Source organism: Anaerobacillus alkalidiazotrophicus, assembly GCF_001866055.1.
Genome location: NZ_MLQS01000001.1, coordinates 57,672 through 115,342 on the forward strand (window position 1 = coordinate 57,672; position 57,671 = coordinate 115,342).

General features: G+C 35.2%; 52 protein-coding genes and 2 pseudogenes (2 of these 54 cut by a window edge). 7 read left to right on the forward strand and 47 right to left on the reverse strand.

Going from position 1 to position 57,671, the window contains the following annotated elements:
* From nifH to BKP45_RS00320, 9 genes are all read right to left on the reverse strand, one after another.
* Nucleotides 1-485 carry the 5' portion of a nitrogenase iron protein gene (gene nifH, locus BKP45_RS00280; protein WP_071387877.1) on the reverse strand. It extends 391 nt beyond the left edge of the window, so the window shows 485 of its 876 coding nt (coding positions 1-485); its start codon is at nucleotides 483-485; its stop codon lies beyond the left edge, outside the window.
* Between the two features lie 57 nt (nucleotides 486-542).
* On the reverse strand, nucleotides 543-1,997 hold the full coding sequence (gene nifB, locus BKP45_RS00285) for a nitrogenase cofactor biosynthesis protein NifB (protein ID WP_071387878.1): 1,455 nt from the start codon (nucleotides 1,995-1,997) through the stop codon (nucleotides 543-545).
* Nucleotides 1,998-2,324: 327 nt separating this feature from the next.
* On the reverse strand, nucleotides 2,325-3,221 hold the full coding sequence (locus BKP45_RS00290; protein WP_071387879.1) for an AEC family transporter: 897 nt from the start codon (nucleotides 3,219-3,221) through the stop codon (nucleotides 2,325-2,327).
* A gap of 274 nt (nucleotides 3,222-3,495) precedes the next feature.
* Nucleotides 3,496-4,128, reverse strand: coding sequence for a response regulator (locus tag BKP45_RS00295; protein WP_071387880.1), 633 nt, complete (start codon nucleotides 4,126-4,128; stop codon nucleotides 3,496-3,498).
* Between the two features lie 3 nt (nucleotides 4,129-4,131).
* Nucleotides 4,132-5,163, reverse strand: coding sequence for a sensor histidine kinase (locus BKP45_RS00300; protein WP_071387881.1), 1,032 nt, complete (start codon nucleotides 5,161-5,163; stop codon nucleotides 4,132-4,134).
* Nucleotides 5,160-5,891: a cell wall-active antibiotics response protein LiaF gene (liaF, locus tag BKP45_RS00305; RefSeq protein WP_071387882.1), complete on the reverse strand. Its 732-nt coding sequence runs from the start codon at nucleotides 5,889-5,891 to the stop codon at nucleotides 5,160-5,162. Before liaF ends, BKP45_RS00300 begins: the two co-directional genes overlap by 4 nt.
* Before the next feature lie 102 nt (nucleotides 5,892-5,993).
* Nucleotides 5,994-6,644: a PspA/IM30 family protein gene (locus BKP45_RS00310; protein ID WP_071387883.1), complete on the reverse strand. Its 651-nt coding sequence runs from the start codon at nucleotides 6,642-6,644 to the stop codon at nucleotides 5,994-5,996.
* A gap of 19 nt (nucleotides 6,645-6,663) precedes the next feature.
* Nucleotides 6,664-7,032, reverse strand: a complete 369-nt coding sequence (locus tag BKP45_RS00315) for a lmo0954 family membrane protein (protein WP_071387884.1) — start codon at nucleotides 7,030-7,032, stop codon at nucleotides 6,664-6,666.
* 393 nt (nucleotides 7,033-7,425) lie between these two features.
* Nucleotides 7,426-8,892 carry an alanine/glycine:cation symporter family protein gene (locus BKP45_RS00320; protein WP_071387885.1) on the reverse strand — a complete coding sequence of 489 codons (1,467 nt, stop codon included), beginning with the start codon at nucleotides 8,890-8,892 and terminating at the stop codon, nucleotides 7,426-7,428.
* Between the two features lie 297 nt (nucleotides 8,893-9,189).
* Between BKP45_RS00320 and BKP45_RS22820 the strand changes: the two are divergent.
* Nucleotides 9,190-9,415, forward strand: a pseudogene (locus BKP45_RS22820) (IS3 family transposase); the annotation flags it as partial.
* 61 nt (nucleotides 9,416-9,476) lie between these two features.
* Here the strand turns inward: BKP45_RS22820 and rlmN are convergent.
* The 4 genes from rlmN to BKP45_RS00340 form a co-directional block, all read right to left on the reverse strand.
* Nucleotides 9,477-10,544: a 23S rRNA (adenine(2503)-C(2))-methyltransferase RlmN gene (gene rlmN / locus BKP45_RS00325; RefSeq protein ID WP_071387886.1), complete on the reverse strand. Its 1,068-nt coding sequence runs from the start codon at nucleotides 10,542-10,544 to the stop codon at nucleotides 9,477-9,479.
* A gap of 106 nt (nucleotides 10,545-10,650) precedes the next feature.
* Nucleotides 10,651-11,508: a Cof-type HAD-IIB family hydrolase gene (locus BKP45_RS00330; protein WP_071387887.1), complete on the reverse strand. Its 858-nt coding sequence runs from the start codon at nucleotides 11,506-11,508 to the stop codon at nucleotides 10,651-10,653.
* 149 nt (nucleotides 11,509-11,657) lie between these two features.
* Nucleotides 11,658-13,070, reverse strand: a complete 1,413-nt coding sequence (locus BKP45_RS00335) for a glycoside hydrolase family 1 protein (protein ID WP_071387888.1) — start codon at nucleotides 13,068-13,070, stop codon at nucleotides 11,658-11,660.
* 170 nt (nucleotides 13,071-13,240) lie between these two features.
* Nucleotides 13,241-14,671, reverse strand: coding sequence for a 6-phospho-beta-glucosidase (locus BKP45_RS00340; RefSeq protein ID WP_071387889.1), 1,431 nt, complete (start codon nucleotides 14,669-14,671; stop codon nucleotides 13,241-13,243).
* Between the two features lie 398 nt (nucleotides 14,672-15,069).
* Here BKP45_RS00340 and BKP45_RS00345 point away from each other — a divergent pair, with 398 nt between their 5' ends.
* Nucleotides 15,070-15,948, forward strand: a complete 879-nt coding sequence (locus tag BKP45_RS00345; RefSeq protein ID WP_071387890.1) for a MurR/RpiR family transcriptional regulator — start codon at nucleotides 15,070-15,072, stop codon at nucleotides 15,946-15,948.
* Nucleotides 15,949-16,172: 224 nt separating this feature from the next.
* On the opposite strand, the gene BKP45_RS00350 is transcribed toward BKP45_RS00345, so the two are convergent.
* The 19 genes from BKP45_RS00350 to BKP45_RS22775 all read right to left on the reverse strand — a co-directional run bounded on the left by BKP45_RS00350 (nucleotide 16,173) and on the right by BKP45_RS22775 (nucleotide 40,271).
* The gene (locus BKP45_RS00350) at nucleotides 16,173-17,588 is read right to left on the reverse strand and encodes a glycoside hydrolase family 32 protein (protein ID WP_084787474.1); all 1,416 of its coding nucleotides are present in this window, start codon (nucleotides 17,586-17,588) and stop codon (nucleotides 16,173-16,175) included.
* A 16-nt stretch (nucleotides 17,589-17,604) separates the two neighbouring features.
* Nucleotides 17,605-18,420: a carbohydrate ABC transporter permease gene (locus tag BKP45_RS00355; RefSeq protein ID WP_071387891.1), complete on the reverse strand. Its 816-nt coding sequence runs from the start codon at nucleotides 18,418-18,420 to the stop codon at nucleotides 17,605-17,607.
* Nucleotides 18,420-19,301, reverse strand: a complete 882-nt coding sequence (locus BKP45_RS00360; RefSeq protein WP_071387892.1) for a carbohydrate ABC transporter permease — start codon at nucleotides 19,299-19,301, stop codon at nucleotides 18,420-18,422. The genes BKP45_RS00355 and BKP45_RS00360 overlap by 1 nt, the downstream gene beginning before the upstream one ends.
* A gap of 62 nt (nucleotides 19,302-19,363) precedes the next feature.
* Nucleotides 19,364-20,608, reverse strand: coding sequence for an ABC transporter substrate-binding protein (locus BKP45_RS00365; RefSeq protein WP_071387893.1), 1,245 nt, complete (start codon nucleotides 20,606-20,608; stop codon nucleotides 19,364-19,366).
* A 232-nt stretch (nucleotides 20,609-20,840) separates the two neighbouring features.
* Nucleotides 20,841-21,989 carry a response regulator transcription factor gene (locus BKP45_RS00370; RefSeq protein WP_071387894.1) on the reverse strand — a complete coding sequence of 383 codons (1,149 nt, stop codon included), beginning with the start codon at nucleotides 21,987-21,989 and terminating at the stop codon, nucleotides 20,841-20,843.
* 7 nt (nucleotides 21,990-21,996) lie between these two features.
* Complete coding sequence (locus BKP45_RS00375; RefSeq protein ID WP_071387895.1) at nucleotides 21,997-23,712, reverse strand: cache domain-containing sensor histidine kinase; 1,716 nt, start codon at nucleotides 23,710-23,712, stop codon at nucleotides 21,997-21,999.
* Nucleotides 23,713-23,952: 240 nt separating this feature from the next.
* The gene (locus tag BKP45_RS00380; protein WP_071387896.1) at nucleotides 23,953-24,906 is read right to left on the reverse strand and encodes an aminoimidazole riboside kinase; all 954 of its coding nucleotides are present in this window, start codon (nucleotides 24,904-24,906) and stop codon (nucleotides 23,953-23,955) included.
* An 82-nt stretch (nucleotides 24,907-24,988) separates the two neighbouring features.
* Nucleotides 24,989-26,443 (reverse strand): glycoside hydrolase family 32 protein, encoded by a 1,455-nt coding sequence (locus BKP45_RS00385; RefSeq protein WP_071387897.1) that lies wholly within the window; start codon nucleotides 26,441-26,443, stop codon nucleotides 24,989-24,991.
* Nucleotides 26,444-26,454: 11 nt separating this feature from the next.
* Nucleotides 26,455-27,288 (reverse strand): carbohydrate ABC transporter permease, encoded by an 834-nt coding sequence (locus BKP45_RS00390; RefSeq protein WP_071387898.1) that lies wholly within the window; start codon nucleotides 27,286-27,288, stop codon nucleotides 26,455-26,457.
* Complete coding sequence (locus BKP45_RS00395) at nucleotides 27,285-28,214, reverse strand: carbohydrate ABC transporter permease (RefSeq protein ID WP_071308045.1); 930 nt, start codon at nucleotides 28,212-28,214, stop codon at nucleotides 27,285-27,287. Before BKP45_RS00395 ends, BKP45_RS00390 begins: the two co-directional genes overlap by 4 nt.
* 68 nt (nucleotides 28,215-28,282) lie before the next feature.
* Nucleotides 28,283-29,668 carry an ABC transporter substrate-binding protein gene (locus BKP45_RS00400; RefSeq protein WP_071387899.1) on the reverse strand — a complete coding sequence of 462 codons (1,386 nt, stop codon included), beginning with the start codon at nucleotides 29,666-29,668 and terminating at the stop codon, nucleotides 28,283-28,285.
* Between the two features lie 974 nt (nucleotides 29,669-30,642).
* Nucleotides 30,643-31,878, reverse strand: a complete 1,236-nt coding sequence (locus BKP45_RS00405) for an ABC transporter substrate-binding protein (RefSeq protein WP_071387900.1) — start codon at nucleotides 31,876-31,878, stop codon at nucleotides 30,643-30,645.
* Between the two features lie 196 nt (nucleotides 31,879-32,074).
* Nucleotides 32,075-33,244 (reverse strand): response regulator transcription factor, encoded by a 1,170-nt coding sequence (locus BKP45_RS00410; protein WP_071387901.1) that lies wholly within the window; start codon nucleotides 33,242-33,244, stop codon nucleotides 32,075-32,077.
* Complete coding sequence (locus tag BKP45_RS00415) at nucleotides 33,234-34,991, reverse strand: sensor histidine kinase (RefSeq protein WP_071387902.1); 1,758 nt, start codon at nucleotides 34,989-34,991, stop codon at nucleotides 33,234-33,236. Before BKP45_RS00415 ends, BKP45_RS00410 begins: the two co-directional genes overlap by 11 nt.
* Before the next feature lie 445 nt (nucleotides 34,992-35,436).
* Nucleotides 35,437-36,237, reverse strand: coding sequence for a phosphonate ABC transporter, permease protein PhnE (gene phnE, locus BKP45_RS00420; protein ID WP_071387903.1), 801 nt, complete (start codon nucleotides 36,235-36,237; stop codon nucleotides 35,437-35,439).
* Nucleotides 36,234-37,079: a phosphonate ABC transporter, permease protein PhnE gene (phnE, locus tag BKP45_RS00425; protein ID WP_084787479.1), complete on the reverse strand. Its 846-nt coding sequence runs from the start codon at nucleotides 37,077-37,079 to the stop codon at nucleotides 36,234-36,236. Before phnE (BKP45_RS00425) ends, phnE (BKP45_RS00420) begins: the two co-directional genes overlap by 4 nt.
* Nucleotides 37,080-37,095: 16 nt before the next feature.
* Complete coding sequence (gene phnC / locus BKP45_RS00430) at nucleotides 37,096-37,845, reverse strand: phosphonate ABC transporter ATP-binding protein (protein WP_071387904.1); 750 nt, start codon at nucleotides 37,843-37,845, stop codon at nucleotides 37,096-37,098.
* Between the two features lie 72 nt (nucleotides 37,846-37,917).
* Nucleotides 37,918-38,907, reverse strand: coding sequence for a phosphate/phosphite/phosphonate ABC transporter substrate-binding protein (locus BKP45_RS00435; protein ID WP_071387905.1), 990 nt, complete (start codon nucleotides 38,905-38,907; stop codon nucleotides 37,918-37,920).
* A 1,061-nt stretch (nucleotides 38,908-39,968) separates the two neighbouring features.
* Nucleotides 39,969-40,271, reverse strand: coding sequence for a hypothetical protein (locus BKP45_RS22775; protein ID WP_211272936.1), 303 nt, complete (start codon nucleotides 40,269-40,271; stop codon nucleotides 39,969-39,971).
* Between the two features lie 452 nt (nucleotides 40,272-40,723).
* On the opposite strand from BKP45_RS22775, the pseudogene BKP45_RS22825 reads away from it, so the two are divergent.
* Together BKP45_RS22825 and BKP45_RS00445 are read left to right on the forward strand one after the other, a co-directional pair.
* Nucleotides 40,724-41,100: pseudogene (locus tag BKP45_RS22825) on the forward strand (hypothetical protein).
* 45 nt (nucleotides 41,101-41,145) lie between these two features.
* Complete coding sequence (locus tag BKP45_RS00445) at nucleotides 41,146-42,147, forward strand: DUF3231 family protein (protein WP_071387906.1); 1,002 nt, start codon at nucleotides 41,146-41,148, stop codon at nucleotides 42,145-42,147.
* Between the two features lie 604 nt (nucleotides 42,148-42,751).
* Here the strand turns inward: BKP45_RS00445 and BKP45_RS00455 are convergent.
* The 9 genes from BKP45_RS00455 to BKP45_RS00490 all read right to left on the reverse strand — a co-directional run bounded on the left by BKP45_RS00455 (nucleotide 42,752) and on the right by BKP45_RS00490 (nucleotide 49,761).
* Nucleotides 42,752-43,762, reverse strand: coding sequence for a DUF3231 family protein (locus tag BKP45_RS00455; protein WP_071387908.1), 1,011 nt, complete (start codon nucleotides 43,760-43,762; stop codon nucleotides 42,752-42,754).
* Nucleotides 43,763-44,222: 460 nt separating this feature from the next.
* A complete protein-coding gene (locus BKP45_RS00460) occupies nucleotides 44,223-44,798 on the reverse strand; it encodes a hypothetical protein (RefSeq protein WP_071387909.1) in 576 nt (191 codons plus the stop codon).
* Between the two features lie 22 nt (nucleotides 44,799-44,820).
* The gene (locus BKP45_RS23195; RefSeq protein WP_281243108.1) at nucleotides 44,821-44,952 is read right to left on the reverse strand and encodes a hypothetical protein; all 132 of its coding nucleotides are present in this window, start codon (nucleotides 44,950-44,952) and stop codon (nucleotides 44,821-44,823) included.
* 240 nt (nucleotides 44,953-45,192) lie between these two features.
* The gene (locus BKP45_RS00465) at nucleotides 45,193-45,675 is read right to left on the reverse strand and encodes a hypothetical protein (protein ID WP_169824036.1); all 483 of its coding nucleotides are present in this window, start codon (nucleotides 45,673-45,675) and stop codon (nucleotides 45,193-45,195) included.
* Nucleotides 45,676-45,740: 65 nt separating this feature from the next.
* Nucleotides 45,741-46,346, reverse strand: a complete 606-nt coding sequence (locus BKP45_RS00470) for a hypothetical protein (RefSeq protein ID WP_071387911.1) — start codon at nucleotides 46,344-46,346, stop codon at nucleotides 45,741-45,743.
* 22 nt (nucleotides 46,347-46,368) lie between these two features.
* Nucleotides 46,369-47,523: an ABC transporter permease gene (locus tag BKP45_RS00475; protein WP_071387912.1), complete on the reverse strand. Its 1,155-nt coding sequence runs from the start codon at nucleotides 47,521-47,523 to the stop codon at nucleotides 46,369-46,371.
* Nucleotides 47,516-48,394 carry an ABC transporter ATP-binding protein gene (locus tag BKP45_RS00480; protein WP_071387913.1) on the reverse strand — a complete coding sequence of 293 codons (879 nt, stop codon included), beginning with the start codon at nucleotides 48,392-48,394 and terminating at the stop codon, nucleotides 47,516-47,518. The genes BKP45_RS00475 and BKP45_RS00480 overlap by 8 nt, the downstream gene beginning before the upstream one ends.
* Entirely contained in the window at nucleotides 48,378-49,217 is an 840-nt protein-coding gene (locus BKP45_RS00485; RefSeq protein WP_071387914.1) for a hypothetical protein, read from the reverse strand. Before BKP45_RS00485 ends, BKP45_RS00480 begins: the two co-directional genes overlap by 17 nt.
* A complete protein-coding gene (locus tag BKP45_RS00490) occupies nucleotides 49,177-49,761 on the reverse strand; it encodes an RNA polymerase sigma factor (RefSeq protein ID WP_071387915.1) in 585 nt (194 codons plus the stop codon). Before BKP45_RS00490 ends, BKP45_RS00485 begins: the two co-directional genes overlap by 41 nt.
* Nucleotides 49,762-50,288: 527 nt before the next feature.
* Here BKP45_RS00490 and BKP45_RS21330 point away from each other — a divergent pair.
* Together BKP45_RS21330 and BKP45_RS00495 are read left to right on the forward strand one after the other, a co-directional pair.
* A complete protein-coding gene (locus BKP45_RS21330) occupies nucleotides 50,289-50,375 on the forward strand; it encodes a hypothetical protein (protein WP_407639576.1) in 87 nt (28 codons plus the stop codon).
* Nucleotides 50,376-50,579: 204 nt separating this feature from the next.
* The gene (locus BKP45_RS00495; protein ID WP_071387916.1) at nucleotides 50,580-51,086 is read left to right on the forward strand and encodes a hypothetical protein; all 507 of its coding nucleotides are present in this window, start codon (nucleotides 50,580-50,582) and stop codon (nucleotides 51,084-51,086) included.
* A gap of 30 nt (nucleotides 51,087-51,116) precedes the next feature.
* Here the strand turns inward: BKP45_RS00495 and BKP45_RS00500 are convergent, their stop codons facing one another.
* The 4 genes from BKP45_RS00500 to BKP45_RS00510 form a co-directional block, all read right to left on the reverse strand.
* The gene (locus tag BKP45_RS00500; protein WP_071387917.1) at nucleotides 51,117-51,437 is read right to left on the reverse strand and encodes a recombinase family protein; all 321 of its coding nucleotides are present in this window, start codon (nucleotides 51,435-51,437) and stop codon (nucleotides 51,117-51,119) included.
* On the reverse strand, nucleotides 51,400-51,567 hold the full coding sequence (locus tag BKP45_RS23465; protein ID WP_211272937.1) for a recombinase family protein: 168 nt from the start codon (nucleotides 51,565-51,567) through the stop codon (nucleotides 51,400-51,402). Before BKP45_RS23465 ends, BKP45_RS00500 begins: the two co-directional genes overlap by 38 nt.
* 148 nt (nucleotides 51,568-51,715) lie before the next feature.
* Entirely contained in the window at nucleotides 51,716-53,098 is a 1,383-nt protein-coding gene (gene rlmD / locus BKP45_RS00505; RefSeq protein ID WP_139193706.1) for a 23S rRNA (uracil(1939)-C(5))-methyltransferase RlmD, read from the reverse strand.
* 1 nt (nucleotide 53,099) lies between these two features.
* Nucleotides 53,100-53,972, reverse strand: coding sequence for a DNA-3-methyladenine glycosylase family protein (locus BKP45_RS00510; RefSeq protein WP_071387919.1), 873 nt, complete (start codon nucleotides 53,970-53,972; stop codon nucleotides 53,100-53,102).
* Nucleotides 53,973-54,082: 110 nt separating this feature from the next.
* On the opposite strand from BKP45_RS00510, the gene BKP45_RS00515 reads away from it, so the two are divergent.
* Nucleotides 54,083-54,469, forward strand: a complete 387-nt coding sequence (locus BKP45_RS00515) for a GAF domain-containing protein (protein ID WP_322788156.1) — start codon at nucleotides 54,083-54,085, stop codon at nucleotides 54,467-54,469.
* Nucleotides 54,470-54,545: 76 nt separating this feature from the next.
* Here BKP45_RS00515 and pdaA read toward each other — a convergent pair whose 3' ends face one another.
* Both pdaA and BKP45_RS00525 read right to left on the reverse strand, forming a co-directional pair.
* Entirely contained in the window at nucleotides 54,546-55,334 is a 789-nt protein-coding gene (gene pdaA, locus BKP45_RS00520) for a delta-lactam-biosynthetic de-N-acetylase (protein WP_071387920.1), read from the reverse strand.
* A gap of 597 nt (nucleotides 55,335-55,931) precedes the next feature.
* Nucleotides 55,932-57,671, reverse strand: the 3' portion of a protein-coding gene (locus BKP45_RS00525) for a methyl-accepting chemotaxis protein (protein WP_071387921.1). 234 nt of this gene lie beyond the right edge of the window; the window shows 1,740 of its 1,974 coding nt (coding positions 235-1,974); its start codon lies beyond the right edge, outside the window; it ends in the stop codon at nucleotides 55,932-55,934.

The following is a 57,671-nucleotide window of genomic DNA, read 5'->3' on the forward strand; positions in this document are numbered from 1 at the left end:
TTATTAGCAGCATACATTGCCATCATTTCACCAGAACATACGATATATATTTCCTGAGCTTTATTTTCACGAATTGGCATCGCAAATCCACCACAAACAACGTCTCCTAATACGTCGTACGAAATAAAATCTTTCCCTTCATAAGCCCCTTCTTCTTCAAGGAAGTTAATTGAAGTGATAATCCCACGGCCTGCACACCCTACACCTGGCTCCGGTCCACCAGACTCTACACATTCAATATCTGAAAAACCTTTTAGTACAACCTCTTCTAGCTCTAAATCTTCAACTGTTCCTTTTTCAGCAGCTAAAGATAAAACTGTTTGCTGTGCTTTCGTATTTAAAACTAGTCTCGTAGAGTCAGCCTTCGGGTCACATCCGACGATCATAATTTCTTGACCATAATTTTTTGATAATTGAACTAACGTATTTTGAGAAGTTGTAGACTTACCAATACCACCCTTACCGTAGAAAGCTATTTGACGCATAAAAATCATCTCCTTAATTTTTTAATAATAATTTTTTAATGTGTTAAGTGAATGAAGTTAATTAACGGAAGCTGTAGCATAGGTAGATCCATGGTAAAAATATCGATAAAACATACTTGTTTGAAGCAGTACTTCTTCAATCTCGCCCTCTTGGACGATTGGAATAATTCCATGTTCATTTAGAAATTTATTTGCCCCTTCACCAATACCTGCACAGACTAACATTTGACAATCTTTAATTGTGTTAACAACTTCAGGCATTGTATCTGCTCCTTCTTGACTACAACTAGATTTCCCTTTGCAGTGTGAAAGCAATTTACGAATGCCAATAAATTTTACTTGCTGGTTTTCAACTTCATAAATCATAAATTCTTTTGCTTGCCCTAAAAATAAATTTACATCTCCATCACCCCTAGAAGTTACCGCAAAACGAATGACTTGACTTTTGTTTTGCGCTCCGAAAGATGCTCCTTTCACCTCCCTTCGCTTCCTTTTTACTCTATTATTGAAAATCTTTTGTAAAAGTTCTTCTTGATGTTCGCTTCTTTTAATTGGATCGTAGCGAGAAGTCATAGTTTCTAAATGTTTCTTTGTGAATTCCTCACTTCGATCTTCTCCCAATAAACCTACAGCATCAGCCCGACACTGACGACAATGCTTCATCATCTTCATGTCACCAGAACAGGAGCTCCTTAATTCATTTAACTCCTCTGCTAATGGCTCTCGGATACCTCTTCTTGCAAATTCTGTATCTTCAGCAACAATGATTGGCATTATATTATGAAGAAAAGCACCTTTCTCTTTTACAACTTTCGAGACTTCTTTTAGATGTAAGTCATTTACACCAGGAATTAAAACAGAATTAACTTTACACAAAATTCCTCTTTCTGTTAAAGCCTCAAGTCCTGCCAGTTGTTGTTTGATTAAGATTTCTGCCGCCTCTAGTCCTTTATAACGTTTACCGTTATAATAGATCCAAGAGTAGATATCCTTTCCAATTTCTGGGTCTACTGCATTGATTGTTACCGTTACATGCTCAATATCTAACGCTTGGATCTCATCAATGTAATCCATTAACTTTAATCCATTTGTGCTTAAGCATAGACGAAGATCAGACGCTTGCTCTCGAATTCCTTTGAAAGTGGCCAATGTTTTTTCAGGATTAGCTAAGGGGTCTCCCGGGCCAGCAATACCAATTACAGATAACTGTGGAATTTCTCCAGCAACAACAAGTGATTTTTTTATCGCTTCTTCCGGCTTCAACACTTCACTAACAACGCCTGGTCGACTTTCGTTTGCACAGTCATACATTCTGTTACAGTAATTACATTGAATGTTACATGCTGGAGCTACTGCAACATGCATCCTGGCAAAGTAGTGATGCGCCTCTTCACTGTAGCAAGGATGGTTCATAATCTTTTCATCTAAGTCAACTCGAGTATTGGTTGACACTGATACGCATCCTGATTGAGTTTTTTTGCTCGAACACCCCTCTTTTTGTGTGAGTTTCATATAATCCTCCTTTCCACCTTCAAAGTTTTGTAGATTTTCTCACATCACTTCCATTCCGTTTAAAGAACGTTGTGTAAGATTAGCTAAATAGTATTACCGAAACCTAATAGAGTCAATGAGTCCGGGCTTTTGTTAACAGTTTATACTTAAGTCATGTGATATTTTCTGACGTACACCGTTATCTTTTTTGACAATTAAACGCTTTCACTTCACAAAATGCGAAAGGTACGTTTCTGTGTCGAAACGTACCTTTTTTTGTTGATTTAGCTATTTAATTAAAAAAATTTTAATAGTAAGTTATTTATTCCTACACTAACATATAACTAATTAACCTAAAATGGCAATAAGAATAGTAATTGTTATGATACTGATTAGTGTAGTTATTAGAGTAATAGTAGAAACTAACCTAGGTTCAGAATCAAACTGAACAGCATACATTACTATCGTAGCCGCTGATGGCATCGCAGCCGATACGATTAATACTTTAGCAAGAAGTGGATCAAATGGGAACATAAGTGTAATGAGAAATGCAATAAATGGTGAAACCAATAATCTCATGATCACCCCGTAGGTTATACTACCCCATTGAAAATTTCCCCATTTAATATTCGCTAGCTGCATTCCCAAAATAATCATCACTGTAGGAATTGCCGCTTCTGCAATAATATTAACTGTATTTAATAGATTACTAGGTAATTGAACGTTTATTGCTTTTAACAAAAGAGCAATGATAACTGCATATGTCGTTGGCATTTCAAATACAGAACGAATTGCCATCCTGACACCTGCTCCTCCACGAGCCGCATAATACACTCCAAATGAATTCATGATAATTGATTGGAGTACCATGAACGAGACTGCAAATGCAAAACCAGCATCACCATAGGCAAATAAAATAATTGGCGCTCCGTAGTTTCCAGCATTCATAAAAGAAGTTGAAAGAATTAAACCACTTTCTAGGGAAGCGGATTGTTTTGTTAGTTTCGTATATATTTTATTTATTACTATAAGAATACATAAAAGTCCCAAGGCAAATGCAACCATATATAAATGTTGGACATCTAACTTCGTACCGTAAAATGTTCGAAAAACAAGCGCTGGTGTCATAATATAAATAGCTACTGTTGAAATTGATTTCAACTCTACCTTTTTCCACTTTTGTACAGCAAAACCCACAGAAAACACAAGAATAACTGGTAAAACAACTTGATAAAAGATCGTCATCTAAAGAACCCCACCTAACAATTGTGAATTACTTCATTTTACAATACCGCATTTTTTAACCTACTCATATGTAGTAAGATATTAATCTAATTACAGTTTACGATAAAGGAGCTTCTGATTATTTCAATAAACTTTATTATACTACTAAATTTTAAAACTAATAAAACTTTAAATTCATTTCCAATTTTCAAGACAGAACTCTTCTTCGCAAATAACAGATCGTTATTCTAACACGCCAAAAACGCAGGGCGAGAATAGCTCCTGCGCTTCAAATTTATTTTACCAAGCCATGTTTAAATGAGTAAATAACAGCTTGTGTACGATCATTTACTTCTAACTTACCTAGTATATTACTAACATGAACTTTGACTGTTTTTAAGGAGATAAATACTGTATCAGCTATTTCCTGATTGGTTTTCCCCTCAGCTATCAAGAGCAATATTTCAATTTCTCGTTCAGTTAGCTGTTCATGAGGATGTTTCACTTTTTTTTGACGCATTTTTGTCATCATTTTACCTGTCACTTCAGGCTCTAATACAGTTTGGCCTGCAAATGTTGCTCTAACGGCATTTACAATTTCACTTGCCTTCGATGTTTTTAGCATATAACTAGTAGCACCTGCTTCTAATGCAGGGTACACTTTTTCATCATCAAGGAAGCTTGTAACAATAATGACCTTTGCTTCAGGCCATGCCTCAATTATTCTCCTAGTTGCTTCTATACCATCCATTTCCTTCATGACTAAGTCCATTAAAATGATGTCTGGACGAAGTTGTAAGGCAAGTTCAACACCTCGGGCACCATTATCAGCTTCTGCTACCACTTCAATATCAGGCTGTGCAGATAAATAAGAGGTTACACCAATCCTTACCATTTCATGATCATCTACAAACAACACTTTTATCATTTGTTAGTCACCTCTCATTAGCGGAACCTTAACCTCTAAACGTGTTCCTTTATTTTTTATACTTACTACTTTAAAAGTGCCACCAATTTCCTTGGCCCTTTCCTTCATATTAGATAATCCGTAAGAACCCGCTTTTTCCTCGTTAATATCAAAGCCAATACCGTCATCAACAATGCGCAAAATAATTAAATCATCACGATTGATTAACAGAACTTCTAAGCTAGTAGCTTTCGAGTGACGAAGTGTGTTAGATACAGATTCTTGGAGTATTCGAAATAAATGATCCTCTACTCCTTTTTCTAATGGAATATCTTCAATTTTCCAAGATATTTCCATTGGAACTTTTTGCTTTAATTCTCCTAGTAACTCCTTCATACCCTCTTGCAACGACTTACCTTTCAACGGTACCGGTCGTAAATGTAGTAATAAAGCTCTCATTTCTAGCTGAGATTGATGAATCATTTCTTCTACGAGCTTAAGTTGGCGCGCTTCACCACTACCGGTGTCATTCTTCGTTTCCGTAATAGCGGACATCAACATTGATGCAGCAAAAAGCTGTTGACTAACGGAATCATGGAGTTCTCTAGCTAAACGATTCCTCTCCTCTGAAACAATTTTTTGAATTTGTTTTTCTTGATCGATTACTTTTTCACTGGCTAGCTTTTGAGCAATCTTTACTTGCTCAGCCATCTGCTTATGAATATTTTTGACTCTACTAATTACGGTTTCTAGTCCCTCTGCCTCAACAAGTTTCTCATCATCAATCAATCGGCCATGTTCAAGCTCATAAAGTGACTCTTCCATGATTTCAACTTTCTTTTTAAATGCCATACTATTTACCAACCCAAAGATAATCCCCATTGTAATAGCAACCCCAGGACTAAAGATCCATATAGGTATATCAAAAACCTTTCCTTCGATAAGTACCTCCCAGTTTTGAACTGGAAAAGCAAAAAAATAAATAATGATAAACAAAGAAAAAAGAAGTAAAGAAAACAATATGCTCCAGAGCATCTGTTTCTGAATCATCCTCATATTCTCTTCACCTCTAATCTTCCAACCCCCATAGAAGTGATGATTTTTATTTTACGTTGAGCGATTGCATAATTTTCCGTACGGTAATGTAATGTTTGATTAAATAACCTTTCATCAGCCTGGTCAAAAATAATTGTTGTTCCCGTAATTACTGAATGAGAAACACTAATCTCTATATCATACGGAACGAGAATTTGAATATTCCCAATAAAATTACGAATTGAAATGACAGCTTCATCTTTAGGTAGAACCGTATTACTTAAATCTATCCATGTATCACCAATTCCAGTTTGAATATTTACATCTTCCCATTCAAATATATCCTCCGGAGTCTTTTGTTTTCCTAAAAAGATATTCTTCAATAACGATTGTCGACGAATGATTCTTGCTTCATTAAATGAAGAGTTTCCCTTCAAAACTGGCTCTATCACGATCGGTCGACTTTTCGATTTAAAGAAATGAAATAAAATATAAGCTATAATAGCAAAAATTAAAAATTTAAAAACGATCATATTAATAGTGGTAAAAAAAAGAACAAGGCATCCTAAAGCAAAAAATAATTTTCCAATTGAACTACCAAGCCTTTTCCCACCAAAGTAAAGTAACATCCCTGAAAAAATTACCGAAAAAATTAAACCTTTATTAAAAAAAGTAATTTCCACTACGAGAAGAAGTAGTCCTATTAAAACCGTCCAGCTAATGTAGTCTGTTTTTTGATGATTATCCATTTCGGTCTCTCCTCCTCGTAAAATATGTAATGGGCTGACATTTTATATCCTTGTTGTCAACCCTAGTCTCTCTTTATTTACCTATTAAAATATATCATGTTTTTACTCTGAAATAGAATGACTTTCTTCATTTTTTAACTGTTTTTCCAACTGAGCTATACGACTATCAATTGTGTGACGATGATACTGTGAGTTCGCTTGATGTTCGAGCCGATCAATATATCGGTCCATTTCATCAAATCGAGTATCTATTTTTCCAGTAAAACTATTTCCATCTAACATTTGACTCATTCGATAATTAGCACGAGTAATGTTTTCCCGTCCCATTAACTCCATCTGTCTTATATGCATATCTTTTAATTTATGCTTCATTTCTCCATACTTTTGTTCAAGTTCTTGTAAATGAATACTCGCTTGCTCTAAAGAATTCTTCAAACGTTGAGAACGTTCTTCGAATTGAGTTTGTTCATTAATAGCAAACTGCATTAATTCAATTTCGCCTGCCCGCGATGCAATCTCTACTTGATATTTTCTCTTATCCGCTAATTGACGGGCTTCATTGTACTCACGAGTAAATTGCTCCTTTAATAAATATTGTCGTTCAACTAACTTTCTGACTTTTTCAACTTCCTTTTCACATTCACGTAAATATTGATTTAAAGCCGCAATTGGATTTTTTTGTTCTTTTTCATCTAACATTTCATGAATATCTGCTGATATCGTTTTTTTTATTCTCGTAAATAAGTTACTCATCGTACAACACTCCTTTATTTTAAAAGTTTCTTTTTAATTCAGCCCACTCTTTTTCAAAGTTGATGAATGGATCTTTTTCATTATTTTCATTATTTTCATTCAAAATGACTACTTCATCATCTTCATTCCATTTTTTATACACGAAATAAAGAATGATCGCTGCAACTAATCCTACGAGGGCTGGTACATTGGAAGCAGTTATCGTAAACAAGATCAACCCAAGTATCGCCCAAGTGACTTTACTTACTGACGTTTCTGCCTTAAAAAAACCTTTGAACGCGTAGTATAAAATAATTAAGCTAAGACCAAAAAGTACGATCGGACCTAAATTTGCTATTAAGATAATCGCAGCAATACCACCTAATATAATTAATCCTAATTTTTTCATGTGAATCGCCTCCCTTCTTGACTCTATCTTACCTATATTTGCAATTTCGCATAATCAACCTTAGCTGTATTTTAACTAAGACTTGAGGCGTATTGTGTTGTAAGTATTTACTTCAATACACTAAAACTAAATGAGATAAATAAAGCTGAACTAACAATCAGTGGGGGTTTTCCTTCATCCCCCACTGATTGTTAGTTCAACTTATACCACGGGCATAAGAATAACTAATCATCAGCTTCACTGATGAAAGTTATTCTATATCGGACCTTTAGGGGCAGTTTATCCCCCACCTAAACTTCTCGATTTTCTAAAGTTTTGAGCTGGGGGTCTTACTTGCCCCTTAAGAGTGGGATAAAGCAAAAGAGCAGCCACAATTGTGACTGCTCTTTTGCTTTAGCTAGTTAACTTTTCTTTTTCGTTATTATCTTTATTGTATTCATTAACCCAATAATCAGCATTTTTAATCCCGAGTTTCTCAGGGTTAAAAACAGGATCAAGACCTTGCTTCTTTTGTATCTCGTAATCTTTTAACGCCGCTAACGCTGGTTTTGCTAATAGTAAAATGGCAATGAGATTTAACCATACCATTAGTCCAACACCAATATCACCTAACGTCCAAGCTAAATCTGCTTTCCTGATAGCGCCATAATAAGTAGCAAATAAAAGAACGACTTTTAAAAGAAACATTGGCACTTTGTTATTCTTACCGAAAGTTAAGTAAGCTATATTTGTTTCCGCAATATAGTAATATGCCATAATGGTTGTGAAGGCAAAGAAAAATAACGCTATACCAACGAAAGAAGATCCAAATCCTGGAAGGGCCGATTCGATGGCTGCCTGTGTATATCCTGGTCCTGGCTCTACTCCAGCTAAGCCTCTATATATGACTGTATCATCCGCACCTACCGTATTATACATACCTGTAAATAAAATCATAAAGGCCGTGGCCGAACAAACGAGTAACGTATCAATGTATACAGAAAACGCCTGAACTAACCCTTGTTTTGCAGGGTGAGATACTTCTGCTGCTGCTGCTGCATGAGGTCCTGTTCCTTGACCTGCTTCATTTGAGAAGATACCACGCTTTACCCCCCACGAGATAGCCATACCGATCATACCACCAAATGCTGCATCTGCACCAAATGCACTCTTAAATATTAATGAAAGAACTCCCGGTAACTCAGAAATATTCATCGCAATAATAACAAAAGAAATCAATATATATGCTAATGCCATAAAAGGAACAACTAGTTGGGCTACATTCGCAATCCTTTTAACACCACCAAAAATAATAAGACCAATAATTACAACAAGAATAATTCCAGTAACATTAGGGGTGATATTAAAAGCATTTTTTAAACCCGTAGCAATTGAATTAGATTGAGTTCCCGGAAGAAGAACGCTCATCGCAAGCAACGCTGATAAAGCAAAAGCTACTGCAAACCATTTCCATCCGATCCCTTTTTCAATATAATAGGCAGGTCCTCCTCGATATTGTCCATCTTGCTTTACTTTATAAATTTGGGCTAAAGTCGATTCTATGAATGCACTCGAAGCCCCAATAAATGCAATGGCCCACATCCAAAATACTGCCCCTGGTCCACCAAAAGCAATTGCTGTCGCTGTTCCAGCAATATTACCTGTCCCAACACGACCAGATAAGGCAAGTGACATTGCTTGGAAAGAAGATATACCTTCTTTAGAGCTTTTTCCTTGAAACATTAGTGTTACCATTTCTTTAATGTGGCGAACTTGTAAAAAGCGAGTTAACACTGAAAATAGTAACCCTACCCCTAAACAAATATAAATAACAGGGTCACTCCATAAAATACCATTAAGCCAATTGACCACTTGCTCCAAAATAATACGCCTCCTAAAAATTTTTTTCTTACAAAAAAAAAACAGAATTACAAATTAATTCTTACTACAATTAAACAATTTAATGTGTTAAATTATCCTTTAATAATTTAACACATAATCAAACATTAAGATAACTATTGTGTAAATAAATCTTCCGAGGTTTTACTAATAAACGTGTAGTAATGATTTTATGCTGGAAAGATCGTATGAACTAAGGACTGAATTCCCTATTAAAAATTTACTCAAACTTACCAGTATTTAACGTAGTACATATATTACTGGGTAAATACACTTGAAATCTCACAAAGCATGTCATGTAACTGTTATGATAATGCGGTAATTGAGAACTTCTTTGATATTCTAATATCATTTTTTATATACTTAGGAGTTTGGTAGTATTGAAAATTTTATACAGCAACTAGCTGAGTACATTAATTGCTATAATAATAACAAACATATTAAGGCAAACGTAAAAGGCTTGAGTCCAATACAATACCGAACTCAAGCTCTGGAAGCAGTCTGACAATAAACCTGTCTAACTTTTTGGGGTCAACTTCAAAACCACCTACGTTTCTTGTATCTTTCTACCTTTTAGCATTTTCCTCTTTCATTTGCTTACTTCGTAATTGTCCACAAGCAGCATCGATATCGGTACCATGTTCTTGGCGAATACTACAAATAATCCCTTTCTTTCTCAATGTCTCGTAGAAGCCTAACACATCTTTTTGTTCACTTCTTTGATACTGATCGTGTTCATCGACAGGATTATATGGAATCAAGTTAACCGCTGCACCTTGCGGAATATCTTTTAGTAGATCGGCAAGTTCAAGTGCATGTTCTTCTTGGTCATTAACACCTTTTAATAAAATATATTCAAGCATAATTCTACGGTTTGTTTTTAAAAAGTATTTTATAGAATCCATTAGTTTATCAATTGGATATACACGATTAATTTTCATAATCTTTGTTCGAAGTTCATCGTTTGGTGCATGTAATGAAATGGCTAAATTCACGTGTAATTTTCGATCAGTGAATTCATAAATTTTACCTACAATTCCACTTGTTGAAACGGTAATTTTTCTAGAACCAATTGCAAGTCCTTTTTGATCAATAACAACTTGTAAGAAGTTTACCATGTTTTCAAAATTATCAAATGGTTCTCCAATACCCATGACAACAATGTGACTTACTTTTTCACCTTGTCCAAGTTGATCTAGATGAAATTGCACTTTCATTATTTGTTCAACAATTTCACCTGCAATTAAATCACGGTTTTTCGTTAGCAAGCCACTAGCACAAAAACTACAGCCAATATTACAGCCAACTTGTGTGGTTACACAAACAGACAATCCATAAGGATGCCTCATTAAAACTGTTTCAATGAGATGATCATCTTGTAACTTAAATAAAAACTTAATGGTCCCATCTGATGCTTCTTGTTTTATATGTTCAGTTAACGTTTCTATGACAAAATTATCCTGTAATAATTGAATACAATCTTTATTTACATCAACCATTTCTGTAAAATTCTTTACGCGTTTTCTATATAGCCACTCCCAAACTTTTTCTGCGCGGCCTTTTTTATGCCCATGCTCTAATAACCAGGCGCTTAATTGCTCAAATGTTAATCCATAGATGGATTTATTAGTCATCTTTTACCCTCTTTTCAAACTTAAAGTTCACCCTATATTTTACTTAAAAGAGGCCAAACTAGCAAACAGGACGCAACTGGTGAATTTTATGATTTGTAAATCTTTCCTAAAGTTCTAATTCTTTCATTAATTCATCTACCGCAAAGGCGACACCGTCTTCACTATTTTTTTTCGTAATAAAATGACAGATCTCTTTAATATCTTCCTCGGCATTCTCCATGGCAACCGCTCTTCCTGCCATCTTTAACATGGATACATCATTATAACTGTCGCCTATCGCTATTACCTCTTCCATACGAATGCCCTTTTGCTCTGCATAATTCCTTAAGGCTAACCCTTTTTGAGCATTTATGTCATTAAACTCAATATTTTGGCGGACAGAGGATGTTATCATTAGTTCTGGTTCATTTTCGAGTTGTCGTGAAATTGTAGCCAACTCGACAGGATCATTAGAATAAGCTTCTATTTTATAAAATTCCAAATCGTTTATTGGATGATGATCTTCTATCGTCTTCACCTTTTCAATCGTAAGGTGTTGTTCGGTCATCGTTTGAGCTTCTTTAGTATCAAGATTAGGCTTTAAGGTTGTCATTAAGTCAAACATTAATTGAGCCAAACGTTCACGGCTATTTGTATAACTTCCATGATCCGTATACATGTTGAAAATAACATTCTCTCTTTGACATACATTTATTATTTTTGGGGATAACTCGTCCCGAAGAGCTATACTTGATTGTTTTGTACCGTTTTCAGAGCGAATTTCTGCGCCATTTAAACAAATAATTGAGCAGGAAATCCCAGCAGCTTGCATAAGCTTACTAGCCGACAGATAGGAACGTCCTGTGACAACAACAAATTGCATCCCTTTATCAATTGCACTCAAAATTGCACGTATATTTGCTTCACTTACAACACCACGATCATTTAATAACGTTCCATCTAAGTCCGTTGCAATTAATCTCACACTTTTCACCCTATTCTTTTTTCATTGTAAAAATAGTGTGCCTCAATACTGAAGCACACTACTTGTTTTATTTTCTACTCTATCAATATAACGTTCTTTTGAAAGAAGTCTCCTTCTCAAGCGTAGTTAAGTGGTGAGTAGTTCACGAGTTAGTCTAAACTCGCTCCGTTTGTAGCAATCACATTTTTATACCAATCGAAGCTTTTCTTTTTCACTCGATTAAATGTTCCATTTCCTTCATTGTCTCGATCAACATAAATAAAACCATAACGCTTTTTCAATTCCGCTGTAGAAGCACTTACCAAGTCAATTGGTCCCCATGAAGTATAACCAATTAAATCTACACCATCAGCAATGGCTTCTTTCGCTTCTTTTAAGTGCGCATGTAAATAATCAATGCGGTAATCATCTTGAATTGAACCGTCTTCTTCGACAACATCGACAGCACCTAAACCATTTTCAACGATAAATAAGGGTTTTTGGTAACGGTCATATAACTGATTTAATACCGTACGTAAACCTTTAGGGTCAATTTGCCATCCCCATTCAGACGATTGTAAATATGGGTTTTTTACACCATTTAATAGGTTTCCGTCAGCTTTTTCTAAATCTTCTGGAGCAGTGCTTGCTACAAATGACATGTAATAACTAAAACCAATATAGTCAACAGGATATTGCTTGAGGATGTCCTCATCCCCTTCTTCCATAACAATAGTAATATCATTCTCTTTGAAATAACGTTTCATATAACCCGGATAAATCCCTCTTGCTTGGACATCAGAGAAGAATAACGTTTTTCTGTCTTGCTCCATCGCCGCAAAAGCATCTTCTGGGTTACAAGTATATGGATACGTGAGCATTGAAGCAATCATACAACCGATTTTTGCTTCTGGATTGATTTCATGACAAGCTTTCACCGCTAACGCACTTGCTACAAATTGGTGATGTGCAGCTTGGTACATGGAATTCTTTTTGTTTTCTCCCTCTTCAAATACAAGCCCACCACCTGTAAAAGGTGCGTGTAAGACAACATTTATTTCGTTAAAAGTCATCCAATATTTCACTTTATCTTTATAACGCTCTAATACTGTTTTTGCAAACTGCTCGTAAAATCCAATTAAATCACGGTTTTTCCAACCACCATAATTTTTCACAAGTCCTAGTGGCATTTCATAGTGAGAGATGGTTACTACTGGCTCAATATTGTATTTTAGCATTTCATCGAATAAATCATCATAAAACTTTAATCCTTCTTCGTTCGGTTCTAGTTCATCTCCGTTTGGAAAAATTCTTGTCCAAGCAATTGATGTACGGAAACATTTAAAGCCCAACTCCGCAAATAAAGCAATATCTTCTTTATAACGGTGATAAAAATCAATACCATCATGGTATAAATTTAATTTTGTCATTGTTTCATCAAATGGATACAAAATTCCATCAGGAGAGACATCTGCTGTAGACAGACCCTTACCTCCTACGTTATATGCACCTTCTAATTGATTAGCGGCTACCGCACCACCCCAAAGGAAATTTTCTGGAAACGTCTTTTCAATTTTACTCATTTTCTCCACCCCATATTTTCACCTGTATTTATTCTCTTCTATAAAACTAAGAAACTAATTACTGGTAGATTTTTGTATTTTCCAAATATATAACCTTCAACTTTTATAAAAAGCACCTTACAAGCATAGGTCTCTCAAATAAGGCACTTAGTCCTTTGTTTATCTGTTAACTAAAGTTGTTCTCCATTCGTAGCAATCACTTGTTTATACCAATCGAACGATTTCTTTTTCGATCTTGTTAATGTTCCGTTCCCCTCATTATCTCTATCAACAAAGATAAAACCATAACGTTTCTTCATTTCACCAGTTGTAAAAGAAACTAAATCAATACAACCCCATGGTGTGTAACCCATTAGATCAACACCATCTAACTCGATCGCTTTTTCCATTTCTTGAATGTGTGCTCGTAAGTAATCGATACGATAGTCATCATTACAAGTACCATCTTCTTCCTTCACATCAATTGCACCAAATCCATTTTCTACAATAAATAATTGAAGTTCATATCTTTCATATAACAGATTTAAGGAATATCTTAATCCAACAGGGTCAATTTGCCATCCCCAATCAGATGCCTTTACATGTGGATTTTTTACACTCGCACTTGATCCAACAATCTTGTTCCCAGTTTCTTCATTCACACCAGATTTAACAGCATCAGACATATAATAGCTTAGACCAATGTAATCTACAGTTCCTTCAGCTAATATTTGAGCGTCCTCTGGTTCCATTTTGATATCGTAACCTTTTCTTTCCCACTCTTTTAATGCATAAGATGAGTAATGACCTCTGCAGTGTACGTCAGCAAAGAACCAACGATCATGCATAGATTCAACTTGTAGCATCATGTCGTCTGGGTTACAAGAGAATGGATAAATCGGTACGAAAGCAATCATACAACCAATTTCGAAGTCAGGGTTTATAGCACGTCCAGCTTTCACTACTAAAGCGCTCGCAACTAGCTCATGGTGAACAGCCTGGTACATCACTTCTTCTCTGTTTTCGCCTTCTTTAAAACGTACTCCAGAGCATGTCCATGAAAATAATGGGTTAGCCGTATTCTTTTGATTATTTATTTCATTAAAAGTCATCCAATACTTAACTTTATCCTTATAACGCTCCATCACTGTTGTTGCGTAGCGAACAAAGAAATCAATGACTTTACGGCTACGCCATCCACCATATTCTTTTGCTAAATGGTAAGGCATTTCGAAATGACTTAGTGTAATGACAGGTTCGATCCCATGCTTTAATAATTCATCAAACATGTCATCGTAAAACTGTAGTCCTTCTTCGTTAGGCTCTAATTCATCACCATTAGGGAAGATACGTGCCCATGAAATACTAGTGCGAAAACATTTAAAGCCCATTTCTGCAAATAATGCGATATCTTCTTTATAACGACCATAAAAGTCAATTGCTTCATGGTTAGGGTAGTATTGACCTTCAATGACCCCATCAGTAATTTCTCTTGGTACCCCATGTGCACCAGCAGTCATAACATCTGCAACATTAGGACCCTTGCCACCTTTATTCCATCCACCTTCTAATTGGTGAGCTGCAACAGCTCCACCCCATAAAAAATTTTCTTTAAAAGCCATAAGATTACCTCCTAATTTCTATATAAAAAAATAAGTTTAATATTCTTCCCATAAAGCTGAACTTCAATCAGTGGGGGTTTTCCTTCATCCCCCACTGATTGTTAGTTCAACTTATCGGACCTTTAGGGGCAGTTTATCCCCCACCTAAACTTCTCGATTTTCTTAAGTTTTGAGGTGGGGGTCTTACTTGCCCCTTAAGAGTGGGATAAATAATAGCCATTTATTAAATTTCATCTGATTACGCTTTCATAAATTGACTATAGTATAATAGTACAGAACTAGCATTCACATTTAAATACTTTGCAAGTACATTAGAATACCATTCTAATTTTTATAGTTATTTTAGATTAAATTTTGAAATGCCATTTCAAAAATGAAGGTAAAGGAGTACTTTTTTTATGATTATTTCAAATAAACTTGAATCGATGGACTCTTTTTCTAAATCAGAAGAAATCCTAGCTAAATATATACTTAACGAAAAGGAAAATATAGAGAAATTATCTACAAAGGACCTAGCTGAGGCTACATACACATCACCTTCAACAGCGGTGCGTTTATCAAAAAAACTAGGTTTTAGCGGTTGGAATGAATTCAAAGAAAAATATCTCGCGGAACTTACTTACTTAAACCAACACTTTTCTAACATTGATCCGAATTTCCCTTTTGAAGCAAACGATACGTTGATGAATATTGCTTCAAAAATTGCCCATCTTGCTACAGAAACTATTGAGGATACTCTTTCCCTAATAAAACACGATGAACTAAAAAAAGCGGTTGATTTATTAAATAAAGCTCAAACTATTAACGTTTACGGTATTAGTAACTCTCTTCTTATGGCTTATGATTTCAAGCATAAGATGCTTCGGATTAATCGCCATGTTGAAATTATGAGCTTACAAGATGAGCAAATATTCGTTGCTTCAAATTCCTCTCCAAATCACTGTGCGATATTAATTTCATATTCTGGAGAATCTGATGAAGTTTTGAAAATCGCTGAAATACTAAGGGATAAAAAGACACCAATGATTGCTTTATCAAGTATTGGCGAAAACACATTAAAGAACTATTCAGATTGTACTCTCTCGATATCTACGAGGGAAAAACTCTATTCAAAAATTGCCTCCTACTCTACAAATAACTCGATCCATCTCATCTTGGATATTTTGTATTCGGGTTTGTTTAAATTAAACTATCATCATAATTTAGAATACAAAACGAATGTATCTAAAAAATTTGACCAAAGAGTTTCAAGTAGTGTTTTAATCCAGGAGAAATAACACGTAAAAACTTAAATCCGAAACATAATCCTATTTAAAGTTGTATAACAATTGGAGCTTTCCCTAATAACTAAAAATCCTCAGCATCACTTAGTTAAGTGTTGCCGAGGATTAACTTTTAATGCTTCAATCTAATATCCAATTCTTTTGCTGCTTTTTTTTCAATCGTCGGTAAAGCAGTCATTGCCTTTTTTCTGAAGCTAAAAAGACCGATTATAATTTATTTACATTGTAGCCTTTAGCTCCCAAACAGAGACCTCTTGAATATCTGATTTCTCTCCTTCTATTGAAAGTGTTATGTTATCTCCTTTGAAGTAAAACCTATTAGTCATGACAAGTTTACCACCATCAACAAAAAGTTCGATGCTTGAACGGTCAATGTAAGCTTTTAATGTGATTTCATTATTTTCTGTTTGATAATGAGCTTGACATAGATCTTGTTCCCCTTGTAGCATCCCACGTCGATCAGTAATGATTTGTTTTTCGATTGTATCATAGCCGACAATAATAGATTCGCCTATTTCAGATGAGAGTGTAAATCCTAATTTATTTGAATTGTCTAACGAAACTACCATCTCTACTTCTAAACAGAGATCTGCTACTTTTATTTCTTTTTCGTAAGTAGATACAAGTTGATTGGTTCTTAAGTTTTTCATTTCTTCAACAGGCTTCATGATCAGCTTTTCATTTTCTACTGATAGTTCGCGTGGGATTGTTAATGCACCTGCCCAACCATCTGTTTGTTCCGGCATATCTTTTTTCCACATATTCATCCAACTAATGAGAATTCGTCTATTTTGATCATCTTGAAACGTTTGTGGCGCGTAAAAATCAATTCCATAATCAATCTCACCACTATTCTTTGCCTCAAACTTCCCTGTTTCTTGATCCATTTTTCCAATCATGTATCTTGTCTTAGACCCTTCCATATTCATTGGAGAAAAGATTAATACATCGACATCTTCAGATAGGGAGAAAAAGTCCGGACACTCCCACATATCTCCTTGTGTGCCATCGCTCTCGACCATTACTCCAGTGTACTCCCAGTCCTTCAAATCCTTTGATCGATAGAGTACTGCTTTTCCAATCCCGTCTTTACTAGAACCAACGACCATGTTCCAAATATCATTTTGCATCCATACTTTCGGATCACGAAAGTCAGGTGACCCATGAGCTGGCGGAACTGAAATCACAGGATTTTCAGCTAATTTTTCAAAATGAATTCCGTCCGTTGATTTGGCTACACATTGAACTTCTTTTGGATCTCGCTGTTCATTATGACCAGTGTAAGTTAAATACATTCCATCACCTGAAACGACCGCACTCCCTGAAAAACATCCACCTGCTTCATAGTCATATTCAGGAGCAAGAGCTACAGGTAAATGCTCCCAATGAATTAAATCTTTACTTTTTGCATGGCCCCAGTGCATTGGTCCCCATTGGGATGCATATGGATAGTGTTGATAAAATGCATGGTACTCCCCTTTATAGAACACAAGTCCATTAGGATCGTTTAGCCAACCAGCTGGCGGTGCAATATGATACCCTAACCAGAACTTTGATTGCTTCACTTTTTGAGCATTTTTTTGTAACTCTTCATTTGCCTTTTCAATTGTGTAGTTCGTTGATTTCGTTTTCAAAAGAAAAACCTCCTACCTATTTTACTGCCCCATCAGATACTCCACCGATAATATGTCGTTGTAAGAAAAGATACACAACAATAACTGGCATTAACACCATTAAATATGAAGCAAAAGCTAAGTTGAAATTTGCAGAGTATTGCGATTCAAAAACATATTGCATAAGCGGTAATGTCCAATCACTTGATTTACTTAATACCACTAACGGCATTAAGAAATCATTCCAAATCCAAATAATGTTTAATATTGCTATCGTTACGGTCATCGGTTTTAACATCGGGAAGATAATATGCCAAAATGTTCGAAACACTCCACAACCATCGATCATAGCTGCATCCTCTAACTCTCTAGGAACCGACTTAAAATAAGCTACGTACAGAAAAACACTTTGGAACAGACTATATGTTACATATAGCATAATCAGCCCCCATTTGTTTAACATTCCGATCGAACTTAACTGTTGAATTAAAGGTAGCATCAAAACTTGAAAGGGAACAAACAAACCACTTACAAAGAAATAATACATCACACGGTAAAATTTCTTATCTTGATTTCTTGCAATTGAATACGATACACTTGCTCCTAAAATAATGATAAATACGATTGAAATTGCAGTAATCATAAACGAGTTCATAAACCCTTGAACATAATTCGTCATCTCTATCGCTTGAATGAAATTGGCAAACGATATACTTTCAGGTAGCGCAAGAAATGATATTCTCGTTTCTTCCGGAGTTTTAAAAGCTGTAATTATCGTTAAATAAAGTGGAAATAGAATTGCGAGACCACCAGTAACAATAAAAGCATATTTCCAGAGCTTTTTTAGATTCATTATAACTGCACCTCCTTCTTACGTAAGAAGTAAATTTGGATAAATGAAATGATAACGATGATTAAAAATAACATGAGTGCTGCTGCTGTTCCGTAACCAAATCTATTATTTAAGAACCCTAAATTATAGATTAAGAGCGTAACAGATTCAGTCGCAAAGCCAGGGCCACCACCAGTCATGGCAACAATATAATCATAAACCATTAAATGTTGCTTCATTGCAAGGATCAAACAAATCGTAATTGAAGGAACAATGAGAGGTAATGTAATTGTAAAGAACCTCTTCAATCCACTAGCTCCATCAATTTCTGCTGATTCGTACACTTCTTGAGGAATTGTCTGTAACCCAGCCATGTAAATGATAATTAAGATTGCTGACGCCTGCCAAACTGTTACGATAACAAGAGCCCAAAATACTGTATCTTGATTTCCTAATAAATTCGTTTGAAGTACTTCAATATTCAAACGATCACCTAAATACGGAATAAAACGGAAATAAATTTGCTTCCAAATAAATCCGATAATTAACATACTTAACACAGCTGGGAAAAAATAAAGCCCACGGAAAAAGTTTTGAAACTTAATTTTCGATACAAGTGCCATTGCAACACTTATTGCAATGATATTAGATAAAATCGTTGAAACGAACGCGTACTTAAAGGTAAACCCTAATGAATTTAAAAACCTTGCGTCACTGAAAATATTAATATAGTTTGATAAACCTATGAATTCCTTTGTACGACTTACCCCATCCCAATTTGTCATACTCATATAGACACCATTTAATAATGGGTAGACATAAAAGAACCCTAGAAGAATCAGTCCAGGCAATAGTAGAAACATATAACCCCGACTCATACTTCGATATATATTTTGATTCATAACATACCCTCCATTCTATTTAAATGAGGGTGACTAGTATAAAAGCCACCCTCTCAGGCATTTTATTGACGATAACTAGCGAACATCATTTCTAAATCTTGTAAATACTGCTCAATGTTTTGGTGACTAAAGAAGTTTTGTGAATGACTTTGGTAATCAGCTTCTGCAGCTGTTCCACCAGCCCAGTAATGGTTAGGCCAATTGGCTACTTTTCCAGCTTCAATATTTGGCAATAATCCTTGTAAAACAGGATCTTTAATTTCAACGCCTTCTACTGCGCTAAATGATCCATCAAGGTCAGCAAAAGTTTGTGCTTCATCAATAAGGAACTCAACAAATTTCAATGCTTCATCAGGATGCTTAGTATCCGCAGAAATTGATAGACCTACATCAACACCCGAAATTGTAACATTTTCATCTGGATTATTCGTTTGAGGGAATGGGAAGTAACCAAATTCCTCATCGAAGTTAGGATTCATATCGCGAAGTGCTGGTACTACCCATGCACCCATGACATACATTGCACCTTCACCATTTGCAAATGCTGAGTTAGCTTGAGCATAATCTGTTCCCATATAGTCACGTTGGGCAAACCCAAGAACATCTAACATTTTTTGTGCTGCCGCTTCCCAACGTGCATCTCCTACAATCGTTTCATTTCCAGCATTCATACTTTCCCAATACTCAGGACCAAACTGTTGGGCAATAAGATTTAAGTTAAAAACTGAACTCGTCCAAGGTTCTTGACTTCCCATGATTACTGGAGTCTCTCCTGATGCTTGTAAAGTCTCCATTACCTCTAGAAGTTCATCCCATGTCTGTGGTACCTCTACTCCATGCTCTGCAAAAATCTCCTTATTGTATAGAACACCGTTCGCATTTAATGACAGAGCTACTCCATACATTCTGTCATTTTCAATATAGCGATTTTGGATATCCTCATTTAACTTTTTAATAAATGGCTCATCCGTCACATCTAGCAAGTAGTCATTGTTTGCACGTAACACATAATCTGCTTCAATTGGATACGTGATAAAAACATCCGGGATGTCATTTGTTGAAAAGCGTGTTTTTAACACCGTCATTCCATCTGGTACAGTATTTTGCTCAACTTTAATAGTTGGATTTTCTTCTTCGAATTTCTCAATCAAATGGTTAAATGTTTGAACTGCCTCTGATTTCACTTGAAAAAATTCAATGGTCGTTACACCACCGTCATCTGAAGCGCTTCCATTCGGTTCCGAATTTCCACACCCTACAAGAAGTGCCATTGATAATAAAGCTGATAAGATTATTGATTTTTTCATTTTCCTTCCCCCTTTGATTACATAATACACCTAAGAAAACGTTTACAGAATGAGGTGTTCTTTCGACAAATGTTTGATTTTTTTCGAAAGCGTTTTCTAGAAGATTTAATAAAACCAGTATTTCCCAACACGAAAAAGCTCATTATGAGTGATTATCTCATAGTGAGCTCGTAGTAAATCAATTTTTTCAACAATGAAACGCAGTATTTATTAAACCGCTAAATTCATTTAACTATTCACTTACATTTTTTCGATAGGTACTAGGCGTTACACCCATTTTCCTCTTAAAAACTTGGCTAAAATAGCGTTGATCCTCATATCCAACAAGACTTGCTATCGCATACGTTGGCTTTTTCGTATCTTTAAGTAAACTACACGCATGCTTAATCCTTACATTTGTTATATGGTCAATGAATGTTATTCCATGATGCTTTTTAAATAATGTACTAAAGTAACTCGAACTAAAGCCAAAATGTTTTGCAACACTTTCGTTCGTTACATTTCTTTGATAGTTAGTTTCGATATACTCTTTTGCTGCCTTTAAAACTTCAGCACTATCATTCGTTAATTCTTGATAAGCTTGATAGTCCTCTTCCGTGATAATATTCTTTTCAACAAACTGCCTAATCGCACCTAGCTTTAAAGCAAATTCATAAGATATATTTAGATTTTTCAGGTCCCTTGTTTCAGAACCAATTAATATAACCGCTTCAGATATATTATTTCGAATCTTATTAGCGATAAACTCCATATCCACCATCACTTTTTCATTTGTTCCAAAAGCGATCACAACTTGTCCTTTACTTGGGTGATACACATACAGCAACTTATCTTCGGTTTGGATATCCTCTAAGAGCTGCTCTATTAGATCAGTAGCAATTGTTTGAACAACCATGACACTATATTCACGATATCTAAAATGATCCAGTTGCTCTGGCTGATCTGTTTTATGAATGAGTAAATCAAAAATTTTCTGTTTATCTGTAGAGTGAATAATTACTTTTTCTTTCCCAATTTCTTTAATTGCCTTCTCAATAACTTGATAGAGTTCCTCACGATCGACTGGCTTTAATAAATATTGAAATGCTTTGTATTGAAGTGCATCACGAGCAAACTCAAATTCGTCAAACCCACTTAAAACAATTACTTTGTCCGACTTTCTTTTTGGAAAAATCGCTTCAAGAAAGTCAATTCCATTCATATCAGGCATCTTTATATCCGTTATCACAATATCTGGGTTATATTTCTCATATACTTCAATTGCTTGACGACCATTATTTGCGGTTGCAACAACCTGACAATTCATCGCTTCCCATAACACCGTATTTTTTAAGCTCTCAACAATTAATTTCTCATCATCAACTAAAATCACTTTATACATCTATTCATCACCCTTCACTCCGAATAGGTATATTAATGCGAATGATTGTACCACTTTCAGAGCTACATATCATAAGGCCACTACCAATTCCATAATAAAGATTTAAACGTTCGTGTACATTTAGTACACCATGTCCATGATTATTGGTAGAAGCAGTTTTATTTCTTAAATTCATTAGGCTTTCATTCGAGAAACCAGGTCCATTGTCTTCAACATCGACAATTAGTCTATCCTTTTGTCTATGAGCACGAATGGAAATCAAGTTAAAGGCTTCATGATTAATCCCATGCTCAATACAATTTTCAACAAGAGGTTGTAAAATTAACTTAAGAATTCTTAATTTCTTTACGTCCTCATCGATACGATTTTCATAAGTAAACCGGTGACTGTGTCTAATTTTCTGAATTTCTAAATAACTTGTTACATGGCGTAACTCTTCGTTAAAAGTAATTTCATATGGCCCCTTTAAACTTATCCGTAGCAATTTACCTAAGTTAGTAACCATCCTTTGAACCTCATCAGTCTTATTTAAACTGGCTAAGGCATTTACTGATTCTAGCGTATTATAGAGAAAGTGCGGATTAATCTGATGTTGTAAAACTTTAAACTCAGCTTGCTGTTTTTGTTTTTGTTTTTCTTCAACAAGTTCAATCATCACCTTCAACTTTTTAACCATATCATTAAAGCCTTTAGACAATGTTTGAAACTCGGGCTCTTTAAAATCTGGCATTTGAACTTTTAAATTTTCTTCTGTAGTTTGATCCATTTTCCCTTTTAAAATGGTAACAAAGTTAAGCAACTTTTGTGAAAATGTTCGATGAAAAATTGTAAAAAGAAGTAAAAGTACTAAGACAAGAATAAACGTAAACTTACGAATTGGTTCGATTTGTGCATTTACACTTTCCCAACTTTTAATAGAAACAAGCGTCCAATCATTAATAGTTGGAGAATATGTTAATAAGAACTCCTTACCATCAGCTCGTTGATGCATCGTTGAACCACCTACTTCACCATCATCTCCCTTTTTGTACATGGATAAATCCTCTGAAGTAAGTTCATTCCCTACACTGTATATAATCGATCCTTGCTCATCTAAGATAAGCCATTCACTTTCACTATTTTGCGCTATGCGATTGGTCTTATTAAGCATCTCGGGCTTTACATGTAAAAACAAATAACCTATTGTTTCAAGTGTATTTGGGTTTAATATGCTCCGTCCAATCGTAAATAAAGAATGCCCTTCTCCTACTAACTCTTGATTTTTCATAGGACCAATCCAATATGGTGCGCCTTTTCTCCCTTTTACTTCTTGAAAACTTTTTTCTGCCTCTAAAATATGAAAAGGTACATTCATAGGTTTTATAAAATATAATTGATCACCATCACTATTAAATAACAAGAAATCGTACGTAAATGGATAACTAAACAACAGTCTCGTAATTGAATTTTCCATCATCACTTTCTCAGAGGTAAACCGCCATTCTTGTCTCATAAGATAGTTTTGGACTGTTTCTGAAGTAATAACATAATCGGTAAATAAATTAACTTCACCTATAATAGAACTTATATTCAAATTAATTGCATCCTGTGTATCTAACATATGCTGACCAATTTGGTCTTTTAAAATTCTCGAAGATACTTCATAAGACATCCACCCTAAACCAATTAGTGGAAGTAATATAAAGCCAACAAAAGCCAAATAAAAACGTTTTTTAAAGTTCATTCGTTCTCCTTTTTAATTAATGTAAGTAGAGAATAATCATAGAAATATATACGACACAACTATGTCCTATTATAAAATTAGATAAATGATATATCAAAGGTTTCCCATGTTCATTTGATTAATTGGCTAATCATAATTCGGTTACCTTTCACTTCTGCTACTAAAGGCTTTCCGGTGCTCCTATTTAAAAACCCCACTCAAAGTGGGGCAACAAAAGCTAAAGTAAAAGTATAATTACCCTTACCTTTTTAATTCTATATACTTCTCAATTTTATCAATCTTCGGTAGTGCAGTCATTGCTCCTTTTTCTGAAGCTGCAAGACCTCCAGATATACTTGCGAATTCCGCCATTTGCTTTAACTCTTCTAATGTGAGATCAGAAATGGCACCTTCATATTTTTCTATTCCGTAAAGCAATCCAGAAACAAAAGCATCACCAGCTCCAGTAGTATCGACGGCATTTACTTTAATTGCTGGGATGTGAATTTTTTCACCTTTTAAAATGACATAGCATCCGTTTTCACCTAATGTAACCACCGTTATAGGAATATTAAAATGGTTTAAAACAGATAAACTTTCATCAAAATCGTTTTCTCCTGTAATAAACATTAGTTCCTCCTCGGAGATTTTCAATATATCCGTATGAGGTAACATTGATATAATCGTCTCTTTTGCATGTTCTTCACTCTCCCAGAGTGACAGACGCAAATTAGGGTCATACGATACAATCATGTTATTTTTCTTTGCTAATTCTACTGCTTTTTTTGTAGCAGCATCGGAAGTCTTGCTTATTAAAGAAATAGATCCAAAGTGAAGAATTTTGCTTTCTTTAAAGATCTTTTCCTTAATGTCACTTTCCGATAATAAAGTATCTGCACTAGGGTTAATAAAAAACTCAAAGCTTCGTTCACCTTTTTGGGCTAGTGTGACAAAAACGATTCCCGTACGTGCTTCGTCTGTTAAAGACATATATGATGTATCCACTTGGTAAGTTGTTAGTGTTTCCTTTAAAAAACGTCCAAGAACATCATTTCCCACTTTACCTAGAAAATAAGATTTTACATTAAGCCTCGCTAATCCAACAGCTACATTTGCCGGCGCACCACCGGGACATTTCTGATATGTAATGTTTTGGTTATCTAAAGGTACAAAATCTATTAATGCTTCTCCTAAAGTAATAACTCCTTTTTTCATAAGTAATCCTCCTACGTATGTAAAATAAAGGAAATTAGACGTTTATAAACTATCTAATTTCCTATGTTCATAACCATCTAAATCATCCAGAACGAAATTCCCCATAAATAATTTGTTTCAATTCCACCTGTTCTCTTCCATGAATAGAAATATTTTTCCCTTTATCCTGATCATACGAAGTAAAGCTCACTACCTTTTCTCCAGAGTTAATAAATAACTCAATGGAATGAAGATCCATGAGGAATTCTAACGTCATGTCTTCTTTTTCATTGCTGAAATCACTAATGTTGATGCGGTCCTTACTACCATAATCAGATGAAAATGATATTCTATTGTTCTCTACATCTACTTCTATACAAGTAGACTTCGCTTCATTTTTATTAAGTTCAACACTAAAGCGTTTCGTATTGGAAGTAGGTACACTAATATGCAAATACCCAACATCCTTATTTTTAATTTCGAATGTTTCTTCTCCCCCTAATTGAACTCTTTCTTCTTTAATCGAAGGCTTGAAATACTTCTCTTTATCAATGAAAGGCTGTTGGATTAGTTTTTCACCTTCTATACTTAATTGCCTTGGCAATGACATCATTCCATTAAATCCATATTCCTTTGGCGGTGTTGTTTGATGCCAACGGTGCATCCACCCTATCAACAGCCTTTCTCCGTTTTTTCCTTCGGTTGACTGTGGCGCATAAAAAGTATAACCGTAATCGAGAAGGCCCCTATTTTCAGCATGAAAGATTCCTTTTTCATAATCCATTTCCCCGATCACATAGATCGTATTTTGGATCACTTCTTCTTTAAATTCAGGATCACAAGGCATGACAGAAAAGATTAACACATCTTTATCATCGATACGAAATAAATCTGGGCACTCTAAAAGGGTATTTTCTTCTAAGTGTGTTTGGTAAATAGAAGAATGAAAGGTCCAATCTAGTAGATTGTTTGACTTGAACATGATAATTTCGCCACGTCTCTGTTCGTTTCTTACCGCCAACACACAATAATAAACACCGTTTACTTCAATCACTTTGGGATCTCTAAAATCACAAATCATATATCCTTCAGGTAATTCTTTATCACCAATAACAGGGTTATTTAGATACTTTTCAAATTCAATTCCATCTTCAGAGAACGCAACACATTGCTGTTCAATAATTTGTGTTTCATCGCGATCAAAACCCAGATTAGGGTCAATGTGACCAGTATACATTAAGTATAACTTTCCGTCCTTTTCAATAGCACTTCCAGAAAAGCAGCCATTAGCATCATATATTTTATCATTTGCCATTGCGACAGGCTGATAATTCCAATGAATAAAATTATTCGTTGTGGCATGACCCCAGTGCATGTCGTTCCAAACAACATCATAAGGATAATACTGATAAAACAGATGATATTCCCCTTGATAAAAAGTAAATCCATTCGGGTCATTCATCCAACCAACTTCAGGGGTAAAATGAAAATATGGTCGATTTGTAACCTTTTCTTTATTCTTTTTAATATATTCATTTGCTTTTTCTAATTTATTCATAATACTCCTCTCTATTTGATGCCGCTTCGCATCGAACCATCAACAATGTATTTTTGGAAGATAATAAACAGAACAACAATCGGAATCGTGACAATCGTTAATGCAGCCATAATATGACTTGTAAAAATATTATACGTATCGCTAAAGATCGCATTTAAAGCAACTTGAATTGGCATTAATTGTGCATTCGAAAGCGCCATAACCGGCCATAAGAAATCATTCCAAGAAGCTAAGAATGTTAAAATTCCCACTGTGATGTACATATTTAAACTTGCAGGAACGACGATTCGAAAGAAACATCCAACCTCACCTAATCCATCCATTTTTCCTGATTCGATCAATTCACCTGGAAATGATAGAAAGTGCTGCCTAAATAAAAAGATGTTCATCACGTTAATAAAAAACGGAAGTAAATAACCTGGAACCGTATTAATCATTCCCATTTCATTCACAACTAAAAATAAAGGAAGAATAGTTGCCTCGATTGGGACAATCATGAGGGCAATAATAAAAATTAAAATGGCGTCTTTAAATGGAAAAATAAATCTTGCAAGAGCATATCCAGCTAATGAGTTAATAGTTAACCCGAATACAACTGTAATAGAAGCATAGATTAAACTATTTAACAAATTTCCAAAGATATTGTAGTAGCCTAACAATTCGAAATAGGATTTAAGTGATAAATCAGAAAATCTAGGAATCACTGCAAAGATTGTACCTACATCCTTGTAGATGACCTCATCTATTTTAAATGAGGATAGAATCATCCAAACGAGAGGAACAAGGAATTGTAGCGCTAGCATAATGGCCAATAGATAAAATAATGTTTTCTTTACGATCTTCATGCTGCCCGCTCCTCTCTAAATAACTTTTTAATTACAATAGACACAATAACTAAGAAAATTGTAAACATTAAGGTAATCGCACTTGCATAGCCAATATTTCTGTGACGGAATCCGTATTCGTAAATATATTGTAAAATTGTCATAGTTGAATAATCTGGTCCCCCACCTGTCATAACCATTGGTTGCACAATTAGTTTAAATGCTTGAATTGTAGTTGTAATGACAAGGAACATCATGATCGGTTTTAACGAAGGCAGTGTAATATACAAAAATTTATGCATGACGTTTGCACCATCAATGTCTGCTGCTTCATATAAACTAGAATCAATGTTTTTTAAACCTGCTAAAAAAATCATCATTTGATATCCACAACCAGACCAAGCTGAAATGGCTACAATTGTATACATCGCTTGCTCAGAACTTGTAAGAAATGGTTGTTTCGGTAGACCAATATTGGAAAGTATTTGATTGATCAATCCAGAAGTAGGATTTAACATTACTGTCCATAGGATAGAAATAACAACTAAAGATAAAACAGCTGGTGCAAAATAAGCGGTTCTAAAAAAACTATTTCCTCTAATTCTTTTATTAACAATCATAGCTAATCCGAGAGCCATTGAAAGTTGAAGTGGTACAACAAACAAAACAAATTTAAACGTGTTATAAAAACTTTTGATTAACACTTCATCCGACAACATTCGTCTAAAGTTGTCCAGCCCATTAAATTGTTTATCATTTGGCTTTAATAAATAATAATCGGTAAATCCATACGTAAATGCTAATATAATCGGTAATACAATAAAGAGAATCGCCAATACCATCGCAGGAGTTAAAAATCCAAATGCTGATAAAGTATCATTTCGTCTTTTAGAGTATTCATTTAGATTTCTCACTTTGACATATCGTTTAAGATTTAGATTTCCCACTGTTTCACATCCTTTATCCTTTGCATAAGAGGTGAGACAAAGGTCTCACCTCTTTTAACGTCTATAGACTATTTACGGTACTTCTCAAATTCTCTATCAATTTTGTTAACTGCATCATCTAAGTAACCTTTAATAGTCTCAGGATCTGTTGCTTTATTTTGAGCAATCCTTAAAATGACATCTCTTGCAAATGTTTCAGATAAATATGGATATCCTGGTGATACCGGACGAGACTTATTTGTATTTTGTACTTGGTACTTCAATACCGTCCATGCCTCATTATGGTATTCATTTTCAGTATTCGTATCAATTACCTCAATAGAATTAATTCTCCCTGGAATAGCACCATTTGCATGGAAATATTCTTTATGGGCTTCGTCATTATTAAGCCACTCCATAACCTCTATCGTCTGCTTAATACGTTCTTCATCTTCCACTTGACCACTTCTAACAAATGCCCAACTTCCAGATGGCGTATATAAACCATCAAAATTTTCACTCATTTTTGGATAACGAACAGTTTTAAATTTAAGGCTCGGATAATTATTGACAAGGTCACTGATATACCAGAAACCACTTACAGATAAGGCTGATTTACCTGTATGAAATGTTTTTTCTGATTCAGATGCATTCGCAAGTGGTGTTTCTTCAAACAATTGTGCATATTTCGTTAAAGCTTCCACACTTTTTTCACTATTCAACACACCATCTACTGTTAGGCCATCTTCAGCAATAATGTTTGTGTCATTCCCCCAAAGTAAAGGTGTGAAATAGTATGTTCCCAATTCATACGCACCTGCAGGAATATCTGTTAACAATAGACTAACGGCAATTTCATAATTCTCAAAAGCTGGATCGTCAGTTTCTTTGGCAAAATCATCTATTTTTCGAGCTAGAGTTAAGAATTGATCCCATGTCCAGTCTTCATCAACAGCTGGCACCATCGCTTTTACGTCATCTGGTAAAGCATTAATCATGTCTTCATTGTACATCACTGCTACACCAGAATCTTGGTAACCCATCGCATAAAATGTACCATCAATCGTTCCTTGATCGATCATCGCTTCAGTGAAGCCCTCTTTAAATCCTGGTGTCATATAACTATCCAATTCACCTAAGATTCCTGCATCAACGTAGGCTGCCACATCCGGTCCATCAAGGGTAAAAATGTCAGGTACATTTCTAGATGTAATTGCTGCATTTAACTTATCAATATAACCTGAACCCGCTCCAGCTCTTGTAATGTTTTCAATCTCTACTTGAAGCTTGTCTGGATTTTCCTCATTATAGCGCTCTATCCGTTCAGCAAACATTCTACCTTCTGGGTGATCTGCTGATGCTTGTGTCCAAATGACAATTTTGTCATTTGACCCTTTTGAAGCCTGATTTGAACCACAACCTATTAATGAAAATATTAAACCTAATCCTAAGACTAAATATGCCACTTTTTTCATATTTTCATTGACCCTCCTCATGTAGTATTTTTTTTAAAGAACTTTTTTCATTTCCGTATTTGACCGTTCCCTCCTCTTTTGTTTCAACTTCTTTACAAGTTTATTATAATTTAATTAAAGCGCTTTCATAATGTGGTATATCTTTGATTTATGTTTAAATTTTTATTATTTAGATAGAATCTTTTTTCTTTAGAAAGTACCGTGCATCAATACTTTCAATAACCCTTTTTCCAAAAATTAAAATCCCCCATTAATGATTAGACCGTTCAGTTTTGGGAGAGAAAAAGTGAATTCACAAACTAAATAACGGATAATTTCGCATTCAAATTCCATAGAAGTTAACATTGTAATTAGCATACAAAACGCACAGATCTGTGCGTTTTTATCCTGTTTTCTTTTCTTATTGCACTAATGCTCTGCTAACGGACACAGTGGACCTTATTTTACCGATTTGATCAAATAATTAGAGCTATCGGACATGAGGTACGTTATTTCATGAAAATCTGCTATATTTGGTGCTAAATTAAGTAAATAACGAACCTGATGTCCGCTACCCCTTTTAAAATACTCTTTTGTTCACAAATAACGGCTCTCTTGTCCGATAAACACCGCTTTTTAATCCAAATAGAGGTGATGGTAGATACAATTAAAGAAAATAGTAAAGTCATTAAACAGCAATATTCTTAAACACCCCATTAATTTCTTGTTCTATTTTAGCTTCCGAATAATTAGCAACGCTTTTAGCATATGAAATAAAAGAGGAACATAAATCTATGTGTCTTGTCTAAACGATCTGCTAAATCCTTTGCTAATTTTAGTATAAAGCTAAACCAAACATTGATATAACAACAAAAAAATAGCGTACCATATCCTATGTGAATTGGACGCTATTTCTATTGCTAGTTGTTATTTTCTCTCCGAAAACTGTTAATTAATGATGGAGGATTTTAATGAAAAAACATTATTTATTACTTCTAATTCATCTGTCTATATTTCTCAAACATTTTCTCCAAACTTTCAAGATAGCTATAAATATCACGATCTAAAAAGAATTGTTGTGAAATTCTTCTGAAGTCATCTTCAGCAGCTGTGCCTCCTACCCAGTAGTGGTTTGGCCAATTTACAGTTTTCCCTATTAAAACATGAGCTGCTAAATGCCTTACTTCTTTTTTGTTCATAATCACACCTTTTACAGCACTAATATTCCCTTCATAATCAGAAAAACGTTGCGCATTTTCTTTTTTTAGAAGAAACTCTAAAAATCTTTTTGCTTCATCAGGATATTTCGTATCCGCTGAAATTGAAAAACCCCCATCAACACCGCCAAGTACTTTATTCTGGTCAGAATCATTCATAACTGGAAATGGAAAAATCCCATAATTTATTTGTGGATTTAATTTTTCAATTTTTGGAAGCATCCAGACTCCCTCAATAAACATGGCACCCTCCCCATTAACAAATGCCTGAATGACCGCATCGGAGTCATCGTTAAATGAGTTGGGCTGAGCAAACTCTAACACTTGTAACATTTTTTCGGAAAGGTCTATCCACTTTTGATCATTCTTGATTTTAATTTTACCTTTATTCAACTGCTCCCAATAATCAACATCAAATTGATTGGCAATAAAATTTAAATTAAATACGCTAATGCTTTGAAGTTCTTTATTACCTAATAGAATTGGCTGCCTACCTACTACCTTTAACTTTTCTAATGTTTGTAGAAATTCATCCCATGTTTTTGGAATTTCAAGATCTAACTCCGTAAATATATCCGTGTTATAAATCACTCCAACCGCATTTTGTGACAACGCTACCCCATACATTCGACCATCGATTAAATAGCGTTCTTGAATATCGGGCTCTACATAACGTATAAAATCTTCATTTGTAATATCTAAAAGATACCCCTTTTGGGCACGTACTAGATAATCTTGCTCAATCGGGTAGTTTATAAAAATATCCGGAACATCGCCACGTGCAATACGTGTCTTTAAAACGGCCATGCCATCTGGAACATTCACTTGTTGAATATCAATATCGGGGTACTGCATTTCAAATTCTTTAATCATTTCATTAAAAAATTCAACTGTTTCTGGTTTTGCCTGAAAAAATTCAATTTGCTTTTTTTCAGCTTCTAAAAGGACTTCTTCCTTTGCAGAACAAGCACTCAAAATAACAAGCAAAAAATAAATCATGTTTTTAGTTTTCATTTCGAGCCTCCCTTATCATTAGAAAAGCGCAGACAACTTAATCACAAGTAGTTCCTCGTGTGTTACTTCGTTTGCTCGTCTGAAAGTGAATACTAAGTAAATGCCCGTAACTTCACCTGAAGTGACCAATCTCGTACGTGCTAAAACTAGTTTGCTTTCCAACTTAAAATTTTATATGCCTTTTTACCATGCAAAATCATTTACTTATGCGATATTGACTTGGTGTAACATGCATACGCTTTTTAAACACCTGACTAAAGTATCGTTGGTCACTGTACCCTACCATATTAGCAATCTCATAAGTTTTTAAGTCAGTTGTTTTTAAAAGTACACACGCATGTTCCATTCTTAAGTTTGTTAAATATTCCAAAAAGGTCACTCCTGTTTTTTGCTTAAATAGAACGCTAAAATAACTAACACTTAAATCGACTACTTCAGAAACAGATTCAATACCAATCTCCTTTGTAAAGTTTTCCTGCAAGAATGTTTTTGCTTTTATAATCGCTGCATCAGGAGAATATTTCGAGCGATACTCATTTTTAATATCATCTTCTGAAATCAAGTTCATTTTTAAAAACGATGCAGATTCTAATAATTTATATGTCGTTTGAAATGAGACAGCGAGGTCATTCATCCCAATAACATCTTTTCCTACTGCTATTTTCATATGTGCCTTTATCTGCTCACTTAACTTTTTCATAGAGGATTTAACCGTAGTGGTAAAATCAATATTCTCTTTGGAATGAGTATAAACAATGACATATCGAGAACTCTCAAACTTATAGAAAAATACTTCTGAGTAATGGTCTTCTCTTGCTTTATTCACCCTATCCCTCAACTGTTGTTCATCACTTGCGGAAGCTTTATTTAATTCTAACGCTACAATAACATAATGATGATCATCATTTACAAAGCTAGTCTTGTCCCTCCCTATTGTAAGAGATTCATAGATCAGATGTTTTCGATATTCATGTTCTTTTCTCTTAACATCTTCAAATTTAACAATGGCTCTTTGTAAACATTTTTCTAACTCTTCATGATCAATTGGCTTCAAAATATAATCAAAGGCATTATTTTGTAACCCTTCTCTAGCATACTTAAATTCATTGTATCCACTTAAGAGAATAACTTCTGGCCTTACCTGAAGCGTTTGTACCTTTTTCAGTAATTCAAGACCAGTCATTTCCGGCATACAAATATCGGTTATCACAATTTCTGGCTGAATATCTTGAATAAGAGAATACGCATCTTGTCCATCATTAGCCGTTCCTACAACCTGACAATTAAAAGCTTCCCATTCAATAATCTTGCTTAAACTTTTTAGAATAAGCGATTCATCGTCAACTAGTACCACTTTATATGTCATCTCGTTCACCCTCACTTAGCGGAAATGTAAGCTTCATCGTTGTTCCTCTGTTCTCCTCCGAACAAATCATAATCCCGTAACGTTCACCATAATAAAGTTTCAAACGTTCTTGAACATTCATCACTCCACAACCAATGTTCTGTTTTGAGGTCTTGCTCCCTCGATTATATTCATTTAAGGTTGTCAGAACTTCATTTGTTATTCCCACCCCATTATCTTCAATAAAGAAGAAACCTTTGTTACTCGAGATGCCACCCCGTATCTTTATTACACCATCAGTTTTGTTACGATGAAAAGCATGAATTAGAATATTTTCAACTATTGGCTGTAGAACGAGTTTCAATATAAAATAATGTTCTAGCTGTTTATCAATCTCAATTTCAAACCTAAACCGTTCATCAAAACGAACCTTTTGAATTTCCATATAACTAATCACATGACGTATTTCATCACTGACCGTTACTTTGTCATCAGTATTTATACTAATCCGAAGTAGCTTTCCAAGATTAATTGTCATTTTACTAATATCTCTGCAGCCATGTAACACTGCCATAGAATTAATAGATTCTAATGTATTATATAAAAAATGGGGATTAATTTGATTTTGTAGCACTTTAAATTCAGCTTTTCTTTTTCGTTCTTGTTCATTATTAACTCGCTTTATTAAAGTCGATATTTCCTCAACCATTCGATTAAAACCTTTTGCTAAATGATTTAACTCCCCTACGGAAAACGCTTTCATCCTTGTTGTTAATTGTCCATTTTCAACTTGTTTCATTTTAGATTGAAATTCAGTAATAAAATAAATAATTCCATTTAAGAATAACTGTTTAAAACAAACAGCAAACACTGTAACAAAAATAACTAAAAAGATGGTCACTTGCCGAATAAACTTTGTCTCATTCGTTATAAAACTCCATGGCTTAACCGAAACGAGAAAAAAATTAGAGGACTCAAACTCATTAAAAGTTACGGGGATAAATGTAATTAAACTTTTCTCTTGTTCCCAATCATCAACGAAAAAACCTGTTTGTTTAAACATTATTTTTTCTGGGAGAACAACCGTTTCACCGATCAATTGATGATTTCGGTTATATACAATCTCACCTTTTCCATTTACGATCATTTCCTGTGAATTTGGATGCTGAAGTCTCTTAAAAACAGCATCGAAACGGTCTAGCTTCACATCAAGTATGAGATAACCAATATCACGAAGAGTATTAATATCCTTAATGACACGTCCTTGTGAAAAAATAGGTTGTGAACTGTTTACAAACTTATCACTTTCAACAGTAGATATCCAAACAGGACGTCCTTCTTCTTCGATCATCATACTGTAAAACTCTGATTCTAGAAAATGCCCATATGATGGTATTTGCGTTTTTTTAAAGCTATAAACTTGTCCAGCAGCACTATAGAGAACTAAATCATCAAGTTTAGATTGACCATAAAGAAGTCCTGCAATAGCTTGGCCTTTGTTATAAAAATCGAGCAATGACTGTTCATCATTATATTTAATAAAGTCTTGAACTTCCCTCGAAGAAATTATGTAATCTGATAGAGTATTAACCTCAGACATGACCATCTGTAAATTTAAATCTATTGCTTCGAGTGTATACAACGTTTCATCTCCTACTTTATTCTTTAACGTTGAAGATGTAACATGATACGAAACGAAGCCTAAAATGAATATTGGAACTAATATGAAAAATAAAAATGCAATGAGAATTTTATTTTGTAGTTTCACAAAAACACCCATTTTTCTAAAAATTTTTATTATAAAAATAGTAGCATATCGTGTTAAACAAGTATACATGATATTCAAATAGTAAAGTAACGATGGTTAAAAAGGTAGGATTAGTTGTAATGGAAGGTATTTTACAAAGGGAATGAAGTGAAATGTTAATTGATGCGACAGTTTATGTATCTAAAAATCGTACATTTAGATTTTCCTTGTATATTTATTAATTATAAGCACATATTAAATATTTTTATAATGCGGTATTTTTTTGGTTAATGTTTAAATTTTGTCCTATATTAGCATTCCGGGACGTATAAGCACTCCAAGAAATGCTTTTAACCTTCAAGACGTTCTTCATTCAACGCTTTTACATGCCTTATTATTTACATCGTACACAAATTCGTTTATAAGGAGAAAAAGGACAAGGTGCCTCTCCCCTTTGTCCCTGAGTTTATTCCATTGCTTTGGCTGTTGCTAAGTCTGCTCTTTCTTTTAAAAATCTTGTTAGCAGTTCTGCTAGCAAAATCATTCCAAAAATGACTAATGTAATTCCTAGTACTTGATCATAGGCAGCAATACGTGATGCTCTAACTAGCTCCCAACCAATCCCACCAGCTCCAACAACACCAAGAACTGCTGAATAACGAATGTTAATATCAAAGCGGAAGATAGACCATGAGATAAATATACTCATAATACTAGGAATAATCCCTTGCATAACTATTTGAAATTTCGAGGCACCAGTAGCCCTCAAAGCATCAATCAAGCCAGTATCCATTTCTTCAATTGCTTCTGAATATACTTTTATCAACATACCAATACTATTAATAGCCAACGCTAAAATACCAGGAGTTGGTCCAAGCCCAATTGCTATTATAAATAATAGAGCCCAAATTAATGCTGGTACTGCACGGACAAATGCACCAAAAGCTTTTAATGCATAACTTATGCTAATATGTGGAGTTAGATTTTGGGCTGCGAACATTGCTAGAGCAATTGAAAAAATAATTCCCCATAATGTTCCCATAATAGCTATTTGCAAAGACTCAATGGCTGCACCTGCTACATCTATCGGTTCATTTACTACAGGAGGAAACATGCCAAGTAGTAAACCCTCAACTCTAGAAAAAGCCTGAAATATTCTTTCGTCTAAAATACCAACTTGAAGTAAGCTAAAAATAAAAAACACAAACAATAGCCAAACGATCATTTGATTTGTTGTTTGTTTTTTCTTGTTTATTAACTGATTCATAATAATCGTTCCCTCACTTTTGCCGTCGTAAATTCAACGATTAAAATTAAGAAGAAAATCATTGCAATTCCAACAGAAGCTTTATTATATTGGAACAAATTTATATGACCTTGTAATGTGTATCCTATCCCACCAGCGCCAATTAAACCTAGGACTGCTGCTTCACGAATATTTAAGTCCATTTTGTATAAAGACCAAGCAACAAACCCAGTCTTAAATTGCGGCCAAACTCCTTGACCCATTACTTGAAACCAAGAAGCACCAGTAGCCCTTACAGCATCAACCTGACCTTGGTCAATTTCTTCTAAAACATCAGCAAATGCTTTCCCGAGAATTCCAACTCCAGATATACCTAACGCAAGTGTTCCTGATAAGGTACCTAACCCAAACGCAACAACTAGAATAATCGCCAAAATTAGAGCTGGGGTTGCTCGAATAAATGCTACAATTGACCGACTAACTAATGCAACCAATGGGTGAAAAGTTGTATTTTTTGCAGCCATAAACCCAAAGAAAATTGATAAAACAACAGAGAAAACCATACCTACAAAACTCATATAAATAGTCTGCAAAGCAGGTTGTATATAACTGCCAATAGCGGAAATATCGGGTGGCAGTAAGTCAGTAAAAATAAAGACAGCCATGTTTGTTGTCCCTTTATAAAGGAAAGAAAGGTTAAAATTCGTTCCCGTCCAACCCCAAACTATCATTGCAATGATGATAGCCCAGATAAATAACTGATTCTTAAATAAGATTTTTTTCCTACGCATTAATTCAGCGTACATATCTTTTCTTGGTTCCTCTACCAAAGGAGTTATTATTTTTTCTGCCGGTGTCCCCATGTCTTTCCCTCCTCCACTATTTGTTATAATAAAGATAATTAATAATTCCGTCGGTTAGTTCTTTTGGTGAGCCATCAAAGATTACTTCTCCTGCTTTAATACCAATAATTCGATTTGCAAATTTTTTTGCAAAGTCTACTTGGTGTAAGTTAACAATCGAAGTTAATCCATCTTCTTCACAAACAGTCTTTAAATAATTCATTACGTTCTCAGATGAGGATGGATCTAAACTAGCAATTGGTTCATCTGCAAGTAACAAAGAGGGCGACTGAGCAATTGCCCTCGCAATCCCAACTCGCTGTTGTTGACCACCTGATAGTTCGTCTGCACGTTTAAAGGCTTGCTCCTCTAAGCCTACTCTCCTTAAAATATTTAAAGCTTGACGAGTATCTTCTTCAGAGAAACGTCCTAGACCACCTTTAAACGAAGACATATAACCTAACCTTCCATGTAAAACATTTTGGTAAGTAGGTGAACGTTTAATTAAATTAAAATGTTGAAAAACCATCCCTATTTGTCTGCGAATAAGTCGAAGTTTTTTCCCTTTTGCCTTAGAAACTTCCTCCCCTTCGAACATGATTGTTCCCTCTGTCGGCTTGTTAAGCAAGTTAATTGAGCGCATAAATGTACTTTTACCTGCACCACTCGGGCCGATGATTGATACTAATTCACCTTTCCGAATTGTCAGATTAATATTATTTAAAGCTCTTGTACCATCTGGAAAGGTCATTCCTAAAGAATTTGTTTGTAATACGATGTCAGACATATTCCTTACACCTCACATAATTATCTTTAATATTATTTAAAGAGAGGAAGGGGGCGCCCCTCCTCATAAATCCTAGTTTAGTAGATCTTCTGGACTTAACCCTAGTGCTTCAGCCGTTTCCTGAACAACATTGTACACTTCATGACCAACTTCAGCATAACCACCTAAGTAATCATTTTCTTCTAAGAACTTTTTGCCTTGCTCGTGGTCTTTCATGTCCAAAAATGCTTGTTTTACCTTATCTTTAAATGATTGAGGTAAATCTCCTTGAATGACATACGGTCCCCCTGGAATCGGGGCTGATTCATGGAATACTTTTAACTGATCAAAGTTTTTATGATCTTTTACTCGATCAAAAACTCTCTCGATACAAGTACTACAAACACCAGCCGTTTTCACGTCACCATTTAAAACTGAATATAAAGATGCTTCATGACTTCCAGAGAAAATAACATCAGAAGGAAAATCATCAACATTATCCATCGTTAATCCTAATTCGTTTATGAGCATTGCCTTTGGAAATAAGTGACCAGATGCAGATGCAGGGTCAGCGTATGCTAGCGAGTTCCCTTTAATATCTTCAAGACTATTAACCCCATGTTCCTCTAATGTGATCATTTGTGCATAGTAAAAAATGTCGTCTAAGGTACCGCCTTCTTGTCTTATTGGAATTGCAAATGCTTCTCCATTTGCCCTTTCGTGTGCCAATAGATAAGAGAATGGCCCAAACGTCGAACCGTGAATATGGCCGTTTGCCATCGCTTCAATTAGCGCTGTATAATTTGCTACATTATAGAGCTCAACATCCATCCCCAAATATTCTTCTAAATATTCAATTAGAGGGTCATAGCGCTTTGCAAGTTCCGCTTGATCCTCTGTTGGCAACAACCCAAAGATAAATTTATCAGGCCAGCCGCTACGCTCATCGCCACCGCTCACTACATTTTCAGATCCTTCATTAGCTGAACTTCCTTCCTGAGTTTTTGATGCACTCTCTCCCCCACAAGCTGTAACAACGACTAATAAAAATGTTAACAACAAACCTAAAAACCATTTCGACATAATCTGTCTCCTTTCTTTCCTATCCCCCAAATATTGTTATTACTTTTCTCATGTTACAGAAAAGATATTAAGACTGTTTAAAGGGAGTGTTTGTCTTTTATTAACTATATTAAAATTGTAAATAATTACATAAAAGTTAAATGCAACCTAGATTTTAACAATTGACGACAAAAAAGCGATGTAGCAAAGTTTTTATTAAAAAATTCTACACTACATCGATGTTTTTCTATTTTATTAACTTTATAAATTCTTAATAATTCTTACAAAAAGTCGACAACGAGTAGGTCCCACTTCATCAGTAGGATTATCACACTTCATCTTCAATCGCTCTTGCGGTGATCTAATCATCACTTCAGTACGTAAGGATGGTGCAAATTTCCGGATGTCATTTTTCCAATTATATTTTCTATCTTAACTTTTCACTTGGTCTCATTTAATAATTTTCCGACATATTAACACGTACTTATACTTTTTACGTATAAGTACGACCCCCACCACAATAAATCCCCCGAACCATTAGTCCGAGGGAACATAAAACATACTTCGATTTTCACCTAAAATCCATTAAACCTATTGCCAACAGCTATTTTAACTCTATCAACGCGACTGTCTCAACGTGTGTTATCATTTACACTTGATACATATTCGCTAAAGTTTGAATTTCGCGAGAAGGTGGCCTCGACTATCGAAAAATACTCAAATGGGTATTTATTCGCAGCTACAGTTTGGAGCATTACAGAGAATTATCGAAATATTCGAACCTCTATTTTCATTGCGATTGATTTGAAAAAAATCGTTATTATTTTCCCCTTAAAATATACCCATAATTCCGATAGTAGTACCCTATAAAAGGCTAATTTTTTATATTATGAAAGCAACAAATCTTCTAACCATTTAGGCATATAATCGACCTTTTTTCTCTTTATAATTTTTTCTAATATCTCAATACTATCCTCTTCTCTAAAAAAGCGATCTCTCACATAGCAATCGTTGCTGCAGAACTTACGCTTTTTAACCCTTTCAGATATATACTCTTTTCTGCAATAATCACAATAAAGTTTTTATAGCTTTGGATTATCTCTTTCCCAATCTCTTTTAAAAGCAAAGGAACAATATTTCTTCTTTGCTCCTCTTTTAGGGTGCTCTAATTTCAACCCACAGCTAAGGCAGTACTGATAGGACATCTCACTAATGAATTTCTCGTCAATTTTTACTTTAAGATCTTTTCCTAAACCACCTAACCCATTACGCTTACAATAAAATCTAACGCTATCACGTGATAGACCAGCGGCTTCTGCTATTTTCATATAGCCTATTCCTTGGTACCTCATAACTTTAATTTGTAGTCTATGCTCTTCAGTCATTTTCGAATCACTCCATAACAAATAGTAGCCTAGTAATCACTCGGTATAGACTATTTGTCAAGGAGTTATCGTACCTGAGAGTGTATTCGCAATTTCAATATGCAGATTATGGAACTATTGTTATTTAAATGAATATAAAAAAGCAAAAATAAGCATAAAATTGCATTAAAACATGCATATTTTCAACTCATTAAAATTTTGAGATGTTCAAAACAATGGCCAGTTTGTTGAATATCCTATTTTATTGAATAGTATCGTTGTACTATGCAGCAAATGACTCTGTTATTTTTTTGTCTTTCTTCTTCAACATAAGGGAACTTCTTTAGTTGAAGAAGGATTGAAGAATAAATACATCTACTACATATTATTTCTCTAGTAGTAAATAATAAATCTATACTAATTATAAGGACAATATGATTATGACTGATAAGTTAGAAGCCATTCTGTAGAGTATTGCTCTCCCAGGCTTTGCTCAGTTATTAAACAGAAAATTTGTTAATGGTATCATTTTTATTTTCTTCGAGTTGCTCGTTAATGTTAATTGTCATTTTAATATTGTGATTTTGCATAGCTTTCAAGGAAACATTAGAGAAGCAATCGAAGCAACAAATTACCAATGGCTAATGTTATATCCCTGTCTTAATATGTTTGTTATGTGGGATGCGTATAAAGATGCCGAAGTAGAAACTCATACTTATTCCTACCTTCCTTTTGTATTTAAGGACAAATATTACTGGGATCTATGTGGCTTCCAATTTTGTCTTTATTCCCAGGTTTATTGGTTGGACATCTCTTAAAGTGTATGTTAATGCGAATTAAGGTTCAATGAAAGCGGGTATTATTTTGGTAAATACAGTAAATGGAGGCTGAAATTATGAACCAAAAACTGACTTTAAGTTCAAGTGAATTAGGGACTTTGTGGTTGACCTATCAACAAAAAACAATGGTACAAAGAATGCTTGAATATTTTATAGAACAAGCTGATGACAATCAAGCCAAAGAAATCATGCAAGATGTACATATGAAAGTGATTAACTATGTTGAGGATATAAAAGCCATCCTCAAAAATGAAGGGGCAGTTATTCCAATCGGATTCAAAGAGGAAGATGTTAATATTGGCGTACCTAAGCTGTATGACAATATGTTTGATATTATGTTTTGTCGTCTTATTAGTTCAATAAGCATGGGATTGCATACACTCCACATGAGTATGGCATATCGCAAAGATATTGTACTTCTTTACAAGGAATTAACTGCCTTTACTCAAAGTGTTTACGATGAATGTGTAGACTATTTGCAAAAGAAAGATGTTTTACCACGTTCTCCTGCTGTATCTATGCCAAAGTCTGTGGAGTTTGCTGATGGAACTAATTATATGAGTGGTTTTAACTTGTTTTCTGAAAAGCGTTCATTGAATACAGTTGAAGTCGCACATTTATATAATTCAATTGAAGCCAATATTATTGGAATGCAAATGATAACAGGATTCGCACAAGTGGCAAATGAACCTGAAGTAAAAAAATATTTCATAAGGGGAAAAGAATTAGCAAAAAAAATTGTAACTGACTATACACAGTTATTTCTTCAAAGTGATATTCAGCCACCTTCAACATGGGGGGCAAATGCAACAGATTCAAAGGTAGCTCCTTTTTCTGATAAACTAATGATGTATTGTACTAGCATATTTTGCGGTTTTGGTTTAGGTAGCAATGCATTAGGAACAGCGTTTAGTTTACGAAGTGACCTCCCAGTAACAATGGTTAATACAGCAAAAGACGTATTAACTTATGGGCGGGATGGTGGAAAAATAATGGCGAAAAATGGTTGGCTTGAAGAACCACCTGCCATGCAGGATAGGAACAATTTAACTAAATAATCAAGATGAGATTACTAAAAGTTTATTAAATTATCTAAACAGAATCACTCGAAAGGAAAGCGAAGGTAGATAATACCTTTGCTTTTTTGATTTTTTATTGCTTGTTGAACTATCCTGTTCATCAGTTTAAGTTCATTGTTTCACAAAGTCACCTAAAAATGAAGATAATTATTGCATAGTATAAAGTCAAATACGAAGAAGAAACGATCACTTTATAAACGTAATCGTCTCCGAAATTTCTCAACAGTATCGTTGTACTCGCAACAAATGACTCTGATTTCTTTTTATGTAAGGAAATTTGGAATCCGCTTCCCAGTCTTTGGCTCATTTAACTTAGCAACTGGATTTTTTGAAATCCCCCCCTCCTCATGAGGCACCTGAACCATGATTTTATAAATCTAACTCTATGGTAAAGACTTGCTGGTTTGAGCTTCTCACCATCATCACTTAAATAATGTTTTAAATTCTCCGTAGTAATCTCTTTGACTTGAACATCTCCGAGGTAGCGATAATAAGGTGGATTGAAGTTGATACTCCATGGCATTGTTTCAACTTGTTTTCCTTTGTTCATACATTCCCTTTTTACAAATAACGTGTTTTATTGTTATTTCTTTGATTTGATCAAATGATTTCGGTCTTCCATCTGAGGTGGCTCTTCCATCCAATGATGTTTCACCATTAGCTGACCTCCTTTATTGGCAAACTGATATACATCTTGGGAAAGTAAAGTTAATTTTAAAGGTAGATCGCTTCGCAAACTAAGGGCTATACCTAGTGCATTACTAGTTAATTGAAAGCCAGCTAGTGTGGTTGAGCAGTACATCATTAATTTATCTGAAAAAGGAGGTTCAGTTGAATCTGTTGGTCTTCCAGCCCATGTACTTGGAGATTGAATATCACTTTGCTGTAGTAAACTCCCTAAGTCAGAAACAATCTTTTTGGTAAGTTCTTTCCCTTTCATAAAATGGTCCCTAACATCATTTTCCTTAGCTACTTGTGCAAAGCCTGTCAATAGATGTGTTTCTATTATGTGACCCTCTATAGATTGATAAATGTGAGCAACTTCCACTGTATTTAAAGGTCGTTTATCTCCAAATAGCTTTATACCTTTCATAAAATTTTTTTCCCCAACAAATTCTCCTTCTTTAGGCATCGTAACATATGGGGAACGTGCTAAAACTCCTTTTTCCAAAAGATATTCTGTACAAGCATCAAAGATCTCTTGAGAACTCGTTGATGACCGTTTAAAAAAATCCCTTATGTCTTTTCTATACGTCATATCTAAGTGCAATGCATTTAGTCCTGAGCTTAGTTTCATCATAAGACGTAGAAACAAAATAGCAAACATGTTATCAAACAAGGGTTTTGCATCCTTATGGACATCTTTTTCATTAAAACCTGATGGAACAATAGCCCCTTCATCCTTGAATATATCTTCTATTTCAACCACAAATTTATTGTTTTCTTTGCAGTAGTTTATCATGATTTTTTTAGCAGCTCTATCTTCACTTTTTTCTATAAAATACTCCATCATATTAATCATCATTGTTTTTCTTTGGTATGTCGTCCATAGTACTCCTAATTCACTTGATGTAATTGGGATTGAATTTTTCATATCTTATATACTCCCCCTGATATCTAAAGTATCTTTTTTAATTTTTGCTAAAATCAGGTGTTTTATACTCGTAAGCGTAACATAACCACTACCTGTTAATGAGATGGGGTCTACTTCTACTGCGTGTTGTAAATATTTTTGTATAAATATTATATCTTCCCTAACTGACGATGATATAACTGCACCATTAGCTGCAATCCCGACTTTCCCTATGTTCCTAAATAAAATAAAGAGGGTTTTATCTAACTCTGCATTTCTTAATTTCCATAAACAGATCTTTGCTGCGCAGTATTAGTCTACGCTTTAAAGAATGACTATTTTCTTATTTTATAATTACCGCTTGGTAAGCATAGTAACTACTGCATCACATGTATGTATAAACATTAAAACCTATAAAACTGTTATTGGGTAATGATTCTCCAAAAAAATCAATAAACAAACTGCCAAAACCTTTTCAATCTTATGAAAATTTATTACCAGTAATTCTTCTGATTAGTTTACAAAAATCGGCCCAGTCGTCCGGATACTTGTTTTCACCGTACTTTTTAATGTTTCGACCATTTCTAATAGTCTCCACGCTCCAGCTTGTACCATCAAGTACACCCGGTTCTTTATATTCCCTTTTCCAATTGAGAAGGTTGATTACCTTCAGCTCATCAAGGATTCTTTTAACAGTAGCTTCGTTAGCAGTCTTATACTCCATATCCACCACTTCTCCTCTATCCCAATAGTGCCAAGTTATTCTACCCGTAGTTAAATCAACTTCAACACTATAAGAACCACCGAAGTATCCACTCACTGAAGCTTTAAGTCCCTTAATTCTTTCATAAGCCGCTTCAATAGCCTGTTCTTTATTCCATTCATTCTCGCAATCATTACAATAGTATTCCGTCCCACCAACTATAACGCAGCATCCGCCAAGCCTAATTTTCCCTGCTTCTGCTTGTTCAATAGCCTCATGGGTTGGCATACCATATAAGATTTTAAGAGTGTTTTTTGATGCACATCTTGGACACTGCTTATAGTTAATGGCCATAAATACTCCCTACTTCCTTAATCTATATTAAAGATTTTAATCGGTAAATTTTTTCTTTTAATTCTTCAATCCCATACGGCTTATCGCCAATTTTTGAGTGAAGTGCTAAATGGCAGTTTGGACAAAGCGAACGTATGTCATTTATTGGCTTCACCTCATACTCCTACTTATTTTTGAAGTAGAAAGACAAGCAAGAAAAGTAGTATCTTTTAAATTCTGTTTTAACCTCATTATAAATCTTATATATTACAACTACTACATGACTATATTAAATATTCTTCTGTTTAATATCATTTAGGATTAATTAATCCATACTGTTATTCGAGCATCCTTTCCACAATGTTAAATAACCAAGAAACCCCATCTACTAGAGTTCCTTGGTTTTCAGAGTAACCTAACTACTAACCTGCTGTTTTCTGAACAGCTGATATATAAGAAAAACCAACACACCAGATACTATCGCAAATACAGTGAATATGAGAGTTGGATACAGCAGAGGAATTCCAAATACGTTGTAGGCTCTAAAATACGTAAACATACTGGAAACCTGCATTAACTCTGTATAGCTAAAATTAGCTACATATCCCAGTATCCCACGTGTTACTCCAAGCTGCTGGAGTAGAACTGGCACAGCCATTACAACTCCACTGATAAAAAAGGCTAGCATCGTATTTTTCGTAAGAAACGAAAGAAGTGATACAAGAATTCCTGCTGCTATACAAGCTAACAACTGCAGACCTAAAATTATCAAGAAAAACTGCCATACCTCGAAGCTATACGGGGATCTGTCGTAGCTTATGAAGGAAAAGGAGTCCAATCCAGAGGATATACCTTGTATTGGTGCATCCCAACCTGCTGCACCACCAAACTTCCACATTTTTAGAATGCTATTCACCAATTGAAGAGACAGGAAAACCGTAACAATATAGGTTAATACAGCCATTATTTTGCAGTAACAAGCTTTCTTTTTCCATGTTTCGTAGCTAATATTAAATCTGTCGTTCGCTTGGAATATTCCTCTGCAAACACAGGTGTTATGCCAATAAATATCAAAGCAGACAGCAAAAGCACAGAAGTCACTGGCTCTATTAATTCGAACATTCCACGCCATGAGCGAATTAGGTAAAATCCGTGAGTCTCTCCTAACTCCAGTAACATATCCCGTTCCTTCAAAGCTTCTCTGTATTCATACGTTCCATTCGCGAATTCCACCAGATGCCCCTCACGCATTTGAACCCGCTCACTCTGTTCTTCTTTTTGCATCGAGGCACTTACTACGTGAAACTGCACATAATCTGTTGCCCTAGACTCAAACGTATTATTCGAGACCGTACCTGCATCAGAAGCATGCATAGTCTCCTTCGCAAGGGAGACCTTCTCCTCCGTTACAGGGCCACCCCATGTTTCTTCAAGCTCCTCAAAAAGTTCTTCCTTCATCGTCATATCCAATGGTAGCGAATTGACATAGACTAGTAAAAGAACAATGATTGCAAAAACAAAATAAATACTCTTTTTCGTAAAAATCTTATAGCATTCCTGTTTATACACCGTTCCATCCTCCTTCCCTGTTTCAGTTCATAATTTGCTGATTTTTATACATGCGAAAAATAAGTAGAACATTCACAGCAGCAACCAACAGGAAGATGGACAGAAGCAAATATGGGTACAATACAGGCTGCCCAAAGACATCGAACGCAACGAACTGGTCAAATAATCCCTTTACTCTCATGAGTTCCGCATAGCTAAACTGAATAATATATTGAATGAACTGTTGCTCTAAGCCCAACTGTCGTAACATAAATGGCGTTCCAATAATTGCTCCACTCACAAAGAACGTCAGCATCGCATTTCGTGTGATGATTGACAAGAATAAAACCAGTAGTCCAATCACTAAGGATGCAAAAAATTGGATACCAAGCGCAACTCCGTAATATTGCCAAATCGTTAGTCCAAATGGCGATTGAATAAATAAATATAAATTTTGAAGCGACACAGTTCCATCCACAAACGCTCCAAACTTGCTCCACTCTAGCACGACATTAATGATATGTAACACGACAAATAACGATGCGATGTAGGTAAAAGAAGCCAAAATTTTAGCAGTAGCTACTTTTCCTTTTCCATGTTTCGTGCTAACGATTAAAGGAGCTGTCTTATGGCTATGCTCATCAGCAAAAACCGGAGACAGACCTAACACGATTAGTACTGTTAAGATGATAAATCCCAGTGTATTTACAAAATCTACGGTACTACTCCACACCGTCGTGTTATAAAAACCAAAAGGCTGGTCTAACTTCTGAATCATCCGGAGTTCTTTTGCGACAATTTCCGCTTCATAAGCTGACCCTGAAGAGCTCATGGCCTTCTCTAGTAAATTCTCTTTCCGAGCTTCAAACGAATCGATGTACCCACCTGTCCAAACAACAGAGGAATAAACGTAACTAGAAGCCCGGTCCGCCATGCTATGAGGGAATGCCCCTTCAAAATCACCAGATTCTTCCACTTCTTGATACATCTGTTCCTCTAGTTCGCTTCTTTTTTTGTTTGCCAATTGGATTTCTTCTGTGGTCAGTGGTCCTCTCCATTCCTCATACAGTGCCTGGTACTCTTCCGTTTGGATGATATCATTAGAGCCGCCAGGCAGCAGTATGAAGAGGACGAATAGGAGGAATGCGAAATAAATGCTTTTTCTCGTAAAAATCTTATAGCATTCATGCTTATACAACGCCTTCGACCTCCCTCTCGAAGAAATATAAATACACATCTTCTAAGGTTGGAGACACTGCAACGGCATTCGTCATCGGCTTCTCGTCGCTGACAATCCGCACCTCGATTCCTTTTTCTCCGCGCTGAATATTCCCTACTTTATGGCTCCTTTGCAGCTTGGACAATTCTTCCTGTCCTACTCTCCCCTTCCAAACCTTCCCTTTCACACTTTCTAGCAGTCTCTCAATCTTGCTACGTTGAATCAACTCCCCTTGGCGCATGAGAAGGACTTCCTTTGCAATGTACTCAATATCCGAGACGATGTGGGTGGACAATAGCACGATTCGGTCACCTGCAATTTCTGAAAGTAAATTTCGAAACCGCACTCGTTCCTGTGGGTCTAATCCGGCTGTAGGCTCATCGACAATAAGAATTTTTGGATCATTTAGGAGGGCCTGTGCAATTCCCAGTCTTCGCTTCATTCCCCCTGAATACGTTCCGAGCTTCCGTTTCCGCTCCTTCTGCAAGTTTACTAACTCTAGAACTTCCTCTACTCGCGCTACCGCTTCCTTTTTATCTAATCCTTTCAAGCTAGCAAAGTAAGATAGAAATCGAACCGCAGTGAAATTTTTATAAAGGCCAAACTCTTGAGGAAGATAGCCCAGGATATCCCGGTAATTGTCTCCCATTAAGGAGATGTCTTTCCCATTTAAAAGGATTCTGCCAGATGAGGGCTTCAAAATATCCGCCAGCATCCTCATGAGCGTCGTTTTCCCAGCTCCATTTGGACCAAGGAGGGCATATACGCCCTCCGTCAGTTCTGCAGAAAACCTCGTAACTGCTTTTTTATCTTTAAACTCTTTTGAAATATTTTCAATAGTTAACCTCAAAGCGAGCTCCTCCTTCATATATTGCATAGTTCTTGATTAATTGCCTTACCTGAAGCCCTATCAACAGGATTCCAAGTCCTAGAAAAACAAGGTGTAAAACAAGACTGGCGTTTAGAAATGCCGCCACCCAATGATTGTTCGATAGCACCAGTACAGTTAACACGAGCCATAACGTAAGGAAGGTTGTCACAAATACTTGCCCCTTAAATTTCATGCTCAGCCATAGGGCGATGGCCACGAAAAAGGTAAATGGTGTGAACCACTTAAGAAGCATCTCCACTAGTGGTCTTCCTGTTACTGAAGAGATACTTAGCGTTAGTACCGTATTTAAGGTGACATTATATACCCCTATTAAGAATAGACGAGATAGTATAATTTCGTGTGCAGAAAACTTACAAGAAAGCTCCATCTCAAGCAGTCCATGCTCCCTTCCTTTAAACACCTCTAATAGTCCAAAGATAAATGGCAGTGGCGCTAGAAAAACGACGGTTAACAACGGATCATTATTCGGCTGATTCGCAATGAAATAGCCTAGGAGAAACAGAATTGTACTAGCAATCCAATACGTTTTGCTCACTAACGTAATTTCCGTTCCTGCCCGTTTGATTATCACAACAAGTCTTTCCATAACACTTGGAGATTGTCTTTTGCGATCCGGTACATATTGACGTAGTGTCTCTATCGTGGCATCTATTTTGTGTTCATCTGGGAATTTCACAAGGTAATAGGATAATTCTTCTTCAAGCGCTTCATATTCTTTTTCGTCAAATATATCATCCAACTCATCGAAGTCTGTTTTGTTGGTTTGGTTGACTCTGTTCATCCTCATCCCCTCCTTTTAATAGAAGTTTTAATTTATCGATACCTTGCTTGAGCCTGGATTTCACGGTAGATTCCTTTGCTTCCGTCAACTCTGCAATTTGCCTTATTTTTAGGTCCTGGTAAAACTTTAATATAATTGCTTCACGTTGATAGTCTGGCAACTGGTTCACCGCTTCCTTCACTTTGACGCTATCTAGCTTTTTACTCAGCAAATCCTCTACATTCTCTCGATCATCCTTCAACTGGTTATCTACCTCGTTTAATTCATCCTTGTATCTATAAGCACTGCTTCGGTAATAATCTCGGCAGTGGTTCACCGCAATTTTTAGAAGCCAATGCTGAAATTTACCTTGTCCATTGTAGCTTGCAATTGACTTCACCATTTTGATAAAAATCTCTTGGGTCATATCGTAAGCTAAATGATAATCCCCTACCTTCCGATATGTATAGGCAAATATATTTCTATAGTGTTTTTTAACTAGCACTTCCATCGCAGCTTGACTTCCGCTCTTTATTTCTTCTACTAATGATTCATCTGATTGCATGTTTCTCACCACCTCTACTAATATTAACGAAATTAGTTTCAAAAGGATTTAAAAAATAAATTTTTTTTTAAAGCTGGCATTATGATAGGTGCAAAAGTATTTTCAGTACTCTCCCATTCTATTTCCTAGGGAGAAATTCCTTACTACAGTAGGAAACTATCTTAGAAAGTAGAAATTAACTAAACAAGGAGAACTGAGTTTCGTATAGAAAATTCGTTAATAAAAGGATATATAAAGGGAAATACGATGGAAAAGAATATCACCGACAAAAAGTTACAAAGCACATGAAGCCTAAGGACTATAAGCCAGTAGCAACTTAGGCTTGGAGCTATTTCAAGCCTCTTTATTTCCTCGGTTTCACCTAGATCGGACGTCGCTTCTTTATTATTTAGCAAATTTACATTCAATTTCTGTCCCATCCAGTTAAGCTACAATCACGTTGTTTTCTTTAAACACTGTCATCTTTTTAACTAATGTAAAAAATAGGTTTGTCTTTTATTGATAAAAGAAACAGCTTTGCTACTCATATGTTAAACAATGGTGCACCCCTTGAAGTGATCCAAAGTTTAGTGGGGCATGAAAATAGTGAAACCACCCACTCTATGCATAATTGAGTGGAAAATTGAGGCGTGAATTGTATAGTAAATATTTTTAAAAGGAGAACGTTTCCCTTCTCAGTTCCCACTTTTTTGTAAATTATTATGTTATTATGGAATTGTAATTCACAAAATATAAGATCGTTAATATGAAAGTTTGTGAACTTTTTCACTTAAAGTAATGGGCAGAAGAGTTGAAGATGAAGATAGGAGAGGTAATACTTGAAATACTTTTTATATGACTTACATTTAGCTCAAAATATGGATAATATCAGTGAAGAAGAATTTAACCACAATGATAGACTATGGTTACAAAATGTTACTGAGTATCAAGAAATATTCAAGACTTTATCTAACCGATTACCCCACGATGTTTTTGAACATTTTAACTCCTGGGGATTTCACGACTACCGTTTAATAAAGATGGAAATGGAACATGAAAGTCTTCTTGATTTAAGTGTACATTTCACGATTTCAAGTGATGTTGAAAATGTAGAAAATGAGAAGTTATGGATATTGAGTTTTCAAAATGTTTCTTTTTATGATTACCATCACTATAATTATGATAATCAGAAAAGTGTTTTTCACAGAGAGATAGATGATTGGTTATATCAAGAATTTCTGCCGATTGACCAATCAAAAATATCATTTGAAGTGCTATTTTCATCAGGCGGAAATGTGTTATTACACTTCCCAGCCAAATCAGTAACAATTAAAAGGGTAAAATAAACCCTTTGTCCTTATTCATTAACGGGGGCTTTAGCTGTTGCATCTCCATACTATCCGCCTAAACCTTTCATCATTAGAATTCCAAACCTTTCTCCCATAGGCGCCCCCACAATCGCTACATATCACTTTACTTGCAAAGGGGTTATCATCCATTCCATAGTCCACTCTTTTAAATCCGTGTTTTTCTGCAAAAGATTTTTTCCTTTCCATTTCAAGCTGCACCGCTTCCCACATATCTTTATCAACAATGGCTGGGTGGTTGTCTTCAACATAGTAACGTGGAATTTGTCCGGTGTTGGCTACTCGTTTTTTGTTAATAATCGACTGTGTAGGCCTTTTGCAAAAGGGCATCGCCTTTGTATTTTTCGTTTTTCAACATATTCCTGATACTGCCTTCATACCATTTTGTTTTCCCGTTCCAGTTTGGAACTCCCTCTGCTTCAAGTTCCCTTGCAATTCGATTTGGTCCTTTTCCATTCAATTAGTCAGTGAAAATTACTTATCCGCTTTTTCGCAGCTGCGATACCTATTGAAGTTGCCAAATGTGTTTTACCATTATGAAAAGCTCTCCATAATGGTAATACACACTTCGATTTTCACCTAAAATCCATTAAACCTATTGCCAACAGCTATTTTAACTCTATCAACGCGACTGTCTCAACATGCGCCGTATGCGGAAACATATCAACTGGCTGCAGGTATTCTAACTTAAACCCTGCCTTTAGTAATTGATCGACATCTTTAGCTAACGTAGATGGATTACAAGAAACGTAGACAATTCGTTTTGGTTTTACTTTGATCATTGCTTCAAGGAGCTTGCGATCGCATCCTGTTCGTGGTGGGTCGACAACAAACACGTCAGGACGCCAACCTTGTTTTAACCACTTTGGAAGAATTTCTTCTGCTTTTCCAACTTCATAATGCGCGTGTGTAAAGCCTTGTTTTTCCGCATTACGTCTTGCATCCTCAATGGATTCTGGGATTACATCCATACCTCGTAATTCTTTTGCATGAGGGGCGAGCCATAGTCCGATTGTTCCTACACCGCAATAGGCATCGACGATTTTTTCTTTTCCAGTTAACTCTGCTGCTTTCTTTACCTCATCATATAACTTTACTGTTTGGATCGGATTTAGTTGGAAGAAAGCCCGCGCTGATAGTTCAAAGTTTAAATCACCTAATGCTTCTTGGATAACTTCTTCACCATGTAGATGAACAGTTTCTTCACCAAAAATAAGTGACGTTTTTCTCCCATTAATGTTTTGTAAGACAGATTTCACTTCTGGTAATCGACGTTTAATTTCTTCGATCACAAGTTGTTTACGTGGTAAATCTTTCGTTGCAGTTATTAAAACAAGTTGAACATCCCCTGTACTAAATCCAACTCTCGTAACAATTGTACGAACAATACCTTTTCGTTTTCTCTCTTCATAAATCGGAATATTTAAGTCTTGCAGAATACCTTTTACTGTTTGCGTTACTTTGTTCGTCGCAGGATGTTGTACTATACATTCGGAAATATCGATTAACTGATGGGAATTTATTCCGTATAATCCTGCAATGACTTCTTCTTTCTTTTTTCCTACTTGAAGCTGGCTTTTATTTCGATAATTCCAAGGATCTTCCATTCCAATCGTTTCTCTCAATGGAAGCTGATCACCTTGTAGCTTCGCATGACGCTCAAAGGCTTGTCTAACAATATCTTGTTTTTCTCTTAGTTGCGCCTTGTAATCTAGATGTTGGAGTTGGCACCCCCCACATTTTTCATAAATCGGGCAAGGTGGTTTAATTCGCTCCTTAGATGGTTTGCGAATTTTTTTAATTTTTGCTTCTGAAAATTTCTCCTTCACGTCTGTCACGGTCACGACGACTTCCTCGTTTGGCAATGCTCCTGGCACAAAGACCACTTGCCGTTTAAAGTAGCCGACACCTTCTCCGTTAATACCGAGCCTTTTTATTGTTAATGGAAATTCTTGACCTTTTTTTATTTGTACTTTCTGATTTTTCATCATTTCAACTCCGTGCTTTTTGATTTCCTAAGCTTTCCCACAAATAAAGGGATGCATAGCTTTTGTACGGGGACCATTGTTCACTCATCGTTAATAACTCTTCAACCGTCGGCTTCTTCTCTAATTCGAATAAATTTTTCACCGCATTTTGAATACCAATATCTTTTACAGGAAATAGATTTTTACGAGCCATCCCAAAAAGCAATATATTTTCTGCGGTCCAATAACCGATCCCTCTTATTTTTACCAGTTGTTCAATGGCTTCTTCATCCTTTAATAACTTTAACTCATCTAAATTTAGTTCGCCACTTGCAATAAGCTTCGATGTATCAATGACGTATTCTGCTTTACGTTGGCTAAATTGCAACTTTCGTAAATCTTCATAATCTAGATTACTAACTGTTTCTGGAGTTGGCGGAAACCAAACACCGTCCTGGTCTTTTCCAAAGCTTTTCACAAAACGTTCTGTTAATGTATGAGCAAAACTCAAATTTAATTGTTGATGAATAATCGTTTTCATCACACAATAATAGAGATCAAATTCACATAGTAAAGGGAGACCTGGATTAACACGAAAAAATTTTGCTAAATCGGTATGTAAAAAATGATTGGCTATTTCTTGTAGTGACTCTTCTAATTGGAAAATAGTTATGATTTTACGAATCCCTTCCTCTTCATATCCTGATGGTAACTGAATATGACAGTTAGGGTTTTCAATAGGTCCTGAAAATGCAACACTAGCAACAACATCTTTTCCATAAACATTAATGGGTACCATAACACCGTTCTTTTCTTTATCAATAACACGAATAGGATCATAGCTTAAACGTTCGATTACATGTAGGTAGTTGTATGGTCCTGTAATTTTCACATCCATATTTTCACACCTCTTCAAAATGATAAGGATGAATCCTTATTATAACAATAAACTTCCTAAACTTACTATCTCACAGTTTGAATAATCTTTGTTACAATGAGGAAAGTAAAATGATTAAGGGAGAGATTATTTTGTCGATTTCAACTGACGTAGCATCAATACAAATTATGGCAGAAGTATATAAAAAGAACAGCACACAATCTGTTTTTGAAAAAACAGTAAATAGCCTTGTTCAAGAAGTTCCATATATAGATTGGGTAGGTATTTATCTTATTACAGAAGGTCAAAACCTACAATTAGTTGAGTCATCTGATGACGCTGATGATTTAGGTTGGGACTATAATGGAGAATTAAAATTTTCGATTACAAATTCAATGAATCAGCAAATCGGTTTAATCGTTGTTCGAAGCAAACAAGCGATTGCGTTTGATGTAACAGATGTGACTACTTTAGAAACAATTGCTGATGCGATTGGTCAAATTTGCTATTCTAATTAATACGAAAGAGGCTCTTAATAAGGTTTGTTTCCCTTACGAAAAGAGCCTCTTTTTAGTTTAAGAAACAATAAACACCTTATATTTCTCGTAATTTTTTGTTAAGCATATATTCGTCTAAACTTTTAAATTCATACCCTTGTCTACGTAATTCATCAATGACATCATCTAGTGCTTCCGCATTATCACTAGAAATGGAGTGGATGAGCATCACTGCGCCAGGGTGAACACGCTTCATAATTTGGTCATAAGCATGTTTCCAACCTTTTTGATCCTCAACAATCCAATCTCTATAAGCCAACGACCAAAATACGTTAACATATCCTAACCTCTCTGATAGAGCTAATGTCCTTTCACTAAAAACACCTCGAGGCGGACGTAAATAAATCATATCGTTACGACCAGTAATCTCTTCGTATTTGGCTTTTACTTTTTCTAATTCCCTTTTTAACCTTGCATCATCAACTGCCACTAAACTTGGATGATGCCAAGAATGATTACCGACGATATGCCCTTCATCAACCATTCTTTTAATTAATTCTGGCTGATCTAGTAAATAATGACCTGTTACAAAAAAGGCTGCAGGTACATCTTTTTCCTTTAGAACATCAAGAATTTGTGGGGTATAGCCATTTTCATAACCATTATCAAACGTTATGTATACTTCCTTTTTATCGGTATCTCCAATATAAAAACCACCGTATTTATTTAGTAATTCTTCATAAATTACCTCAGTTGTCACAGGCTGGTTATCTGGCTTGGGGTTATAACTCCAATTGTATTCTTTGTTACTATATGCTTCAGTATTACTTTGGGGGAAAATCAAAGAAACGAAACAAATGACCAAGAAAAAGACAACTTTCCTCATGATATTCACCTCTCCTCTTTATTTCCCCTTAGTTTTTTCATTCTCAAAAAAAATATCCAATATTTAAAATCGAATTATTACTAGCACCTTACGTTACATTATAAATTTTTTTAAGCAAAAAGAACCTTAACTTAACCTAACAGATACAGTTTTGAGATGGGAAAAGTGAATTCACAAGATAAATAATGGAAAATTTTGCATTCAAATCCCATACAGGTTAACATTGTAATTAGCAAAACGCACAGACATAACATCTGTGCGTTTTTAACCTGTTTTCTTTTCTTATTGTACTAACGCTCTGTTAACGGACACAGGGGACCTTATTTTACCGATTTGATCAAATAATTCAAGCTATCGGACATGAGATACGTTATTTCATGAAAATCTGCTATATTTGGTGCTAAGTTAAGTAAATAACGAACCTGATGTCCGTTAACCCTTTTGAAATACCCCTTTGTTCACAAATAACGGCTCTCTTGTCCAATAGAGTTTAATATAATCAACATCGCTATTTCTATTGCTATTTGTTATTTTCTCTCCGAAAGCTAAACCCGTTAAGCTTAACCAAGGTCCCCTTTCTCTACTTATATTTTTGATCTAAAGCTTAAAAGTAGAAATAGACTCATTTAATTCTTGAGAAAGCTTCGTTAATTCTTCAATTGATTTGTTGATTTGTTCAATAGCATGAGTTTGCTCTTGGGTCGAAGCAGCAACCTCTTCGGTACCTGCCGCTGTTTCCTCAGAAATTGCCGAAATGCTTTCAATTTCTTGAGCACTATTTTCACTTTCACCCTTCACACTTTGCATTGATTTTGCGATTTCCATAAACTCTTCAGTAATTGCACGAATCATTTTAGAGATATCAGTAAATGCTTCTGTTGTTTTCGTTACACTTTCAGCTTGCTCTGTGATAATATTTCTCGTTTCTTCTGCTTCTTTAACGGTATTATTCGTAGCACTCAAAATATCATGAACAAGTGCCTGAATTTTTTCTGCAGAACGAGATGATTCTTCGGCTAATTTACGGACTTCATCAGCTACAACAGCAAAACCTTTACCATGTTCCCCTGCTCTTGCAGCCTCAATTGCTGCATTTAAAGCAAGTAAATTTGTTTGTTCACTTATTCCACCGATAACTTTGACAATATCGCCAATTTCGGCAGATTTTTTATTTAACGAAAAGATAGAATCTGCCATATTAGCGAACGCTAAACTACTATCATTCGTAATTTGTTCTTGATGACCAACAACCTTCATTCCTTCATTTGATGCTTGCTCGGTATTCATGGCGATTTCAAGAGACTTTTGATAATTTTCTTCAATTTTCTTTATGGATTGAACAATCTTATTAAATGACGTTGAACAATTTTGAATACTAGCAGCTTGCTCGTCACTTCCCTGTGCTACCTCATTCATAGCAGTAGCAATTTGACTTGTAACTGTATTAGCCTGCTTTGAAGACTCTAGAACTTGATCAGATGTTTTAGAAAGTTTGTCAGAGGCTGTCGCTACTTGTCCAATTAATACACTTAGTTTATCTTTCATTTCATCAAATGACTTAGCCAGGTTACCAATTTCATCTTGCCTATCTAACTTAATTTCATAAGTTAAATTTCCATTAGCTAGTTCTTTAGATGCTTCTGTTAGTTTTAATAACGGTTTTGTTAAAATGTTTGAAAACACAAGTGCGACAATTGATGAAATGACAACTATCCCACCCATAAGTAGAGCAAAAGTCACCATCATACTAGACACTGGGCGAAATGCTTCTTCATATGTCTGTCTTATAATAACTCCCCAACCAACAGTTGGAACGGATGTATAAGCAGAAAACATCGATTGTCCTTCAAACTCATAACTTGCATTACCCGTTTCTCCATTTACGGCCTTTTGCACAGGATTTAAATATGAAAGATCCATTTGTTCTTCTACGTATACAGTATTAGGGTGGGCAAGCAAATTACCGGAACGATCCGTGACAAAGGCAAAGCCTGTTTCACCTAGTACGATGTTATTACGCATTTCTTCAACAGATTGTAGATCAACGGTTGCTCCCATAATACCTACAAAGTTATTTCTGTTATCAAATATAGGTGTAGCGATCATAAATGCAGGTTTTCCAGTTGTTCTAGATATTGTTACATCACTGATTATAGTTTCTTTTGATTGAAAAACCGCTTGAATATAATCTCGATCAGATATATCTAGCAAGTTATCAAAACCATCTGAGCGAGCAATTTGCTGTCCATTCGTATTAGTTATAAATAAAAGAGCAAATTGTTCATTCTTTTGAAAAATCGCTTCTAAAACACTTACTTGATCTTCAGGATTTAAGTT

Coding starts and splice junctions, on each gene's coding strand:
- nifB (WP_071387878.1), bottom strand. CDS start 1,997: ATGAAACTCACACAAAAAGAGGGGTGTTCGAGCAAAAAAACTCAATCA.
- BKP45_RS00290 (WP_071387879.1), bottom strand. CDS start 3,221: ATGACGATCTTTTATCAAGTTGTTTTACCAGTTATTCTTGTGTTTTCT.
- BKP45_RS00295 (WP_071387880.1), bottom strand. CDS start 4,128: ATGATAAAAGTGTTGTTTGTAGATGATCATGAAATGGTAAGGATTGGT.
- BKP45_RS00300 (WP_071387881.1), bottom strand. CDS start 5,163: ATGAGGATGATTCAGAAACAGATGCTCTGGAGCATATTGTTTTCTTTA.
- liaF (WP_071387882.1), bottom strand. CDS start 5,891: ATGGATAATCATCAAAAAACAGACTACATTAGCTGGACGGTTTTAATA.
- BKP45_RS00310 (WP_071387883.1), bottom strand. CDS start 6,644: ATGAGTAACTTATTTACGAGAATAAAAAAAACGATATCAGCAGATATT.
- BKP45_RS00315 (WP_071387884.1), bottom strand. CDS start 7,032: ATGAAAAAATTAGGATTAATTATATTAGGTGGTATTGCTGCGATTATC.
- rlmN (WP_071387886.1), bottom strand. CDS start 10,544: ATGACTAATAAATCCATCTATGGATTAACATTTGAGCAATTAAGCGCC.
- BKP45_RS00335 (WP_071387888.1), bottom strand. CDS start 13,070: ATGAGTAAAATTGAAAAGACGTTTCCAGAAAATTTCCTTTGGGGTGGT.
- BKP45_RS00340 (WP_071387889.1), bottom strand. CDS start 14,671: ATGGCTTTTAAAGAAAATTTTTTATGGGGTGGAGCTGTTGCAGCTCAC.
- BKP45_RS00345 (WP_071387890.1), top strand. CDS start 15,070: ATGATTATTTCAAATAAACTTGAATCGATGGACTCTTTTTCTAAATCA.
- BKP45_RS00355 (WP_071387891.1), bottom strand. CDS start 18,420: ATGAATCTAAAAAAGCTCTGGAAATATGCTTTTATTGTTACTGGTGGT.
- BKP45_RS00360 (WP_071387892.1), bottom strand. CDS start 19,301: ATGAATCAAAATATATATCGAAGTATGAGTCGGGGTTATATGTTTCTA.
- BKP45_RS00365 (WP_071387893.1), bottom strand. CDS start 20,608: ATGAAAAAATCAATAATCTTATCAGCTTTATTATCAATGGCACTTCTT.
- BKP45_RS00370 (WP_071387894.1), bottom strand. CDS start 21,989: ATGTATAAAGTGATTTTAGTTGATGATGAGAAATTAATTGTTGAGAGC.
- BKP45_RS00375 (WP_071387895.1), bottom strand. CDS start 23,712: ATGAACTTTAAAAAACGTTTTTATTTGGCTTTTGTTGGCTTTATATTA.
- BKP45_RS00380 (WP_071387896.1), bottom strand. CDS start 24,906: ATGAAAAAAGGAGTTATTACTTTAGGAGAAGCATTAATAGATTTTGTA.
- BKP45_RS00385 (WP_071387897.1), bottom strand. CDS start 26,443: ATGAATAAATTAGAAAAAGCAAATGAATATATTAAAAAGAATAAAGAA.
- BKP45_RS00390 (WP_071387898.1), bottom strand. CDS start 27,288: ATGAAGATCGTAAAGAAAACATTATTTTATCTATTGGCCATTATGCTA.
- BKP45_RS00400 (WP_071387899.1), bottom strand. CDS start 29,668: ATGAAAAAAGTGGCATATTTAGTCTTAGGATTAGGTTTAATATTTTCA.
- BKP45_RS00405 (WP_071387900.1), bottom strand. CDS start 31,878: ATGAAAACTAAAAACATGATTTATTTTTTGCTTGTTATTTTGAGTGCT.
- BKP45_RS00410 (WP_071387901.1), bottom strand. CDS start 33,244: ATGACATATAAAGTGGTACTAGTTGACGATGAATCGCTTATTCTAAAA.
- phnE (WP_071387903.1), bottom strand. CDS start 36,237: ATGAATCAGTTAATAAACAAGAAAAAACAAACAACAAATCAAATGATC.
- phnE (WP_084787479.1), bottom strand. CDS start 37,079: ATGGGGACACCGGCAGAAAAAATAATAACTCCTTTGGTAGAGGAACCA.
- phnC (WP_071387904.1), bottom strand. CDS start 37,845: ATGTCTGACATCGTATTACAAACAAATTCTTTAGGAATGACCTTTCCA.
- BKP45_RS00435 (WP_071387905.1), bottom strand. CDS start 38,907: ATGTCGAAATGGTTTTTAGGTTTGTTGTTAACATTTTTATTAGTCGTT.
- BKP45_RS22775 (WP_211272936.1), bottom strand. CDS start 40,271: ATGACTGAAGAGCATAGACTACAAATTAAAGTTATGAGGTACCAAGGA.
- BKP45_RS00445 (WP_071387906.1), top strand. CDS start 41,146: ATGAACCAAAAACTGACTTTAAGTTCAAGTGAATTAGGGACTTTGTGG.
- BKP45_RS00455 (WP_071387908.1), bottom strand. CDS start 43,762: ATGAAAAATTCAATCCCAATTACATCAAGTGAATTAGGAGTACTATGG.
- BKP45_RS00460 (WP_071387909.1), bottom strand. CDS start 44,798: ATGGCCATTAACTATAAGCAGTGTCCAAGATGTGCATCAAAAAACACT.
- BKP45_RS00465 (WP_169824036.1), bottom strand. CDS start 45,675: ATGTGGAAGTTTGGTGGTGCAGCAGGTTGGGATGCACCAATACAAGGT.
- BKP45_RS00485 (WP_071387914.1), bottom strand. CDS start 49,217: ATGAACAGAGTCAACCAAACCAACAAAACAGACTTCGATGAGTTGGAT.
- BKP45_RS00490 (WP_071387915.1), bottom strand. CDS start 49,761: ATGCAATCAGATGAATCATTAGTAGAAGAAATAAAGAGCGGAAGTCAA.
- BKP45_RS21330 (WP_407639576.1), top strand. CDS start 50,289: ATGTTAAACAATGGTGCACCCCTTGAAGTGATCCAAAGTTTAGTGGGG.
- BKP45_RS00500 (WP_071387917.1), bottom strand. CDS start 51,437: ATGCCCTTTTGCAAAAGGCCTACACAGTCGATTATTAACAAAAAACGA.
- rlmD (WP_139193706.1), bottom strand. CDS start 53,098: ATGATGAAAAATCAGAAAGTACAAATAAAAAAAGGTCAAGAATTTCCA.
- BKP45_RS00510 (WP_071387919.1), bottom strand. CDS start 53,972: ATGGATGTGAAAATTACAGGACCATACAACTACCTACATGTAATCGAA.
- BKP45_RS00515 (WP_322788156.1), top strand. CDS start 54,083: ATGATTAAGGGAGAGATTATTTTGTCGATTTCAACTGACGTAGCATCA.
- pdaA (WP_071387920.1), bottom strand. CDS start 55,334: ATGAGGAAAGTTGTCTTTTTCTTGGTCATTTGTTTCGTTTCTTTGATT.